Origin of the sequence: Kineococcus rugosus, assembly GCF_050871975.1 — a bacterium.
GTDB lineage: Bacteria > Actinomycetota > Actinomycetes > Actinomycetales > Kineococcaceae > Kineococcus.
Genome location: NZ_JBJLSJ010000035.1, coordinates 1 through 54,595 on the forward strand (window position 1 = coordinate 1; position 54,595 = coordinate 54,595).

The 54,595-nt window shown below is 73.8% G+C and carries 50 protein-coding genes, 1 pseudogene and 1 riboswitch; of the genes and pseudogenes, 28 read left to right on the forward strand and 23 right to left on the reverse strand.

Translation table 11 applies throughout. The annotated features are described in order from the left end of the window. From ACRYM6_RS18090 to ACRYM6_RS18100, 3 genes are all read right to left on the reverse strand, one after another. On the reverse strand, window positions 1–2,227 hold a 2,227-nt coding region (locus ACRYM6_RS18090), incomplete at its 3' end, for an NPCBM/NEW2 domain-containing protein (protein WP_432544275.1). Between the two features lie 305 nt (window positions 2,228–2,532). Then, a complete protein-coding gene (locus tag ACRYM6_RS18095) occupies window positions 2,533–3,393 on the reverse strand; it encodes a beta-1,6-N-acetylglucosaminyltransferase (RefSeq protein WP_432544276.1) in 861 nt (286 codons plus the stop codon). Between the two features lie 29 nt (window positions 3,394–3,422). Continuing rightward, window positions 3,423–5,042: a dolichyl-phosphate-mannose--protein mannosyltransferase gene (locus ACRYM6_RS18100; RefSeq protein ID WP_432544277.1), complete on the reverse strand. Its 1,620-nt coding sequence runs from the start codon at window positions 5,040–5,042 to the stop codon at window positions 3,423–3,425. A gap of 221 nt (window positions 5,043–5,263) precedes the next feature. Here ACRYM6_RS18100 and ACRYM6_RS18105 point away from each other — a divergent pair, with 221 nt between their 5' ends. Continuing rightward, window positions 5,264–6,538 carry a polysaccharide pyruvyl transferase family protein gene (locus ACRYM6_RS18105; protein WP_432544278.1) on the forward strand — a complete coding sequence of 425 codons (1,275 nt, stop codon included), beginning with the start codon at window positions 5,264–5,266 and terminating at the stop codon, window positions 6,536–6,538. An 8-nt stretch (window positions 6,539–6,546) separates the two neighbouring features. Then, complete coding sequence (locus tag ACRYM6_RS18110; protein ID WP_432544279.1) at window positions 6,547–8,073, forward strand: MOP flippase family protein; 1,527 nt, start codon at window positions 6,547–6,549, stop codon at window positions 8,071–8,073. A 51-nt stretch (window positions 8,074–8,124) separates the two neighbouring features. Here ACRYM6_RS18110 and ACRYM6_RS18115 read toward each other — a convergent pair whose 3' ends face one another. The 3 genes from ACRYM6_RS18115 to ACRYM6_RS18125 all read right to left on the reverse strand — a co-directional run bounded on the left by ACRYM6_RS18115 (window position 8,125) and on the right by ACRYM6_RS18125 (window position 11,037). Then, window positions 8,125–9,180 carry an acyltransferase family protein gene (locus tag ACRYM6_RS18115; RefSeq protein ID WP_432544280.1) on the reverse strand — a complete coding sequence of 352 codons (1,056 nt, stop codon included), beginning with the start codon at window positions 9,178–9,180 and terminating at the stop codon, window positions 8,125–8,127. A gap of 105 nt (window positions 9,181–9,285) precedes the next feature. Next, window positions 9,286–9,828: a serine acetyltransferase gene (locus tag ACRYM6_RS18120; RefSeq protein ID WP_432544281.1), complete on the reverse strand. Its 543-nt coding sequence runs from the start codon at window positions 9,826–9,828 to the stop codon at window positions 9,286–9,288. A 105-nt stretch (window positions 9,829–9,933) separates the two neighbouring features. Next, on the reverse strand, window positions 9,934–11,037 hold the full coding sequence (locus ACRYM6_RS18125) for a DUF4124 domain-containing protein (RefSeq protein ID WP_432544282.1): 1,104 nt from the start codon (window positions 11,035–11,037) through the stop codon (window positions 9,934–9,936). 339 nt (window positions 11,038–11,376) lie between these two features. Between ACRYM6_RS18125 and ACRYM6_RS18130 the strand changes: the two genes are divergently transcribed. Then, window positions 11,377–12,507: a hypothetical protein gene (locus ACRYM6_RS18130; protein ID WP_432544283.1), complete on the forward strand. Its 1,131-nt coding sequence runs from the start codon at window positions 11,377–11,379 to the stop codon at window positions 12,505–12,507. 2 nt (window positions 12,508–12,509) lie between these two features. Here the strand turns inward: ACRYM6_RS18130 and ACRYM6_RS18135 are convergent, their stop codons facing one another. After that, on the reverse strand, window positions 12,510–13,967 hold the full coding sequence (locus ACRYM6_RS18135) for an asparagine synthetase B family protein (protein ID WP_432544284.1): 1,458 nt from the start codon (window positions 13,965–13,967) through the stop codon (window positions 12,510–12,512). A gap of 109 nt (window positions 13,968–14,076) precedes the next feature. Between ACRYM6_RS18135 and ACRYM6_RS18140 the strand changes: the two genes are divergently transcribed. From ACRYM6_RS18140 to ACRYM6_RS18150, 3 genes are all read left to right on the forward strand, one after another. Next, complete coding sequence (locus ACRYM6_RS18140; RefSeq protein ID WP_432544285.1) at window positions 14,077–14,562, forward strand: hypothetical protein; 486 nt, start codon at window positions 14,077–14,079, stop codon at window positions 14,560–14,562. Continuing rightward, on the forward strand, window positions 14,559–15,665 hold the full coding sequence (locus tag ACRYM6_RS18145) for an HTTM domain-containing protein (protein WP_432544286.1): 1,107 nt from the start codon (window positions 14,559–14,561) through the stop codon (window positions 15,663–15,665). The genes ACRYM6_RS18140 and ACRYM6_RS18145 overlap by 4 nt, the downstream gene beginning before the upstream one ends. Window positions 15,666–15,830: 165 nt before the next feature. Next, the gene (locus tag ACRYM6_RS18150; RefSeq protein WP_432544287.1) at window positions 15,831–16,886 is read left to right on the forward strand and encodes a glycosyltransferase; all 1,056 of its coding nucleotides are present in this window, start codon (window positions 15,831–15,833) and stop codon (window positions 16,884–16,886) included. A 59-nt stretch (window positions 16,887–16,945) separates the two neighbouring features. On the opposite strand, the gene ACRYM6_RS18155 is transcribed toward ACRYM6_RS18150, so the two are convergent. Then, window positions 16,946–18,496, reverse strand: coding sequence for an NPCBM/NEW2 domain-containing protein (locus ACRYM6_RS18155; protein WP_432544288.1), 1,551 nt, complete (start codon window positions 18,494–18,496; stop codon window positions 16,946–16,948). Window positions 18,497–19,193: 697 nt separating this feature from the next. Here ACRYM6_RS18155 and ACRYM6_RS18160 point away from each other — a divergent pair. Then, entirely contained in the window at window positions 19,194–20,252 is a 1,059-nt protein-coding gene (locus ACRYM6_RS18160; protein WP_432544289.1) for a nucleotide-diphospho-sugar transferase, read from the forward strand. Window positions 20,253–20,358: 106 nt separating this feature from the next. Further along, window positions 20,359–21,219 carry a 16S rRNA (cytidine(1402)-2'-O)-methyltransferase gene (gene rsmI, locus ACRYM6_RS18165; RefSeq protein ID WP_432544290.1) on the forward strand — a complete coding sequence of 287 codons (861 nt, stop codon included), beginning with the start codon at window positions 20,359–20,361 and terminating at the stop codon, window positions 21,217–21,219. Window positions 21,220–21,235: 16 nt separating this feature from the next. On the opposite strand, the gene ACRYM6_RS18170 is transcribed toward rsmI, so the two are convergent. Next, entirely contained in the window at window positions 21,236–22,855 is a 1,620-nt protein-coding gene (locus tag ACRYM6_RS18170; RefSeq protein WP_432544291.1) for a solute symporter family protein, read from the reverse strand. Continuing rightward, window positions 22,852–23,247, reverse strand: coding sequence for a DUF485 domain-containing protein (locus tag ACRYM6_RS18175; protein WP_432544292.1), 396 nt, complete (start codon window positions 23,245–23,247; stop codon window positions 22,852–22,854). The genes ACRYM6_RS18170 and ACRYM6_RS18175 overlap by 4 nt, the downstream gene beginning before the upstream one ends. Window positions 23,248–23,410: 163 nt before the next feature. Between ACRYM6_RS18175 and ACRYM6_RS18180 the strand changes: the two genes are divergently transcribed. Beyond that, on the forward strand, window positions 23,411–24,313 hold the full coding sequence (locus ACRYM6_RS18180; protein ID WP_432544293.1) for a diacylglycerol/lipid kinase family protein: 903 nt from the start codon (window positions 23,411–23,413) through the stop codon (window positions 24,311–24,313). 87 nt (window positions 24,314–24,400) lie between these two features. On the opposite strand, the gene ACRYM6_RS18185 is transcribed toward ACRYM6_RS18180, so the two are convergent. The 5 genes from ACRYM6_RS18185 to ACRYM6_RS18205 form a co-directional block, all read right to left on the reverse strand. Further along, complete coding sequence (locus ACRYM6_RS18185; protein ID WP_432544294.1) at window positions 24,401–25,066, reverse strand: methionine ABC transporter permease; 666 nt, start codon at window positions 25,064–25,066, stop codon at window positions 24,401–24,403. Window positions 25,067–25,068: 2 nt separating this feature from the next. Next, window positions 25,069–26,088: a methionine ABC transporter ATP-binding protein gene (locus tag ACRYM6_RS18190; RefSeq protein ID WP_432544295.1), complete on the reverse strand. Its 1,020-nt coding sequence runs from the start codon at window positions 26,086–26,088 to the stop codon at window positions 25,069–25,071. Continuing rightward, on the reverse strand, window positions 26,085–27,044 hold the full coding sequence (locus ACRYM6_RS18195) for a MetQ/NlpA family ABC transporter substrate-binding protein (RefSeq protein WP_432544296.1): 960 nt from the start codon (window positions 27,042–27,044) through the stop codon (window positions 26,085–26,087). Before ACRYM6_RS18195 ends, ACRYM6_RS18190 begins: the two co-directional genes overlap by 4 nt. Before the next feature lie 62 nt (window positions 27,045–27,106). After that, window positions 27,107–27,217: riboswitch (SAM riboswitch) on the reverse strand. 65 nt (window positions 27,218–27,282) lie between these two features. Next, complete coding sequence (locus ACRYM6_RS18200; RefSeq protein WP_432544297.1) at window positions 27,283–27,495, reverse strand: DUF1737 domain-containing protein; 213 nt, start codon at window positions 27,493–27,495, stop codon at window positions 27,283–27,285. Next, window positions 27,492–28,121, reverse strand: coding sequence for a DUF7711 family protein (locus tag ACRYM6_RS18205; RefSeq protein WP_432544298.1), 630 nt, complete (start codon window positions 28,119–28,121; stop codon window positions 27,492–27,494). The genes ACRYM6_RS18200 and ACRYM6_RS18205 overlap by 4 nt, the downstream gene beginning before the upstream one ends. Window positions 28,122–28,189: 68 nt before the next feature. Between ACRYM6_RS18205 and ACRYM6_RS18210 the strand changes: the two genes are divergently transcribed. Beyond that, a complete protein-coding gene (locus tag ACRYM6_RS18210; RefSeq protein ID WP_432544299.1) occupies window positions 28,190–28,693 on the forward strand; it encodes an OsmC family protein in 504 nt (167 codons plus the stop codon). Window positions 28,694–28,726: 33 nt separating this feature from the next. On the opposite strand, the gene ACRYM6_RS18215 is transcribed toward ACRYM6_RS18210, so the two are convergent. From ACRYM6_RS18215 to ACRYM6_RS18225, 3 genes are read right to left on the reverse strand one after another with little or no spacing between them, the layout of a single operon-like run. Next, window positions 28,727–30,181, reverse strand: a complete 1,455-nt coding sequence (locus ACRYM6_RS18215; RefSeq protein WP_432544300.1) for a purine-cytosine permease family protein — start codon at window positions 30,179–30,181, stop codon at window positions 28,727–28,729. Then, the gene (locus tag ACRYM6_RS18220) at window positions 30,178–31,548 is read right to left on the reverse strand and encodes an NtaA/DmoA family FMN-dependent monooxygenase (protein WP_432544301.1); all 1,371 of its coding nucleotides are present in this window, start codon (window positions 31,546–31,548) and stop codon (window positions 30,178–30,180) included. Before ACRYM6_RS18220 ends, ACRYM6_RS18215 begins: the two co-directional genes overlap by 4 nt. Then, a complete protein-coding gene (locus ACRYM6_RS18225) occupies window positions 31,545–32,573 on the reverse strand; it encodes an adenosine deaminase family protein (RefSeq protein WP_432544302.1) in 1,029 nt (342 codons plus the stop codon). Before ACRYM6_RS18225 ends, ACRYM6_RS18220 begins: the two co-directional genes overlap by 4 nt. Window positions 32,574–32,638: 65 nt before the next feature. Here ACRYM6_RS18225 and ACRYM6_RS18230 point away from each other — a divergent pair, with 65 nt between their 5' ends. Then, the gene (locus ACRYM6_RS18230; protein ID WP_432544303.1) at window positions 32,639–33,550 is read left to right on the forward strand and encodes a LysR family transcriptional regulator; all 912 of its coding nucleotides are present in this window, start codon (window positions 32,639–32,641) and stop codon (window positions 33,548–33,550) included. A 15-nt stretch (window positions 33,551–33,565) separates the two neighbouring features. Here the strand turns inward: ACRYM6_RS18230 and ACRYM6_RS18235 are convergent, their stop codons facing one another. Further along, window positions 33,566–33,943: a hypothetical protein gene (locus ACRYM6_RS18235; RefSeq protein WP_432544304.1), complete on the reverse strand. Its 378-nt coding sequence runs from the start codon at window positions 33,941–33,943 to the stop codon at window positions 33,566–33,568. A 250-nt stretch (window positions 33,944–34,193) separates the two neighbouring features. On the opposite strand from ACRYM6_RS18235, the gene ACRYM6_RS18240 reads away from it, so the two are divergent. From ACRYM6_RS18240 to ACRYM6_RS18290, 11 genes and pseudogenes are all read left to right on the forward strand, one after another. Next, window positions 34,194–36,131 (forward strand): methyl-accepting chemotaxis protein, encoded by a 1,938-nt coding sequence (locus ACRYM6_RS18240; protein WP_432544305.1) that lies wholly within the window; start codon window positions 34,194–34,196, stop codon window positions 36,129–36,131. A gap of 35 nt (window positions 36,132–36,166) precedes the next feature. Continuing rightward, on the forward strand, window positions 36,167–37,765 hold the full coding sequence (locus tag ACRYM6_RS18245; RefSeq protein WP_432544306.1) for a chemotaxis protein CheW: 1,599 nt from the start codon (window positions 36,167–36,169) through the stop codon (window positions 37,763–37,765). Window positions 37,766–37,857: 92 nt separating this feature from the next. Continuing rightward, window positions 37,858–38,061 (forward strand): annotated as a pseudogene (locus ACRYM6_RS18250) (response regulator); the annotation flags it as partial. 268 nt (window positions 38,062–38,329) lie between these two features. Further along, window positions 38,330–38,881, forward strand: a complete 552-nt coding sequence (locus ACRYM6_RS18255) for a CheB methylesterase domain-containing protein (RefSeq protein ID WP_432544307.1) — start codon at window positions 38,330–38,332, stop codon at window positions 38,879–38,881. 74 nt (window positions 38,882–38,955) lie between these two features. After that, window positions 38,956–39,579 carry a HEAT repeat domain-containing protein gene (locus tag ACRYM6_RS18260; RefSeq protein WP_432544322.1) on the forward strand — a complete coding sequence of 208 codons (624 nt, stop codon included), beginning with the start codon at window positions 38,956–38,958 and terminating at the stop codon, window positions 39,577–39,579. After that, the gene (locus tag ACRYM6_RS18265; protein WP_432544308.1) at window positions 39,576–40,454 is read left to right on the forward strand and encodes a CheR family methyltransferase; all 879 of its coding nucleotides are present in this window, start codon (window positions 39,576–39,578) and stop codon (window positions 40,452–40,454) included. Before ACRYM6_RS18260 ends, ACRYM6_RS18265 begins: the two co-directional genes overlap by 4 nt. Continuing rightward, on the forward strand, window positions 40,451–40,906 hold the full coding sequence (locus ACRYM6_RS18270) for a response regulator (RefSeq protein WP_432544309.1): 456 nt from the start codon (window positions 40,451–40,453) through the stop codon (window positions 40,904–40,906). Before ACRYM6_RS18265 ends, ACRYM6_RS18270 begins: the two co-directional genes overlap by 4 nt. Then, a complete protein-coding gene (locus tag ACRYM6_RS18275) occupies window positions 40,903–43,344 on the forward strand; it encodes a chemotaxis protein CheA (protein WP_432544310.1) in 2,442 nt (813 codons plus the stop codon). Before ACRYM6_RS18270 ends, ACRYM6_RS18275 begins: the two co-directional genes overlap by 4 nt. Beyond that, on the forward strand, window positions 43,325–43,765 hold the full coding sequence (locus ACRYM6_RS18280; protein WP_432544311.1) for a hypothetical protein: 441 nt from the start codon (window positions 43,325–43,327) through the stop codon (window positions 43,763–43,765). The genes ACRYM6_RS18275 and ACRYM6_RS18280 overlap by 20 nt, the downstream gene beginning before the upstream one ends. Then, complete coding sequence (locus tag ACRYM6_RS18285) at window positions 43,762–44,130, forward strand: response regulator (protein ID WP_432511312.1); 369 nt, start codon at window positions 43,762–43,764, stop codon at window positions 44,128–44,130. The genes ACRYM6_RS18280 and ACRYM6_RS18285 overlap by 4 nt, the downstream gene beginning before the upstream one ends. 37 nt (window positions 44,131–44,167) lie before the next feature. Beyond that, window positions 44,168–45,157: a methyl-accepting chemotaxis protein gene (locus tag ACRYM6_RS18290; protein ID WP_432544312.1), complete on the forward strand. Its 990-nt coding sequence runs from the start codon at window positions 44,168–44,170 to the stop codon at window positions 45,155–45,157. Window positions 45,158–45,202: 45 nt separating this feature from the next. Here ACRYM6_RS18290 and ACRYM6_RS18295 read toward each other — a convergent pair whose 3' ends face one another. Both ACRYM6_RS18295 and ACRYM6_RS18300 read right to left on the reverse strand, forming a co-directional pair. After that, complete coding sequence (locus ACRYM6_RS18295) at window positions 45,203–47,470, reverse strand: EAL domain-containing protein (RefSeq protein ID WP_432544313.1); 2,268 nt, start codon at window positions 47,468–47,470, stop codon at window positions 45,203–45,205. 91 nt (window positions 47,471–47,561) lie between these two features. Further along, window positions 47,562–47,957: a hypothetical protein gene (locus tag ACRYM6_RS18300; protein WP_432544314.1), complete on the reverse strand. Its 396-nt coding sequence runs from the start codon at window positions 47,955–47,957 to the stop codon at window positions 47,562–47,564. Between the two features lie 44 nt (window positions 47,958–48,001). Between ACRYM6_RS18300 and ACRYM6_RS18305 the strand changes: the two genes are divergently transcribed. The 4 genes from ACRYM6_RS18305 (at window position 48,002) to ACRYM6_RS18320 (ending at window position 51,533) form a co-directional block, all read left to right on the forward strand. After that, window positions 48,002–48,568 (forward strand): PadR family transcriptional regulator, encoded by a 567-nt coding sequence (locus ACRYM6_RS18305; protein WP_432544315.1) that lies wholly within the window; start codon window positions 48,002–48,004, stop codon window positions 48,566–48,568. Further along, window positions 48,565–49,278, forward strand: a complete 714-nt coding sequence (locus tag ACRYM6_RS18310; protein ID WP_432544316.1) for a GntR family transcriptional regulator — start codon at window positions 48,565–48,567, stop codon at window positions 49,276–49,278. Before ACRYM6_RS18305 ends, ACRYM6_RS18310 begins: the two co-directional genes overlap by 4 nt. A 120-nt stretch (window positions 49,279–49,398) precedes the next feature. Beyond that, entirely contained in the window at window positions 49,399–50,742 is a 1,344-nt protein-coding gene (locus ACRYM6_RS18315; protein WP_432544317.1) for an MFS transporter, read from the forward strand. A gap of 29 nt (window positions 50,743–50,771) precedes the next feature. Then, complete coding sequence (locus ACRYM6_RS18320) at window positions 50,772–51,533, forward strand: SDR family NAD(P)-dependent oxidoreductase (protein ID WP_432544318.1); 762 nt, start codon at window positions 50,772–50,774, stop codon at window positions 51,531–51,533. Between the two features lie 62 nt (window positions 51,534–51,595). Here the strand turns inward: ACRYM6_RS18320 and ACRYM6_RS18325 are convergent, their stop codons facing one another. Then, window positions 51,596–52,657, reverse strand: coding sequence for an aldose epimerase family protein (locus ACRYM6_RS18325; protein ID WP_432544319.1), 1,062 nt, complete (start codon window positions 52,655–52,657; stop codon window positions 51,596–51,598). Between the two features lie 49 nt (window positions 52,658–52,706). Then, window positions 52,707–53,363 carry a uracil-DNA glycosylase gene (locus tag ACRYM6_RS18330; RefSeq protein WP_432544320.1) on the reverse strand — a complete coding sequence of 219 codons (657 nt, stop codon included), beginning with the start codon at window positions 53,361–53,363 and terminating at the stop codon, window positions 52,707–52,709. A gap of 194 nt (window positions 53,364–53,557) precedes the next feature. Between ACRYM6_RS18330 and ACRYM6_RS18335 the strand changes: the two genes are divergently transcribed. Together ACRYM6_RS18335 and ACRYM6_RS18340 are read left to right on the forward strand one after the other, a co-directional pair. Beyond that, entirely contained in the window at window positions 53,558–53,848 is a 291-nt protein-coding gene (locus tag ACRYM6_RS18335; protein ID WP_432544321.1) for a DUF3263 domain-containing protein, read from the forward strand. Between the two features lie 430 nt (window positions 53,849–54,278). Beyond that, window positions 54,279–54,482: a cold-shock protein gene (locus ACRYM6_RS18340; RefSeq protein WP_106212766.1), complete on the forward strand. Its 204-nt coding sequence runs from the start codon at window positions 54,279–54,281 to the stop codon at window positions 54,480–54,482. Window positions 54,483–54,595 lie beyond the last annotated feature (113 nt).

Here is a 54,595-nt window from a genome sequence, read left to right on the forward strand (position 1 = left end):
TGGTGGGTGCGGTGGTGGGTGCGGTGGTGGGTGCGGTGGTGGGTGCGGTGGTGGGTGCGGTGGTGGGTGCGGTGGTGGGTGCGGTGGTGGGTGCGGTGGTGGGTGCGGTGGTGGGTGCGGTGGTGGGTGCGGTGGTGGGCACCACGACCGCATCACCGGTGGAGCTGGTGGAGCCGGTCGAGCCGGTCGCCGGGCCGATCAGCTTCGCGTCGCCCCAGTCGGCGTGGTCGCCGGAGGCGCCGTCACCGCCGTCGGTGACGACCAGGCGGATCTCGCTCGCGCCGGAGACGTCGACGGTGAGCTTGCGCGCGGTGGAGCCGGCCCGGATGACGGAGGTCTCCGCCAGCAGGGTCTGCCCGTTCCAGACCTGGAACGCGGCCGTCCCGCGGGGGAGCACCTCGTCGTCGATGCCGACCTCGGCGCTGAACGTGGTGGCCCCGCCGGTCGGGACGACGATCTCGGAGGCCGCGTGCACGCCGAAGCCCTTGGCGAAGGCCTGCCCGGCCACGGTCAACGTGCCGCCGTCGGTGCCGCTCAGCTCGTTGTTGCTGCGGTCGGCCTCGGCCGGGCCCCAGCCGTTGCGCACGACGCGGTAGGCGGTGTCGGAGGCGTAGGTGATCGCGGTGGGTGCGGTGGTGGGTGCGGTGGTGGGCGCGGTGGTGGGCGTGCCGACGGGTGCGCCGGTGGGCGTGAGGAGCCGGGCATCGGCCCAGTCGGCGTGGTCGCCGGTCTTCCCGTTGCCGGCGTCGGTGACGACGAGGCGGATCGTCGAGGCCCCGGAGACGTCGACGCTCAGCGGCTTGGCGACCTGACCGCCGCGCACGACGCCGCTGTCGGCGAGCTTCGTGGCGCCGTTCCAGACCTGGAAGACGACCGAACCGCTCGCGCCCACCTCGTTGTCGATGCCGACCTTCGCGGTGAAGGTCGTGGCGCCGCCGGTCGGGACGACGATCTCGGACCCGGCATGCACCCCGAGCCCCTTGGCGTAGGTGATGGCGCCGATCTTGAGCGCGCGGCCGTCGCCGGCGGCGATGTCGCCGTTGCTGCGGTCCTTCTCGACCGGGCCCCACCCGTTGCGCACGGTGGTGAACGCGGTGTCGGAGACGTAGGTCACGTTCACGCCGTCGGGGGCGTGGTCGGTCCACACCCCGCCGTCGGCGCCGTCGAGAACCTCGGGCTTGCCGTGGTCCTTGGGCAGGGCCTGCAGGGAAGACCAGGGGAAGTTCTTCATGATGGAGTAGCTGGGGGTGCTGCCCATGAGGGCCTTCCACGGGTCCACGCCGGTGGCGGCGATCTCGGCGGCGGGGCTCTCGGCGACGACGGCGGTGCAGCCGGCCTTGTCGGTGACGATGAACCCGTACTTCTGCGCGGCCTTGGCGACCATCTTCCCGATCCGCGTGAGGCCCAGGGAGTCCACGTCGATGCTGGGGTCCAGGCGCAGGCGCGTCCCCTCGGGGACGCGGTTGGCGGAGGTGTCGAATCCGTCGCTGCGCTGGGCCGGGTAGCTGAACTCGTCGGCCTGGCCGGGAGCCGGGAGATGCAGGGCGAGGGCGTGGTCGATGACGCCGGACCGCACGTCCTCGATCCCGATGGTGCCGCCGGACACGGAGAGGCCGCTGGCGCTGGCGCCGAAGCTGGCGGGGAAGTACCCGTGGCTCTTGGAGACGTCGTCGATGCGCCCGCCCCAGCACGCCGTCCACGCACCGTCCACCTTCTTGGTGACCCAGAACTCCCAGAGCTGGTCGGTGGAGGGGGAGTAGATCGAGAGCTGGCTGTCGGTCCCCTTGGCGGGCACGGCATCGGCAGGGATCGGGACCTGGGTGAACTGCCCGCCCTCGCCCAGCAGGCCGGGAGGCGTGGAACCCTTGCCCTGGCAATTGTTCCACTTCACGTCGACCCGGGGCTGGTTCGCGGGGACGGTGTAGAAACTGGTGCTGTACTGGTAGGCGTTGAACGCGGCGACACCGCCGTAGTACTGGGCGGTCTGCGCGGCGACGGTGCTCACCATACCGGTGGAGTTGGGGTGCATGGGGGCGTCGCTCACGTCGAGCTTCCACGCGGTCCCGGCGCTGAAGACGCCGCCGGCGGGCATGCCGGCCTTCACGGACGCGGGCGCGACGGCGCCGGTCGTGCTGGTCGTCGTCGTGACCGCCGCAGCGCCGGTGGCGCTGGGGAGGGTGCAGGCGGTGGCGAGCAGGACGGCGGCGGCGAGGCGCTTGCGGATCACGTGGGCTCCTGGTGACGAGTTCTCTTCGACACCGGACCCATCGGGTCCTCCACACAGCCGCCTTCAACCCCGGGTCGGGGTTTCACCCGGGTGCGGCGTTTCACACGACCGATGTCACTCGCCGTCCACCGGGACCGCGGGACGTCGTCCCGCCGGTCCTCCCCTTCGGGTGAGCCGTAGTCGTCGCCCAGCGTGACGAGGCCCCCGAACGCCACCGGGACCGCCGGAGGTCCTCGCGCAGAGTGACGTCGGACCCGATCCACGCTCACGCCGACGGGGATCCCCGTCACGCCCCGCCCTGGGGGTCAGCGGGGGACGAGGAGGTGATCGCGCACCTGCTCGAGCACGTCCGGCTCGGCGTCGAGGTCGAACTTCCGGGCGAAGAACGCCTCGACGCCCGCCAGGGCGGGCACGTCGGCGGCGCCGAGGGTGTCCGGGCTCAGCCGGCCCGAGGACGTCCAGCGCGTGTAAGTGAGGTTGGGGCGCAGCTCCCACTCGGTGGGCAGGGCCTTGACGACGGTCTGGAAGAACATCTCGTCCGGCACCTGCACGTGGTGGAAGAAGCGCACGAAGCGCGGCGAGCGGTCCACGAAGTCGAGCACCTCCTCGGCGCACCCGTGCGGCATCGACCACCACTGCGACCCCGCGTGCGGCCGGGCCCCGCCCAGCGGCGCCAGGTCCCGCGCCGGCAGCCGCTGCAGGAGCCGGTTGACCCGCGAGGCCAGCCGGCTGTGCCTGTCCTTCGGCGCGTGGTGCCACCGGTCCAGCCGTGACATGGGCTTGCCGCGCCGCTCGTCGGGCATCGGCCAGCAGTTCATCCGTACCTGCCCACCGGTCAGCTCGTCGTGCAGGGCCGCGATCGGCTTGATCGGCAGGTCGGCGCCGCTGAGCAGCACGTAGTGGTCGCCGGGTGCGGAGCGCACCGCCTGCCGCAGGGCCGTCAGGGTCGCGGCGACCACTCCGAACCCGCCCCAGCGCACCCGGTGGCGTTCGCCGGTGAAGGTGACCGCGGCTCCGAGGTCCACGACTGCGCGCCGGAATGGGGTCTCGTCGGAGCCCGCGTCGACGTGCACGACGGCGCGGTCACCCTCGACGAGCAGCAACCGCAGCAAGGAGGCCAGCTGCTGCGGCGCGTGGTGGGCCAGGACCAGGTAGGTCACCTGCATGGACGCGATCCTGGCACGCCACCGCTCGCTCAGATCCAGCTGGGCAGCCACATCCTCCGCGACCAGCTCTCGTAGGGGATCACCTGCGCGGTGTAGACCGGCCAGAAGAACGCGAAGCACGCCACGCACAGCACCACCACGGTCCCGGCCGCCGCAGCACCCGCGCGCCGGCGCCACAACGCCGTCTCGACCTGGACGCCGCTGCGCAGCACGGCTGCGCTCGGATCGGGCCCCAGCAGCAGGCCGAGCACGTACACGACGGCCAGCACCACGAAGGGGACGAGGACGACGGCGTAGAAGGTGAAGATCGTGCGGTGCTGGTACTGGAACCAGGGGAGGTACGCCCCGGCGTACCCGGCGAGGACCGCCCCGGCTCGCCAGTCCCGCCGGAAGGCCCAGCAGAACAGCACGACCCCCAAGGCGAGCAGCCCCGCCCACCACAGGACTGGCGTCCCCAGCGAGGTGATCGCCTTCGAGCAATCCGCGACCGCGCACCCCTCCACGCCCCGCGTCTTGGACTCGTAGAAGAACGACGTCGGGCGACCCTGCACCAGCCACGACCACGGGTTGGCCGAGTAGGGGTGGGGGGAGTCCAGGCCGACGTGGAAGGAGTAGGCCTGCTGGTGGTAGTGCCACAGGCTGCGCAGGGCGTCGGGGACGTACCCGCCGAGCCCCTGCGAGGGGTGCTGGGCCCCCCACTGCCGGTCCCAGCCAACGTCGCTGCGGAACCAGCCCGCCCACGTCGCGACGTAGGTGACGACCGCGACAGGGACGAGTGCGAGGAAGGCGCCGACGCCGTCGCGCCACACCGCCGCCGCGAACCAGGGCCGCACGCCGATAGCGCGCCGGGCCCCGGCGTCCCACAGGACGGTCAGCAGGCCGAAGACCGCGAGCACGTAGATCCCCGACCACTTCACCCCGCAGGCCAGGCCCAGGCTGACCCCCGCGGCCAGCCGCCAGCCGCGGAAGCCGATCCGCGGCCCCAGGCCGCCCGCCCCGTGCTGCGCGACCGCCCGGGCCAGCCGCTCCCGGGCGTGGTCGCGGTCGATCAGCAGCAGCGCGAAGGCCACCAGCACCCACCACATGAGGAAGACGTCGAGCAGGCTCGTGCGGCTCTCCACGAAGTGCTGGCCGTCGACGGCCAGCAGGATCGCGGCGGCGACTCCCAGCAGCGTCGAGCGGAACATCCGCCTCGCGATCCGGCCGATCAGCAGGATCGACAGCGTCCCGACCACCGCGGCGGAGAACCGCCACCCGAAGGAGGAGTCGATCCCGAACAGCCACTGCCCGACGGCGATCATCCACTTGCCCACCGGCGGGTGGACGACGAAGTCGCCCGTGGTGCCGAAGACGTCCGGCGTGCCCCGCGTGAACAGCTCGTCGGGCTTCTCGATCCCGGCGTCGTTGCGCAACTCCACCCCGTGCAGCAGCAGCGAGTAGGCCTGCTTCACGTAGTAGGTCTCGTCGAAGACCAGCTGGTGGGGACGGCCGAGCTGGAAGAAGCGCAGGAACCCGCCGATCGCGGTGACCAGCAGGAGCGGCAGCCACGCCCGGCGCCACGACTCCCCGGTGATCTCCGAGGAGCCGCCGAGCAGGCGCTCACGCACTCCTGGCTCGGACGCGGCCGGGGGGCGGTGCGCGAGACTCACCTCGGCATCGTAGGTCCGGTCCTCCTGACGGCCGTGGACGCGGGGCACCGGTGGCGGTTGGGTCGAGCTGGTGGCTGCTTGCCGTCGGACGTGCACGTGCGGTTACATGACTCCGCCGACCAGGGGTGACAATGCCGTCCGTCCGGTCCACGAGGTCGGTCCACCGTCCCCACCGGGTGGCGGGGTCAACCACGGACGGAAGGCAGTCACCTCGGATGCACGTGCACATCCTCGGATGCGTCTCGCTCAACGGCGGCGACGCCGCCATCCTCGTCGCTCAGCGCGAGGTCCTCCTCCGACAGTGGCCCGGGGCCCGCGTGACGGCGTCGGACACCGATGCGGTCGTCGCCTCGCGCTATCTGCCCGACATCACTTTCGTGCCCTTCCTCGCGCCCGCTGCCCCGCGCGAAGGGGCTCGTCTGCCCGCCCGCGCGTCCCGTCTGCTGCACCGCGCGGCGTGCGCGCGCGTCAAGGCCGCTGCCTCCCTGCACGCTCGGGGCCTGCCCGCGCTCGCCCGTGCAGTCGTTCCGCCCGCCGCCGCCGAGGCGCTGGCGACGATGGCCGCTGCGGACGTGCTGACCTACACCGGCGGTACGTCGCTGACGGACAACTACGCCCTCGGGGACAAGGTTTTCGACCTCGACGTGGCGCGCCGGCTGCGCAAGCCGCTCGCCTTCTTCCCCCAGTCGGCCGGTCCCTTCCGCAAGCAGGAGAACCGCGAAGGGCTACGGCCCGTCCTCGCAGCGGCGGACCTGGTGCTGCTGCGTGACGAGCGCTCGTTCCGGCACGTCGTCGAGGTGGGTGCGGACCCAGGACGTTGCCGGGTGGTGCCGGACATCGTCTTCGTGCTGGCTCGGCCCGGCCTCCTGGAGAGCGGCGACCGTCCCGACACCGCGCACCCGCCACGGCTGGCCGTGAGCGTTCGGGAGTGGGCGCACTTCCGCGACAAGGACCGCGAGCGCGGCATGGCCGACTACGCCGACTCCCTGCGTGCGGCGGTGGTGAGCGCGGTGCGCGAGCGTGGCGCCGAGGTCACGTTCGTCTCCACCTGCCAGGGGCGGCCGGAGTACGTGCGCGACGACTCCGCCTTCGCCGTACGGGTCGTGGAGGGACTGCCCGCGGACGTGCGCGAGCACGTCGTCGTCGACCGCGCCGCGCACCACCCGGAGGAGCTCATCGACGTCCTCGCCGGTTTCGACGCGATGCTGTCGACGCGGCTGCACGGCGCGATCAGCGCCGTGTGCGCCGGGGTGCCGACGCTGACGGTCGCCTACGAGTACAAGACGACCGAGGTGTGGGGGCAGATGGGTCTCTCGGAGTGGTCCGTCGAGATCGACGACGTCACCCCGGGGATCCTGAGCGAGCGCGTGCTGGCGCTGCTCGACGACGCTCCCCGGCTGCGCAAGCTGGTGGCCGCCGCGGTGCCGCCGATGGCGGCGGGAGCTGAAGCGGTCGGTCCGCTGGTGGCCGGCGTCGTGGACCGGCGGTCCGCGTGAAGCCCGGCGTGCGCTCGACCACGGGCGAGGAGGCGGTCGCCGCCAGCGACGACCGCAGTACGGCGGCCGCCGCGGCCGCGACGGTGGACACCTCGGGGTCGATGAAGGGCGCCGTCGTCTCGGGAGCCAAGTGGGCCGGGATGAGCAAGCTCGGCACGCAGGGGCTGCAGTTCCTCGTCGGTCTGGTGCTGGCCCGGCTGCTGGCGCCGGAGGACTTCGGTCTGCTGGCGAGCATCTACGTCGTGACGGGTTTCGCGACGCTGTTCTTCGAGATGGGGCTCGGGGCGGCGCTGGTCCACCAGCGTTCCCCCAGCGAGCGGGACCTGTCGACGGTCTTCTGGATCAACGTCATCGCCGGGCTGCTGTACGCCGGGATCATGTGGGCCATCTCACCGCTCATCGCGGTGTTCTTCGACGCCCCGCAGATGACGAGCCTCATGCCGTTCGTCGCCCTGGCCTTCACCCTCGCTCTCGGTGTGGTGCACTACTCGCTGCTGCAGCGTCGGTTGCGCTTCCGGACGATCGCGGTGGTCGACCTGTCCGCGGCCTTCGCGGGACACGTCACCACCGTGGCGGCGGCGTTGATGGGGGCGGGAACGTTCGCGCTGGTGCTGGGCCCGCTGGTGTCGACAGCGCTCACCTCGATCGTGCTGTTCTGCGTGGTGCGCTGGCGGCCTCGCCACTTCATCGACCGAGCGAGCCTGCGGGAGCTGTGGCGCTTCTCGGGGGGCATGCTCGGGTTCAACATCGTGAACTACTGGGGCCGCAACGCCGACAACCTGCTCATCGGGCGGTTCCTCGGCGCCGGTCCCCTCGGCCTGTACGGGCGCGGCTACAACCTCATGCTGCTGCCCGTCACGCAGATCACCGGGACCCTGGGCCGGGTGATGTTCCCCGCCCTGGCCGCGGTCCGCGACGATCACCCGCGCGTCCGGTCGATGTACCTGCGCTCCCTGGGGACCATCAACTTCGTGACCATCCCCGTGCTCGTGGGGTTGGCCGCCACCGCGGAGGGGCTCGTCCCGCTGCTGTGGGGGGACCAGTGGACAGCAGTGGTCCCGGTCCTGCAGGTCCTCTGCATCGCCGGTGTCCCGCAGTGCGTGAGCACCAGCGTGGGGTGGCTCTACCAGTCGCAGGGGCGCACGACGACGATGTTCGTCATGGGGGTCATCGGGTCCGTGGTGGGGGTGGCCACCATGGCCGCCGGTCTGCACTGGGGAATCGTCGGCGTCGCCTGGGGCGTTCTGGCCAAGTCATGGTTGATGGCACCGATCGCCCTGCACGTCTCCGGCCGGGTCGTCGGGCTGCGGGTCGCCGCCACCTTGCGCGGGGCCGTCCCGACCGTGCTGACCGCCGCCGTGATGGGACTGCTGGTCTGGTTCCTGCCGCGTCTGCTGGGCTGGGACGCCACGTCGGTCGGAACCGTCGTCGCCCAGGTGGTGCTGGGCGTCCTCACCTACTTCGCCGGGTCGCTGCTGCTGCAACGCGCCCGGTTGCTGGAGACTGTGCGGCTGGTCCGGCGCCGCCACGGCTGAGGCCACGGCGCGAGACCCCCCGGGCGTGCGGGGCGACCTCGGGCGGAGAGGTCAGGCGTCGACCACCGCGCTGGCCGGTGTCGACGTGCTCGAGGTGGGCACCGTGGACCGCCCGGGAGTCCTCAGCACCCAGGGCACCTGGGAGAGCGGTCCGCGCAGCGCCACGGCGGCAGCGGTACCGGCGACGATCAGGATCACGGGCGCCGCCCAGCGGGCGGCGTCGGTCCAGGACGACCCGGCCAGCCCCGCCAGCGGGAGGACGAGGACGGCGAGCAGCATCTCGTGCGTCACGTAGACGGCGAGCGTGTCGCGTCCCAGCCGGGCCAGGAGCCGTCCGGCGGCGGTGCGGGCGATGAGGACGGAGACGGCGATCCCTGTGACGACGGCGGCCGCGCCGAGGAGGGTCCGCACCCCGGCGACGTCCATCCACCCCCGGTGCGCGGCCAGGAGCGACGCGCCGCCCACGACCACGACGAGAGGTAGCGCCACCCGTGGGCGGCCGAGGGTCGTGCTGGTCCTGAGGGTGGCCGAGGGCAACCGGACACCGGCGGCGAAGAAGACGAAGAGGACGAGGCAGTTGTTCCAGACGAAGCTGTCCTCGACCAGGCCTGTCCCGGCGACCGTCGACACGACCGCAGCCACACCCAGGAGCGCCGTCGTGGGCACCGCCCGCAGCAGCCTGGCGGTCACAATGAACAGGGCCAGGGTCAGCAGGTACCACGTGCCGTTCTCGGGCAGCAGGAACGTGGACTCCACCCAGTGCCACGGACCGCGCGGGGCGCCCTCGCGCCCGTAGGGGATCAACGTGAAGAGCAGGAACGCGGCGCTCGCCCACAGCACGTAGAGGTACAGGTTCGTGCCGATCCGTCCCCGGAGCAGGATCCTCCACGGCCGCTCGACCGCTCGGGTCGCCAGCAGGCCGGAGAGGAAGAAGAACAGCGGCATGCGCAACACCTGCGCGGCTCCGTTGACCAGGTTCCAGGGGTTCGACGTCAGTCCGACGGACGCCGCGAAGAGCCCCGCGTGGTACATCACCACCAGCAGGATGCTCGCGCCGCGGGCCGTGTCGACCCAGTCGAGACGGGAGCGAGCGCCTGTCGGGGTCACCAAACCTCCTGGGAGCGGGTCGGGGAGGCAAAATCTACACGCCGCGTGGTTGCGTTCAACCCCTCAGCAGCAGTTCGCGCCCGCCGCGACATCGGCGGTGGTCGTTCACGACCCGGTGGCCTCGACCTGCGCGGCCGGGCGTTCCAGCACCCGCACCGGTGGCGAGACCACGGTGGCGCCGGCCGCCACGTCCTTCACCACGACCGCGTTGGCCCCGATCTTGCAGCCGGTCCCCAGGTCGACGGGCCCCAGCACGGCCGCCCCCGCACCGAGGTAGACGCCGTCGGCGATGTGCGGGGGACGGGCGCTGCTGCGGACCCCGATCGTCACCCGGTGGTGCAGCGTCACCCCGGCGCCGATGCGCGCATCCGGGTGCACGATGACACCGCGCCCGGCGTGCGGCAGCTTCATCCCCGGCCCCACGACGACGCTGCGCGGGAGTTCGGCGCCGATCGTGTTGCGCACCCAGAGCTGGTCGACGATCCCGTGAACCCGACGCAGCGCGAAGGCGGCCGCTCCAGGGCGCTCGTGCAGGACCTGCCCGAACCGCCAGATCGCCATCGTCGCGATGGACTCCTTGGAGGGACGGTTCAGCGGCAGGTCGCTCCGGGTCAGGTCGAGCCACTCACGCCACCACGATCCGCTCACTGAGGTCCTCCCGCTGGATGTCCGGTTCGAAACAGACGTCGAGGCGGAGGCTACCGTGCGTCCGGGGCGGAGTCACCGACCGTCAGGTCCGCCGCGGTGAGGCCGTCACCTCTTCGGCGAAGCGGGCTTCCCCCAGTCCTTGGGCAGCGCCTGCAGGGATCCCCACGGGAAGTTCTCCATGATGCGGTAGTCGGGCTTGCCCCGCATGAGTTCCTTCCAAGGGTCCACACCGGTGGCCGCGATGGTGGCGGCTGGGCTCTCGGCGGTCACCGCGACGCAGCCGGCCTTGTCGGTGACGATGAACCCGTACTGCTGCGCGGCCCGGGCCACCATCTTCGCGATCGGGGTGAGCTTCAGCTTGTCCACGTCGATGCGGGGGTCCAGGCGCAGACGGGTGCCCTCCGGCACCCGGGCCGCGGACTTGTCGTAACCGTCGCTGCGCTGGGCCGGCCAGCTGAGCTCGTCCCAGTTGCCCGGTGCGGGGATGGCCAGGGCGAGGGCGTGGTCGATGCGACCGGCTTGGACCTCCTTGATGCCGATCGTCCCGCCGACGATGGCCAGGCCGCTGGCGCTGGCGCCGAAACCGTTCGAGAAGTACCCCGGGTCGCTGGACACGCGGTCGATGCGACCGCCCCAGCACGCCTGCCAGGTGCCGTCCACCTTCTTGGCCTGCCAGAACTCCCACAACTGGTCGGTGGCGGGGGAGTAGATCGTCAGCTCACCGTCGGTCCCGGGGGACGGGACGGCACCCGCGGGGATCGGGACCTGTGTGAACTGGCCCCCCGCGTCGATGAGCCCACGGGGCGTGTAGTTCTTCTTCTGGCAGTTGTGCCAGCGCACGTCCACCCGGGGGGTGCTCGCGGGGACGGTGTAGACGCTCGTGTTGTAGCGGTATGCGTTGAACGCGGCGACCCCACCGTAGTACTTCGCGGCCTGGGCGGCGACGTTGCCCACCATCGCAGCGGAGTTGGGGTGCATCGGGGCATCGCTGATGTCCTGCTTCCAGACGCTGACCGAGCTGAACGGAGTCCCGGCGGGGCCGCGGAAGTCGGTGAGGAGGTTCTGACCGGCCATGGGGGAGAGCTGCCGCTCACCGCGGGAGAGCTGCACGCCGGCCGCTTCGGCGGATGCGCCGGTCGTCACGGCACCGCCGGCCAGGACGGCCGTGGCGGCGAGTGCCGCGGCCAGGCGGCGGTACGTGCGGGACATCGGGAGCTCCTCGGCATCGGGGTGGGCGCTGCTGCGCTCCGGTGTGCACTCCAGAGATCGGTCCGGGGAGCGGCGACTCGAGCGGGAGTCCGCCATTCCCCCGCACCGTCACCCGTACGGAAGTTGCGCACCGCAGCGAGGTGCACGGTCCGTAGCCGATGCACGTCCTGCGCACGACCGGGCGTCACCCGTTCACCCGTCCGGTGACGCTCACCGTCCGTGGTCTACTGGCGCGGGACTACGCCGTCCGGGGCTCGCCCGGCCCAGTCCGGGCACGGGGGGTGACTTCCGCGGCGCCCCGGTCGGTCCCGGTCGCCGCCCCCCGACCCGAGGAGGACCGTGAGCACAGCCACCGCCCCCCGCCGGAAGCGCAGGAGGCTCCTCGTGCTCGTCGCGGCGGTCGTGACCGCGGTGCTGGCCGCCGGCCTCATGATCCACCGCCTCACCCGTGACGAACCGGCGCAGGAGCCCGGCCTCCCCGGCGTCGCGGCGGACTACCCCTTCGGTCCGCGCAGCGTGTGGCGCACCAGCGTCCGGGACGCCCCCGTGGCCGAAGACTCCGCCGAGATGGTCGAGGGTCTGGTCGAGCAGGTCGACGAGCACTGGGGAGGCGTCGCCTCCTTCAACGTCGACAAGTTCACGGCCAGCTGGTACACGGTGGACGCCGATCAGTCCACCGTCGACGTCGCGTGGACGAACTGCCAGAAGAAGGACTGGACCCCCGACGGGCTGCTCGGCGAGGACGGTCAGTTCACCGATGTCCCGATCCCCGACGACGCCCGGCCCTCACCGGGCAGCGACGGGCAGCTGACGATCTACTCGCCCGCCACCGACCGGTTGTGGGAGTTCTGGCGCGTCGAGCGCACCGACGAGGGCTGGGCCGCGTGCTGGGGCGGGCGCATCGACGACGCCTCGAAGAGCCGTGGCTACTTCCGCGGCGGGTTCGGCGCCAGCGCCAGCGGACTGGCGATGTCTGCGGGAACGGTGTGGGTCGAGGACGCGCGGCGGGGCCGCATCGACCACGCCCTGGGGCTGGCGATCCTCTCGCCCGCGCGCTGGGACCGCGTCAGCTGGCCCGCCCAGCGCAGCGACGGCAACAACGACGACGAGCACGCGCTGCCCGAGGGCATCCGGCTTCGGCTGCCCGCCGACGTGGACGTGGACGCGCTGGGGCTCACCCCCCTCGCCGCCATGATCGCGAGGGCGGCCCAGGAGTACGGGTTCATCGTCACCGACCAGGCCGGTGCCGTGAACGTCGGCGCCCAGATCGGGCAGCCGGTGGCCGACGACCCGGACTTCTGGGACGAGCAGATGGACGGCGTCCCGCCCTACCGGGTGCTCGCGGACTTCCCCTGGGACCAGCTGGAGGTCCTGCCCGAGGACTGGGGCAAGCCCGAACCGAAGCCCAGCCCGTCGACGTCCCGCTCGACGAGCTCCAGCCCGACGAAGTCCGAGTCCCCGCGGAGCTGACCTCAGCGGCGCAGCAGACGCCCGGCCCGGGTGCGCAGGGCCAGGCGCGCACGCGCGGCCGCGGCCCCGGTGCGGAGCGCGTCCGGCCAGCCCCGCGGACCCGGGGCCCGCTCGTAGGGCAGGTCCGCCAGCTCGGGCCAGTTGATCCGGATCGCCGGCGGCTGGGGCCGTTGCCGCACGCGCAGCGGCGGCGGCAGTTCCATCATCGCGGTGAAGACGGAGCGCTGGTTGACGGGCATCGTGCTCACGGCGAACGGGGCCGCCCCGTAGAGCTGAGGACTGGCCCAGCACCCCACGCGGTGCTCCAGGTAGGCCAGGTCGAGCAGTTCGTACACGTCCTGGTGCGGTGCCTGCGCCTGCCACGCGGCCAGGGCGTCGCGATGCGCGGGGTCGGGGGGGAGCCGGATCAGGGCGAGGAGCTCGTCGGCGGTGGGGTGCGGCGGGATGACCGTGGCCTTCCAGTACGCCCCGCGACCGACCTCCCCCGCGAACCCGGTCACCCAGGCGTGGTCCATCGGCAGGGTCCGGGCCGCGAGGTCGAAGTCACCGGCTTTGCCCTCGTTCGCGTCGTAGCCGACGCGTTCGAGGTACGCGCGCGCCGCGGCGTCGTCGACCTCGTGCAGCGGCAGCACGCGCAGCTGCAGGCCGTAGCGCCGCGCCACCTCGCGGGCGTAGGCGACGTCGGCGCGGCGCTCGTCGGTGTAGGCGAACACGGCGAAGGTGCACCGGTCCAGCACGCGATGGGCCGCAGCCATGAGCATCCGGCTGTCGCGACCCGCGGTCAGCGGCAGCACGAGCCGGTACCGGGCGGCGAGGGCTTCGACGTGCTCCCGCAGGCCCGCGGCGATCGTGTCCTGGCGGGCCTGCAACGCCGCCGCGTCGGTCGCGTCGACGCGTTGCACGGGGCTAGGCGGCCAGTGCCGTTCCGCCTCCCAGGTGCTGAGGTCCAAGCGGTGGTTGGGCAGCAGGCGCCGCGTCTTGGGGTCGCTGGTGACGCCGGCCGGGTGGTACTGGCCTGAACCCAGGGTGCGGTGTGCGTGGCGGTCGCTCAGGGCGCGGTCACCGAAGGAGAGGGCGGTGGTGGTGGAGGCCAGGGTCTGCTCCTGCTCGGAGTAGACGGCGGCGAGCGACCCCGCCGGGTCCAGGTGCACCCGGGGCCGTTCGCCCAGCAGGACGCACACCCACCGACCGGAGTACCGGTAGAGCCGATCCTCCACGTCGCCGTCGGCGCCGACGACGGCGTCCAGCGGCAGGGCCTCCCGCTCGTGGAGCAGTTCACCGCCCGGTGCGAGGACCCACCCCAACAACCACCCGGCGACGTCGCCCGCTGCGTCGTGCAGCGGGGTCACGGGTAGCGTCGGACTGGTGGCCAGGACCCACGGGCCGCTGGTCCGCCCCGCCCAGCCGTCGGGGTGGGGGCGCGCGCCCCGCGACAGGACGAACTGGTCGTAGAGCTCCACGGAGCGGACGTTAACAGCGTGTTACGCGGCGTGTCTGCCCCGGCCGGACGGGGTCAGGAACTTTCCTCAACCGGTCACCGGGAGTTGAGTCGTTGGATACGCTCCGGGAGTGCTGACATCCCGCGCTGGGACCTTGGCCGTCCGCGCGGTGTTCGGTCTCGCCGTCGTCGCGCTGCCGCTGCAGATCGCTGTCCGCCACGTCGCCTCCGAGCCCTACCCCGGCCTGTACCAGCCGTCGTTCGGCGGAGTTCTCCAGAGCGGGCGCGAGGCCACGACGTGGGAGACCGAGGTGACCCTGGAGCTCGCCGACGGCACGACGCGGAGCACGAGCGTGGAGGAGATCCTGCCCCCGACCGGTGTCTTGCCCCGGTACGTCTTCGCCAGCGGTTTCGGCGACCAGGCGAGCGCCGACGACTCGCGCACGGTGGCGTGGCTGCGCGACCGGCTCGCCGTCCTGGGCGAGGGGGAGGTCACCGCGGTGGAGGTGCGCTGGATCCAGGCCGGGTACTCCCTCGTCGACGGTTCCCGACGCGTGCTGCGGGACGACCGACCCGTTCGCGTCGATCTGGAGGCCGAGGTGGGGAACACCCCGTGAACAGTCCCTGGCGAGTCTTCGACCGGTGGGTCGCGAGCGGACCCTTCACGGCTCTGGACCTGGGACGTTACCGCGTGCTGTACGCCGTGGTGCTGCTGCTCGCCCCCTCGAGGTTCGCGTGGGCGGCGGAGTTCCCCGACTCGTTCTTCGACGCGCCGCCCGGACCGTTCGCCCTGCTGGACGCCGTCCCCCCGAAGGGGGTGCTGATCGGTCTCGACGTCCTCGTCGTCCTCGGAGCGGCGTTCCTCCTGGTGGGGCGGTTCACGCGGACCGCGTCGGTGGTCGTGGGGCTGAGCGCGTTGACCGGGTACGGCATCAGCTACAGCTTCGGCAAGATCGACCACAACATCCTCTCCGTGCTCGTCCCGCTGGTGCTGGTGTTCGCCCGCTGGGGCGACGCGGTGTCGATCGACGCGCTGCACCGACGTCCCGCGACCGGCGCAGCGGCGCCTGCGCAGGACCCCCCGCAGTGGCCGTTGCGGTTGCTCGCCCTGCTGATCGGCCTGGGTTTCCTCACCGCCGCCGCCCCGAAACTGCTCGGCGGGTGGCTCTCGCCTGCCACCCAGGCCGTGCAGACCTCGCTGTACACGCAGTACTTCGTAGAGGGTCGCACCGAGTTGCTCGCGGGCACCTTCCTCGACGTGCGCAGCACCCCGTTCTGGGAGTCGATGGACGTCGTCGCGGTCCTGCTCGAGGGGCTCCTCGTCCTGGCGGTGCTGCACTGGAAGGCGTGGCGGGTGGCCATCGCGCTCCTCACGCTCTTCCACCTGGGCGTCCTGCTGATGATGAACATCGGCTTCGGGGGGAACGTCACCACCTACGCCGCCTTCGTCGCCTGGGGTGCACTGCGGGTGCCCGGGGCGCTGACGCGACCGCCACGGTGGTTCGCGCGCCACGGGTGGGTCCTGGCCGCCGTCGTCGGCCTCGTCGTCGTGCTGCTGCCGGACCGGTTCGCCGTTCCCCGGTTGGGCTGGGCGATCGTCGTCGTGGGCGCGCTCGTGAGCACCTGGTACCTGGCGCGGCAGGTGGGGGCGCTGCTGCGGCGCGTGCGTCCCGGCGGCCAGCGGTCCACGCCGGACCCTGGTGCGGCGGTCGATCGGTGAGACGAGCGCGGTCGAAGCGCTGAGCGTCGCGGACCTCGTGGCCACCGAGCCGTGTCTGTTCCGGCACCACCACCGTCTGTAGTCTCGCTCGCATCCTGCGGTGTGCGCCGCGGCGACTCGGTCGCCGCACCACCGGCGGTGCCGTGACCCGAGGAGGGAACAAGCATGTCCAGTGCGCGGAGCGAGGTCGTCGAGGGCGGTACCCCGCTCGACCGGGACGGCGCCCGTCGCCCCGTCCTGAGCTCGCTCGTCGCCCCCTCGGACCAGGTGTGGAACGAGAGCGTCGAGGTCGTCGCGGCGAGCGAGCACCCCGGGTCGCCGGCCTGGCTCTGGGCGGTCCTGCGCCGCAGCGGGGGTCGTCGGGCGTTCATCCTGCGGGGGACCTCGGGCTGGTCCGAGGGCTACCGCGAGCTGATCGCCGCCGGTCTGCTGCGTCGACTGCGGAAGGACGCCGTCGTCGTCGTCAGCGACGCGACGATCGAACCCGGCAGTCGTGCGTTGGGGAGCCGCCTGCCGCCGGTCCTCGCGAAGGCCCTCGGCGGGGTCTCCAGGGCAGTCATCCGTTTCGTCGACGGCGACAACGTCGTGTGGTGCGTCCTGTCGACGCGGGAGGTCGAGGACTTCGGGCGGGTGTGGGGGTTGCGCCGGCCGACCGTCGTCTTCACGCCGTTCTCGCACACCATCTGGAAGAGCGCCCTGTTGCGTGACGTGCCGACCGGGGAGGGCTTCTTCTCGGGCGGCAACAGCCTGCGCGACTACGAGATGCTCATCGCCGCCGCCGAGGGGCTGGACGTGGACGTGGACGTGGCGACGACGTGGTCTCCCGGGCGGAGCACCGGCCGCGTGCGGTTCGCGCCGACGTCGCACGAGGGGTTCCTGGAGGGGATGCGCACCAGCCGCGCGGTGGTGCTCCCGCTGGAGCACGCCGTGCGCAGCACCGGCCAGCAGACTTACCTCAACGCCATGGCCCTGGGCAAGGTCGTCATCGTCAACGACGCCCCCGGGGTCCGGGACCACGTCGAGCACGGTGTGACCGGTCTGGTCGTCGGTGGTGTCGAGCAGATGAGGAGCGCGATGCGCGACGTGCTCGACCCCGGCCGGGCGGACCACTACGACGCGATGGGGCGCCGTGCGCGGGAGCACGTCCTCGGGCGGTTGACGGACCGCCACTACCGGGCGCGGCTGCTGGAGGTCGCGGGGGTCGCCGCGGCGTCGTCGTAGTCCCGCTCGCACGGTTCCCGCCCTCCGCCCGGCCGGTGTCGGGGGAGGGCGGGTGGTGGTCAGGACGAGAAGCCGGCCTGGGCCCAGTCTGCGTGGTCGCCGGACAGGCCGTTGCCGCCGTCGGTGACGACGAGGCGGACCTCGGTCTTCCCGCTCACGTCCGCGACGATGGTCTTCGCGGCCTGGCCACCCCGCACGAGCCCGCTGTCGGCCAGCTTGGTGCCACCGGCCCACACCTGGAACTGCACGGAGCCTCTGGTGCCGACCTCGGCGTCGAGACCGACCTTGGCGGAGAAGGTGCGCGCCCCGTTCACCGGGACGATGATCTCCGAGGCGGCGTGGACGCCGAAGCCCTTGGCGTAGGTGACGCCGGCGATCTTCAGGGCCTTGCCGTCACCGGCAGCGGACTCGCCGTTGCTGCGGTCCTTCTCCGCCGGGCCCCACCCGTTGCGCAGTACCCGGTACGCGGTGTCGGAGGCGTACTTGGTGATCGGGCCCACCGGCGCGGTCGGGACGGGGGTCGCGTCCGTCCCCTGGGTCGAGCCGGCGGCCGGCTTGCCGAAGTCCTTGGGCAGGGCCTGCAGCTTGCCCCACGGGAAGTTCTTCATGACCGCGTAGCTGGGAGTGCTGCCCAGCAGCGCCTTCCACGGGTCCACGCCGGTGGCGGCGATCGCGGCGGCGGGGCTCTCGGCGACGACGGCGGTGCAGCCGGCCTTGTCGGTGACGATGAACCCGTACTTCTGCGCGGCTTTGGCGACCATCTTCGCGACGGGGTGCATGTTCAGGGAGTCCACGTCGATGCTGGGGTCCAGGCGCAGCCGCGTCCCCTCGGGGACGCGGTTGGTGGAGGTGTCGTAGCCGTCGCTGCGCTGAGCGGGGTAGCTGAACTCCTTCCAGGTGCCGGGGGCCGGGATGTGCAGGGCGAGGGCGTGGTCGATGACCCCGGACTGCACGTCCTTGATCCCGATGGTGCCGCCGGCCATGGCCAGACCGCTGGCGCTGGCGCCGAACCCGTCGTGGAAGTAGCCCTGGCTGTAGGAGACGCCGTCGATGCGGCCGCCCCAGCACGCGCTCCAGGTGCCGTCGACCTTCTTGGCGACCCAGAACTCCCAGAGCTGGTCGGTGGAGGGGGAGTAGATGGTGAGCTGGCTGTCGCTGCCCTTGGCGGGCACGGCGTCGGCGGGGATCGGGACCTGGGTGAACTGGCCGCCGGGGCCGAGCAGACCGGCAGGGGTCCACGACTTGCCCTGGCAGTTGTTCCACTTCACGTCCACCTTCGGCGTGCTCGCCGAGACCGTGTAGACGCTGGTGCTGTACTGGTACGCGTTGAAGGCGGCCATGCCGCTGTACTGGGCGGCGGTCTGGGCTGCGACGTTCTTGACCATCCCGGCGGAGTTGGCGTGCAGGGGCGCCTTGCGGACGTCGAGCTTCCACGCCGTGCCGGCGGTGAAGACCCCGCCCGCAGGCATCATGGGCGAGATCACCGAACCCGAGGTGGCGGCTGTAACGGAAGCAGCCGGTGCGGCGATGGCCTGTTCGGAAGCTCCCGCGGTGAGGGCGACGACGGCGGAGGTGACGGCGACCAGGGCAGCGGGCAGGCGGCGGAGCATGGCGAGTCCTCCAGTGACGAGATGGCTTCAGCGGTACTGAACCCATCGGTTCGCAGGGGTCCGCTCCTTCAGCGACGCGGGGTGCGTTCACCCGTGCGCGGTCTTCGGGGTTCTAGATATAACACTGCGTAGTCAGCCTTCTCGCTCTATGATCTAGTACGGTCGTGCCACCACTGAGGTGGTCCAGGTGTCGTCCTGCTCGGCGGGACGTGATCGTCGCTGATCGCCTGACCTGGTGACCTCCGGACATCACCGCCGCGCGCGCCGGCTGGTTCGATCGATGGAGGTCGTCATCACCTTGCGCAGACTGGAGGCTGAAACCGCAGGTCAGACCGTTCCTTCAACTGCGTCCCCACGCTCCGCGTCTTGTTGCCCGCTCGTGCGGGACGAACGGGAGGTCGTCTGGTGGAGGCTCGAGCGGGACGTCGACCGGAGACCCGGTCCGAGGCGGTACTGGACGCGGACAGTCGGTCGACGGGAGCCGGTGAGCAGGAGGAAAGCATCCCTCAAGGCGTGATGCACTTCACACCGGATCGGTACGCCCGCGAGTGGTCCCACTGCCCTGGCGACGAGGCGGTGCTCATCGTCGGTAGGTCGTCACGCGCGTCACCGTGCGGACGACGGGGCGTTTGACGTGCCCGGCATGATCTGAGGGCCAGCACCGCGCTCGCGCGCGCCCGTCGATCGAGGGGTTTTGATGATCGTCATCGCCGAGGACCGAGCCAGCCACCGCGTCGGGGTGCAGATCGCCGTGGCGAGCATCGCCCGGCACTGCCCCGGTGCGGACGTCGTCCTGCACTGCCCGTGGGCCGACGAGCGGTTCGAGGAGTGGGCTCGTGACCGTGGCGTCTCCACCCTCCACCGCAGCGGGGTTCCCCGGGGAGCGGGCTGGAACGTCAAGCCGTCGTTGCTGCTGCAACACCTGCGGGCCGGGCACGACGAGGTCGTGTGGGTCGACGCCGACGTCCTGACGCACAGGGACTGGCGGCCGCTCCTCGCCGGTGTCGGCGAGGACGTCCTCGTGGCCACCGAGGAGACGTACTGGGGCCAGGCTCAAGGCGGGACCCATCGCACGCGAGCCTGGGGCCTGGAGGTGGGGCGGTCGATGCCCCGAACGGTCAACACCGGACTGGTCAGGGTGACGTCGGCGCACGTGGAGCTCCTCGAAGCCTGGGCGGCGATGCTCCAGGAGCCCACCTACCGCGAGGCGCAGCAGCAGGACTGGACACGACGCCCGCTGCACCTCCTCGGTGACCAGGAGGTGCTCACCGCTCTGCTGGGCAGTGCCCAGTTCGCCGCCGTGCCGTTGCGGTTGCTGCGCCAGGGCGTGGAGATCGCCCAGTGCTACGGACCGGCCGGGTTCACCCCGCGCGATCGCCTGACGGCTGCTCTGCCCGGGCGCTCGGTGCCACCTCTGGTGCACGCGATGGGTGTCAAGCCCTGGGAGCGGCGCGCCCGGTCCGGCGCGCTGGGGAAGCTGCGCAGCCGCTACGAGGAGATGCATTCCCTGACCTCCCCCTACGCCGTGCTGGCGGCTGCGTACCGGGACGAGCTGCTGGCGGACACCTCGTGGATGCCTCGGCTCCCGCTGGGCCGTGGCGGGGAGCGCGCGGCGAGCCTCGCCGAGCTGCCGCTGGCGACGGTCGACCACGCGGTCCGGGCTGCGCGTCGCGTACTGGGGATCGGGCGCTACGAGATCGCGACCGACCTTCGGGACGTCGGTGCTCCGTCGCCTTCTCCGCTCCGGTCCCGGTGACGTCGCGGAGCTCCTGGTCGACGCCGAGACGGTCGCAGCGGCGCCCGCTCTGCGGTCTCAGCCCCGCATGGACGGATCCACTGCACGGTGAGGCACCATGGCAGCCATGGACGCCGACCGACCGACCGGGCGGCTGGTGCTCGCCGGCACCCCCATCGGCAACGTCGGGGACGCCACGAGCCGTCTCGTGGCCCTCCTCGAGACCGCCGACGTCGTCGCCGCCGAGGACACCCGCCGCCTGCACCGCCTCGCCTCGGCGCTCGAGGTCACCGTCGCCGGGAGGATCCTCAGCTACCACGAGCACAACGAGGTCGCCCGCACCCCCGAGCTCCTCGACGCCGTCCGCACCGGGGCCACGGTCGCGCTGGTCACCGACGCCGGGATGCCGTCGGTGTCCGACCCCGGCTACCGGCTCGTGCGCGGCTGCGTCGACGCCGGCCTGCCCGTGACGGTGGTCCCCGGCCCCTCCGCGGTGCTCACCGCCCTGGCCGTCTCCGGCCTGCCCTGCGACCGGTTCGCGTTCGAGGGGTTCGCCCCCCGCCGGCCGGGGGAGCGGACCCGCACCTTCACCGCCCTGGCCGGCGACGCCCGCACCCTGGTGTTCTTCGAGTCCCCGCACCGGACGGCCGCGACGCTCGCGGCGATGGCCGGGGCCTTCGGCGGCGACCGCCGCGCCGCGGTGTGCCGCGAGCTCACCAAGACCTACGAGGAGGTCGTGCGGGGCACCCTCGACGAGCTCGCCGCGTGGGCGGACGGCACCGAGGTCCGCGGCGAGGTCTGCCTCGTCGTCGAGGGGTCCACCCGCCCGCCCGAGCCCCCCGCGACCGCCGACCTCGTCGCGCGGGTCCAGGAGCTGACCGCCGGCGGGGAACGCCTCAAGGACGCGGTCCGGGTCGTCGCGGGGAAGCACGACGTCCCGAACCGCGAGCTCTACGAGGCCGTCCTGGCCCAGCGGAAGGCGACCTGACCGCCGGGCCGGACCCTCAGTGCTGGGTGGCCTTCTCGGCCCCGGCCCCGGTGAGGCTGCGCACCTCCATCTGCGCGGCCCGCGCCTGCCCGCCGCGCTCGCGGCCGGTCACCGACCCCAGCCAGCCGAGGAAGAACGCCAGCGGGATCGTCACCAACCCCGGGTTCTCCAGCGGGAACCAGGAGAAGTCGACCGAGGTGTCGCGGATCATCGACAGCGACGCCCCCGTGACCGGGTCCGTCTTGCCCGACACGACGGGGGAGGAGGCGATGAGGACCACGCAGGAGATCAGCCCGCCGTACATGCTCCACAGCGCACCGCGGGTGGTGAACCGCGGCCAGAACAGCGAGTACAGGATCGTCGGCAGGTTCGCGCTGGCCGCGACGGCGAACGCCAGCGCCACCAGGAACGCCACGTTCTGCCCGTTGGCGAAGATCCCGCCGACGATGGCGACGGCGCCGATGACGACGACCGTCCAGCGCGCGACCCGCACCTCCGCCCCCGGCTCGGGGTTCCCGCGCTTGATGACCGACGCGTAGACGTCGTGCGCGAACGAGGCGCTGGCCGTGATCGCCAGCCCGGCCACCACGGCCAGGATGGTCGCGAACGCGACGGCGGCGATGATCCCCAGCAGGATCGTCCCGCCGAGCTCGAACGCCAGCAGGGGCGCGGCGGAGTTCACCTTCCCCGGTGCGGCGAGGATGGCCTCCTTGCCGACGAGCGCCCCGGCGCCGTACCCCAGGACCAGGGTGAACAGGTAGAAGAACCCGATGATCCAGATGGCCCACACGACGCTGCGCCGCGCCTCGCGCGAGGACGGCACCGTGTAGAAGCGCATGAGGACGTGCGGCAGCCCCGCGGTCCCCAGGACCAGGGCCAGCGACAGCGACAGGAAGTTCAGCTTCGAGACCTCCGAGGCGCCGTACTGCGCCCCCGGCCCCAGCAGCGCCTCCCCGGCCGACCCCGGCGCGGCGACGGCCGCCCCGAGCAGGTCGGAGAGGTTGAACCCGTAGCGGGCCAGCACCCACACCGTCATGGCCCCGGCCCCGGCCACCAGCAGGCACGCCTTGATGATCTGCACCCACGTGGTGCCCTTCATCCCGCCCACCAGGACGTACAGGATCATCAGCGACCCCACGACGGCGATGACCACGTTCTGCCCCGCCGACGAGTCGATCCCCAGCAGCAGCGCCACCAGGCCGCCGGCCCCGGCCATCTGCGCCAGCAGGTAGAAGAACGACACGGCCAGGGTGGAGATCGCCGCGGCCAGCCGCACCGGCCGCTCGCGCAGCCGGAAGCTCAGGACGTCGGCCATCGTGAACCGGCCGGTGTTCCGCAGCAGCTCGGCGACCAGCAGCAGCGCCACCAGCCAGGCCACGAGGAAACCGATGGAGTACAGGAAGCCGTCGTAGCCGTAGATGGCGATCGCCCCGGCGATGCCGAGGAAGCTCGCCGCGGACAGGTAGTCGCCCGCGATGGCGATGCCGTTCTGCGGCCCGGTGAACGAGCGGCCCCCGGCGTAGAAGTCGGCGGCGGTGCGGTTGTTCCGGCTCGCGCGCAGCACCACCGCGAGGGTCACCACCACGAACACCGTGAAGATGGCGATGTTGACGAGGGGTTCGCCGATGTCGGTCACCGCTGCGCCTCCGTGTCGTGGGGGGAGTCCTGGGGGGAGTCGTGGGTCGGGTCGTGCGAGGGGTCCGCGGGCAGGTCCCGCTCGACCTCCCGGCGCAGCGCCTCCGCGGCCGGGTCGAAGCTGCGGTTCGCCCAGCGCACGTAGACCGTGGTGATGACGAACGTGGAGACGAACTGGCCCAGCCCGAACAGCAGCCCGACGGTGATGTTCGTGCCGCCCAGCCGGGTGCTCATGAAGTCGTGGGCGTAGTCGGCGAGCAGGACGTAGACGGCGTACCAGACCAGGAACAGCGCCGCCAGCGGCAGCACGAACCGGCGGAACCGCCGCCGCAGCGCCTGGAACTCCGGTGACGACCGCACCTTCTCGTACGGGTCCGGTGGCGTGTGGGACATCGGTGACCTCCTCGTCAGCGTGCTCCGAGGCTAGCGCCGCCGCGGACCCGCTTCCAGGACGCGCCCGGGGTCCCGGCGCGCCGCGCCCGCCCCCCGGCTGGGGACCGGCTGTGGACCCCGGCGCCCACGGCACCCGCCGGGGCCCCGGGACGTTGGGCAGCGCGTGAGCGAGAACGAGTACCTGGCCGTCGTCAACGCCGGCGCCGGATCGGCCCGGGCCGACGCGGTCGAGGCCGTCGTGGGCGAGCTGGCCCGCGCCGGCGACGTGGAGCTGCGCCGCACCGCCGGCCTGGACGACCTGCGCGACGCCCTCCTGGGCGCCCAGGGCCGGCAGGTGGTGGTCATGGGCGGCGACGGATCCCTGCACGCTGCGCTGCAGCTGCTCTGGGACGCCGGCCGCACCCGGGACGTCGGCCCGCTGGGCATCGTGCCGCTGGGCACCGGCAACGACCTGGCCCGCTCGCTGCGGCTGCCGCTGGACCCCGTCGCCGCCGCCCGCGTCGTCACCACCGGCCGCCCCCGCGACCTGGAGCTGCTCGTCGACTCCCACGACCGCATCACCGTCAACACCGTCCACGCCGGCATCGGCGCCTCGGCGACGGCCAAGGCGCAACGGCTGAAGAAGGGGCTCGGGGCGCTGGCCTACCCCGTGGGGGCGGTCTGGGCCGGCGTCAGCGCCGGCAAGGGCTTCCGGTTGCGCGTCGAGGTCGACGGCCGGGTCATCACCCCCGGCCCGCGCCCGGTGCTCGTGGTGGGCATCGGCATCGGCGGCACCATCGGCGGGGGAGCGCCCCTCGTGCCCGGCGCCGACCCGCACGACGGCGTCGCCGACGTCGTCGTCAGCACCTCCACCGGCCCGCTGGCCCGGGTGGGTTTCGCGGTGGGCCTGCGCCGCGGCGTCCACGTCGAGCGGCAGGACGTCACCACCGCGACCGGCAGGGTCGTGGAGGTCCACGCCGAGTCCGGCACGTTCCGGCTGAACTCCGACGGGGAGGTCACCGACCACCAGACGTCCGAGCGCTTCGAGATGCACCCCGACGTCTGGAGCGTCGTCTGCCCCCGCTGACCCCCCGCTGACCCCCGGGACGACGGGACCCCCGGGGGCGGGACGGTCCGTCCTGCCCCCGGGGGTCCTCCCGCGCCGGGACCGCGGTCAGCGGCGCATGACCCCCCGCGCGATGCGGTTGCCGATGACCTGGCCCACCTGCACGATCACGATGATCGCGAACACGGCCACGTAGATGATCCCGTAGTCGTACTGCTGCTTGCCGTACTGGATCGCGTACTCGCCCAGCCCGCCGCCGCCGACGATCCCGGCCTGCGCCGTCATGTCGACGATCCCGATGAAGATGAACGTGTACCCCAGGACCAGCGGCCCCAGGCCCTCGGGGATGACGACCCCCACGAGGATCGACAGGCGCGAGGCCCCCACCGCGCGGGCCGCCTCGACGACCCCCGGGTCGACGCTCACCAGGGACTGCTCCACGATGCGCGCCACGGCGAACGCCGCCGCGAGCGAGATCGCGAACGTCACCGCCGCCGTGCCGATCGTGGTGCGCACCACCGCGATCTGCAGCGGGGTGATCGCGGCCAGGAAGATGACGAACGGGATGGGGCGCACCAGGTTCACGACGAACCCGATGACGCCGAACACCAGGCGGTTGCCGAACAGGTTCCCCGGGCGGGTCGCGTACAGCGCCGTCCCCAGGACCAGGCCGATCACGCCGGAGACGACCAGCGAGACGACCGCCATGAACAACGTCTGCCAGATGGCGTCCTTGAACACGTCGATCGTGTCGAGGAATCCGCTGAAGTCCATGCTCAGGCCTCCTCGTCCGCGTGGATGCCCGCGGCCCGCAGCGCCTCCAGCGCCGCGTCCGCGGAACCGGTGAGCTCGTACGTCAGGGAGCCGACGCGGCGTTCGCGGATCTCCGAGACCCCGCCGTACACCAGTTCGGCGGTGGTGCCGTTGTCCCGGAACGCGGCGTCGATGCGCTGCTGCAGACCGGGTTCGTCGGTGACGCGGACGCTGACGAGCCGGCCCGGGTGGTGGGTGCGCAACCGCGCGAGGGTGTCCGCCGACGGCCGGTCGTGGGTGGCGCTGCGGACGAACCGCTGCGCGGCGGGGGTCTGCGGGGCGGAGAACACGTCGTAGGTGTCCCCGACCTCCACGACCCGCCCGTCCTCCATGACGGCGACGCGGTCGGCGATCTGCCGCACCGCCTCCATCTCGTGGGTGATGACGACGATCGTCACCCCCAGCTCGACGTTGACGCGCCGCAGCAGCGACAGGACCTCGGTGGTGGTCTCGGGGTCCAGGGCGCTGGTGGCCTCGTCGGCCAGCAGCAGCGGCGGGTTCGTCGCCAGCGCGCGGGCGATGCCGACGCGCTGCTTCTGCCCGCCGGACAGCTGCTCGGGGTAAGCGTGGGCGCGGTCGAGCAGCCCGACGAAGTCGAGCAGCTCGGCGGTTCGCCGGTCCCGCTCGGCCTTCGCCACGCCCGCGACCTTCAGCGGGTACGCCACGTTGCCCGCGACCGTCCGCGACCGGAACAGGTTGAACTGCTGGAAGATCATCCCGATTCTCGACCGGGCCGCGCGCAGCTCGCCCTCGGACAGCGTCGTGAGGTCCTGGCCGGCGACGACGACGCTGCCCGAGGTCGGCTTCTCCAGGGCGTTGATCAGCCGCACGAGCGTCGACTTCCCGGCGCCGGAGTACCCGATGACCGCGAGGACCTCGCCCTGCGCGACTTCCAGGGAAACGGCGTCGACCGCCGCGACGGAGGACCCGTCGCGGCGGTCGAAGCGCTTGCTGACCTCCGTCAGCGCGATGAGAGCGGTCACTTGCCCGCGGCGGCCTTCGCGTCGGCTTCGACCTTCGCGGTCTCCGCCTGCAGGTCGGCCGCGGAGGTGTCCTGGACGACCGCGCCGGGGTTCTCCTGCAGGAAGACCTCCTGCACGGCCGGGTCGTGCCACAGCGCCGCGAGGTCGAGGTACGTCTGGTTGCCGGTGTCGGCCTTGCGCGCGGTGAAGATGTTGACGTACGGGGCGGCGGCGGCCGCGGACGGGTCGTCGGCGACGATGATCTGGTCGTCGGTGAGCTTCGCCTTGGTCGCGTAGTCGTTGTTCACGATCGCGGCGACGACCGACCCGGACTGCAGGGCGCTGGCGGTCTGGTCGGCGGCCACGGTGGTGACGTCCACCTTCGCGGACTCGATGTCGCTGGTCTTGGAGAACGCGTTGCCGCCGTCCTTCAGCGTGACCAGGCCGGCCTCCTGCAGGACGAGCAGACCGCGGGCCTCGTTGATGGCGTCGTTGGGGATGGCGACCTTCGCGTTCGCCGGCAGTTCCTCGACGGACCCGGCGGTGAGGGAGTACAGCGGCAGCGGGTACACGGCCGTGGCCCCGATGGGCTGCAGGTCGTCGCCGGAGGTCGCGTTGTAGTTCGCGAGGTACTGGATGTGCTGGAACTGGTTCAGGTCCAGCTGCTCCTGCGACAGCGCCGGGTTCGGCTGGCTGTAGTCGGAGAAGTTGACCAGCTCGACGTCGACGTCCAGCGTCGACTTCGCGAGCTCGGTGTACGTCGTCCAGTACTGCTGCGACTTGTCGGCGACACCGATCTTCACGGTCTTCGCCTCGCCGGCTCCCGCGGCGGTCGTGCTGGTCGAGTCGTCCCGGTTGCCGAGGACGAGGGCCACGACGACCACGGCGATCACGACGACGGCGGCGACGAGGCCGATGAGCAGGCCGCGGCGCTTCGGCTTCTCGGGCAGGGCGGGGGCGTTGGACACGGGGGACACTCCGGAGGTCGTACGGGCGGGCGCGCGGCTCGCAGGGCTCCCGTGATCGACCGGCGTCCGGCGATCCGCGCTTGCCGGACGGGTCCGTCCGGCCAGGTCCTCACCTGGGGCACCCCACCGCGGAGGAGGGTTGCCGGACAGCTAGCCAGGGCTTTCCGCTGTCACTCATGACCTGGGAGGACTCTAACACCGGCTGTCTGACAGCGTGGACGGTCCCGCCGATCCGCCCGCGCGGGGGTCAGCCGCGCGCGGGGGGCAGGGCGTGGGGCAGGACGACGGCCTGCGCGGCGACGGTGACGCCGGCGGTCGTGGTCAGCGACGGGCTGCCGTGCAGGACGTACCCGTCGGCCAGGGCGGCGCTCACCTTCTCGCAGAACGACCGGTCGTCGGGGCCGGTCAGCAGCCGGTAGGCGAGCTTCTGGGGGGCGTCCTGGGGGGTGGGGTCGCTCATGCGCCGAGGCTACCGACGCCCAGCCCGTCCCGGGCGGCGCGCAGGTCCAGGTACCCCAGGGCCACGTCGGCCAGGGCGTCGGCCCGCCGCGTCGGCGCCCCCGGCGCCCAGCGCTGCTCGTCGTATTCGCGCGCCGCGCGGCCCAGCGCCCCCAGGCTGACCGCGAGCTCGCGGTCCAGGCGAGCGGCCAGCTCGGCGGGCGTGGGCGGGTCCGGGCGCAGGCCCTCGCCGTCCCCGGCCCGCAGCTGCCCCAGGACCTCGTGGTCGGTGCCGTCCCCGACCGTCCAGAACCGCACCGGCCGGTCGACGAGGTGGTTCCACACCGGCGCCCGCGCCGACCGGAACGTCAGGGTCACCGGCCGGGTCGCCAGCCCCGAGGCGGCCAGCCAGTGCCCGGCGGCCGGCGGCTGCGCGCCGTGCGCGCAGTCGGCCTCCTCGGCGTTCGTCACCAGGGCCACCCGCACCGCCCCCGCGTCCTCGAGCACGTCGCGGCGCGGGCCCAGCAGGGCGCCGAACACCCACGCCTCCTCGACCCGCAGCCGCACGATCCCGGCCGGCTGGCGGCTCACGTGCGCGCAGCGGTCGGCGACCTCCTCCAGCGTCCGCACCGCGGTGGTCCACTTCACGTCGGCCAGTGTGGCCGACCCGGCGGCGAGGTTGCGGGCCGGGCCGTGGCCGGGCCTAAGCTTCGCCGGTGGATTCGACCGAGCTCAGAGCCCTGCAGAAGCCGTTGAAGGACTCCTACCGGGAGGACCCCGCCCAGGCGCTGGTCCCGGCCCGGGCGGTGGCCGTCCTGGACGGGCAGTCCATCGGCGTCTCGGTCGACGGCTTCGCCGGGACGACCCGCGCCGGGCTGCACCCCGCCGCCGGCGGCGACGGCACCGAGGCGTGCTCGGCCGACATGCTCTGCGAGGCCGTGGCGGCCTGCGCCGGGGTGACCCTGCGCAGCGTCGCGACGGCCATGGGCGTCGAGCTGCGCAACGCCTCCGTGGCCGTCGACGCGCACTGGGACGCCCGCGGCACCCTCGGGGTCTCCCGCGAGGTCCCGATCGGGATCACCGACGTCACCATCACCTTCGACTTCACCTCCGACGCCGACGAGGCGACGGAGGCGAAGATGGTCTCCCTCGCCGAGCGGTACTGCGTCATCGCGCAGACGCTGCAGGTCCCGCCGAAGGTCACCGTCCAGCGGGCCTGACCGCCGCCCGGGCGGTGCGCGGCGGCGGGAGCCTCAGCGGTCCTCCTGCCGCCGCACCGCCGCCCGCCCGAACACCGCGACGACGACGAAGCCGATCGCGAAGGCCAGCAGGACCCCGAGGTTCGCGTACGCCCACTCGCCCTCGCGGCCCCCGACCGGGCCCAGCAGGTAGCCCTGCCAGGTCAGCCAGCTCGCGCCGCCGTTGGTCACCAGGCCCCAGCCGACCACGGTGGCCACGACCATCGTCGCCACCGGCAGCACCCGCACCGAGCCGTACCGGCCCCGGGCGTCGAGCAGCTCGGCCTCGGCGTACCCGCGCCGGCGGGTCGCCAGGTCGGCCAGGAAGATCCCCGCCCACGCCGCGATCGGCACGCCCAGGGTGATGAGGAACCCCTGGAACGGGGTGAGGAAGTCGGCCGAGAAGAACGCGATGTACGTGGCGCCGGCGACCATGAGGGCGCCGTCGAGGAGCACCGCCACCGGGCGGGGCACCCGCAGCCCCACGTTGAGCAGCGCCAGCCCCGAGGAGTAGATGTCCATGACGGCGCCGCCGACCAGGCCCAGGACGGCCACCACGACGAACGGCACGAGGAACCACGTCGGCAGGATCGCGGTCAGCGCCCCCACGGGGTCGCGGCCGACGAGCTCGCTCAGCCCCGGGTCCGACCCCACGACGAGCGCGCCGAAGACCAGCAGCACGGCCGGCCCGATCGAGCACCCCAGCGTCGTCCAGAGCACCACCCCGGCGCTGGAGGCCTCCCGCGGCAGGTAGCGGGAGTAGTCGGCGGCGGCGTTGGCCCAGCCCAGGCCGAACCCCGTCATGACCATGGTGAAGGCGCCGACCACGGCCGCGGTGTCGCCGCCGGGGATCGCACCCACCACCGCCAGGTCGACGGAGTGGGCGGCGAAGCCGATGTAGGCCACCGTCAGGACCGCCGTCACGATCGTGATCCAGCGCTGCATCCGCATGATGACGCCGAACCCCAGGGTGCCGCCGAGCACGATCAGCCCCACGACCACGACGAGGGCCACGAGCTTCGTGCCCGTCCCGCCGCCGGCCCCGAGCCGGTCCAGGACGGTGGACGTGGCCAGCACCGCGACGGCCGCCAGCGACGTCTCCCAGCCCAGGGTCAGCAGCCACGACACCAGCGACGGCAGCCGGTTGCCGTGGACCCCGAACGCGGCGCGCGACAACGTCATCGTCGGCGCCGAACCCCGCTTGCCGGCGATCGCGACGAGCCCCACGACCACGTAGGACGCCACGACGCCGGCGACCGAGACGAACGTCGCCTGCCAGAACGAGATGCCGAACCCGAGGACGAACGAGCCGTAGCTGACGGCCAGCACCGAGACGTTGGCGGCGAACCACGGCCAGAACAGGTCCCGCGGCCGGCCGTGCCGCTCCTCCTCGGCGACGGCGTTGACGCCGTTGAGCTCGACGCCGACACCCCCGACCCGGGCCTCGGACGTCGCGGGGACCTCGCTCACGGCTGCTCCTCGTGGGCCGGGCGGAACCGGGCCGCCGGGTGGTCGGGGGGCAGCCTCGCGCGGCCGGCCCCGAAGATCGCTTCTCGCAGCGTAGAGCCTGCCGCACGCTCGGCCGGTCCGTCGACGAGGCCGCGCCGGCGCAGCTCGGGGACGACCTGCTCGCAGAACTCCCGGTAGGAGCCGGGCACGACGAACGGGGTGAGGTTCACCCCGTCGATCCCGGTCCGCTCGACCAGCGCCTGCAGGTCGTCGGCGACGTCGACCGCCGAACCGGTCAGGACGAACTCGCGCATCCCGTAGCGCAGGAAGTCCGCGCTGGCCCGGGCGACCGTCTGGCCCCGGTACCGCTCGACCTGGGTGCGCCCGCCCTCGGTCCGCAGGTCCGAGAAGCTGCCCGCCGGGTCCAGCGCCGCCAGGTCGATCCCGGTCATCGCCGCGTAGTAGGCGCGGGCGGCGTCGGGGTCCACCCAGGACAGGTACTCCTCGAGCCGGGCGCGGGCGTGGGCGCGGTCGCGGCCCAGCACGACGCTCACGCCGGCCAGGGTGCGCACCGACCCCGGGGCCCGCCCGTGCGCGGCGGCGCGGGCGTGCACGTCCTGCACGTGCCGGCGCAGCGACGCCGCGTCCCGGCCCTGCAGGAAGACGACCTCGGCGTGGGTGGCCGCGAACTCCCGGCCCCGTCGGCTGGCCCCGGCCTGGAGGATCACCGGGGTGCGCTGCGGGGAGGGCTCGACCTTGAAGTACCCGTGCGAGGAGAACCACCGCCCCTCGTGGTGGACCTCGTGCACCCGGCGGGGGTCGGCGTACCGGCGGGCGGCCTTGTCGGCGAGCACCGCGCCGTCCTCCCAGCTGCCCTCGAACAGCCGGTAGCTGAGCTCGAGGTGCTCGTCGGCGACGTCGTACCGCACGTCGTGCGGCGGCAGCGCCTCGCGGCCGTGCAGGGCGCTGACCACCGGCGAGGACGTCGTGACGACGTTCCAGCCGATCCGCCCCCGCGTCAGGTGGTCCAGCGTCGCGAACCGCCGCGCGTTGGGGTACGGGCCCTCGAAGGTCGTCGAGGCCGTCACGGCGAAACCCAGCCGGCCGGTGACGGCGGCCATGGCCGGGACCAGCAGCAGCGGGTCGTTGGTCGGCATCTCGACGGCCTGCTCGAACGTCACGTCCGGGACGACCCCGCCCAGCACCGGGTACCCGGGGGAGTCGGCCAGGAACAGCAGGTCGAAACCCCCGTCCTCCAGGAGCCGGGCCAGGCCCGTCCAGTGCGCGAGGTCGGTGTACCGCGACGACTCCTGCTCCGGGTGCGCCCACATCCCCTGGCTCGTGAGGTTCGGCCCGTTGATCTCGAACGCCGACAGCAGCAGGCTCACGCGGTGCCCAGCCAGTCCGCCAGCCCCCGCCCCAGGCGCTGCCGCGTCGCCGCGCTCATGCCCTCCACGCGCAGCCCGTGGCCGGCCAGGGCCGCGAGCTCGGTGTCCGGCAGCCCCCACACGTCCCGGGCCACCGCGTACTGGTCGCTCACGCTGCGCCCGAACCACAGCTGGTCGTCGGCGTTCAGGGTGACGCCGACCCCGGCGGCGTGCAGGACCGGGGCCGGGTGCGAGGCCAGGTCGGCGACCACGCCGAGGGCGACGTTGGACACCGGCGCGACGTCCAGCACGATCCCGGCCTCGACCAGCCGCTGGACGAACCGCGGCTCCTCCACCGACCGCACGCCGTGGGAGATCCGGGTGGCGCCCAGGACGTCGACGGCCTCGGCGACGCACTCCCACCCGCCGGTCTGCCCCGCGTGCGCGACGACGGGCAGCCCCGCCGCGCGGGCCGCGGCCGCGCACCCCGCGAAGCGCCCCAGCCCGGAGGGCTCCTCGAAACCGGCGGTCCCGAACGCGGTCACCCCGGCCCCGGCGAACTCGACGGCGATCGCGGCGAGGTCGGCGGCGATCGGCTCGTCCTGGTCGGTGTTGACCGTCACCAGCGCGCCCACCTCGACGTCGTGCTCGCGGCCGGCGTCGGCGAAGGCGCCCAGCACCACCCGGGTCACCTCCCGCAAGCTGCCCAGCCGCGGGGCGTACAGCTGCGGCTCGATCGCCGGCTCGAGGAACACGACCCCCTGCTCGGCCTCCTGCGCCACCAGCGCCCGGCACAACCCGGCGAGGTCGTCGAGGTCGGCGACCAGGGCGGGGACGCGGCCGTAGGCCTCGAAGAACTCCCACACGTCCCGCCAGCCGCCGGGCCGCCCGAACGCCCCCGCGCGCACGGGCAGGTCCGTGCCGGGGTCGAGGGCGGCGCCGCGGCGCCGGGCCAGGTCCAGGACGGCCGCCCGCGGGTAGGAGCCGTCCAGGTGCGCGTGCACGTGGACCTTCGGCAGCGCGGTGAGGGAGCGGGGCGGGTGCACCCGTCCAACGTAGGGAGCACGGCCCGCCGTGTCGCACAAGGCGGTGTTCTGGGAGCATCCACCGCGTGGATGAGCGCGCGGCACGGCCGGGAGGGGAACTGGACGCGAGGTCCCTGCGGTACCTGGTGGCCGTCGCGCGCGAACGCAGCTTCACCGCCGCCGCCGCGTCCCTGCAGGTCTCCCAGCCCGCGCTGAGCCAGGCCATCGCCCGGGTCGAGGCGCTCGTCGGGGGCCGCCTCGTGGTGCGCGACGCCCGCGGCGTCGCCCGCGAGGGCTCACCGCTGACCCCCGCGGGGCAGGCCCTGCTGGCCGACGCGCACCGCATCACCGAACTGCTGGACCGGGCCCTGGTCCGGGCCCGCCGGCTGGCCGAGGCCGGGGAACGGGAACGGCTCACCGTCGGGATCGGCACCTCCACCCCGCGCTGGGTCTCCACGCGGCTCGTCGAGGCCGCCCAGGAGAGCCCCGAGCTCGACGTCGTGCTGCGGCACGTCCCGTGGGGGCGCGAGGTCACCGACCTCGCCGCCGGGCTGGTCGACGTCGCCTTCGTCCAGCTGCCGCCCGGGCGCGACCCCGACCCGCGGGTGCGCGCGGTGACCGTGGCCGAGGTCGAGCGGGTGGCGGTGTTCGCCCGCGCCCACCCGCTGGCCGCCGAGCCGTCGCTGTCCATCGCCGACCTCGACGACGAGCCCATCGTCGACGCCGGCAGCGACCGCGACGTCTGGCTCGTCGACCCCCGCCCCTCGGGGGCCGCCCCCGTCGTCGTCGGGCCGCCGGCCACGACGGTGGAGGAGATGCTGGCGGTCGTCGCCACGGGACGGGCGATGGCCATCACCTCCGCCGCCGTCGCCTCCGCGCACCGCTCCGACGACATCGCCTTCGTCCGGCTGCGCGGGCTGGAACCGCTGCGGCTGCTGCTGGTGGCGCTCGCCGACGACGCCCGGCCGGCGGTGGCCGACCTGCTCGCCTCGTTCTGAACGGGCCGGCCGGCGTCACCGCGGGGCGGGACGCTCCTCCAGCAGCGCCGAGACCCGCTGACGGGTGACCCCGAACAGCACCGCGATCTCCGCGACGCCGACCCCCTCGGCCTGCAGGGCCCGGATCTGGGCGCGGCGGTACCGGCTGCCGGCCTCGGTGAGCTCGCCCATCGCCCGGGACAGCGTCTCGGCGAGGGAGGGGCGCCGCGCGGTGCGCAGGATGTCGCCGTAGCTCTCGCCCCGCGCCCGGCGGTGCAGCACCCCCTGCGCGCGCTCACGCACCAGGTGCAGGGTCTCCACCGCCTCGGTCAGCTCGGCGACCAGCGCCTCCAGGGTGTCCGCGGTCGGGTCCTCGCCCGCGGGCCCGTCGCCGCGGTCGTCGGTGGTCGTCACGCTGCATTGTCCGTCGCCCGGGGGCGTGCCGTCAGCCGGACCGGGCACCCGCCGCGCCGCGGTGGTAGGGGGACCGGTTCCCGCAAACCGTTGCCGCGCAGCCGCAGCGACGACCGTCGCACATCCGCAACGGGGGTTGCCTCAAGTCGGCAACGGGGGTTGCCGAACTTCTAGACACACCCCAGCGAGCGCCGTTCCGGCGGCCGTCGGCCACCGTCTCGTCGCACCCCGAAGCGAAGGACAGAGCTCCATGCCCCTGACCAGGAACGGCGCCAAGGCGACCATCCCCGCAGCCCGTCCGGCCTCCGGGACCACCACCGCGGCCCCCGCCGCCCGCAAGGACCCCCGCGAGTCCGACGAGGCGCGCCGCCGCGCCCGCACCGTCGCCAAGCAGCAGCAGGCCGCCGAGCGCATCGCCGCCGCCACCACCGAGCTGGCCGCCTCCACCGCGCAGTCCGCCGAGGCCTCCCGCCAGCTGCGCGACGCGATGCAGCAGATCGCCGCCGGCGCCGAGGAGGCCTCCGGCGCCACCCAGGAGTCGCTGGCCGCCACCAACCAGGTCGCCGGGCGCATCCAGACCCAGAAGCAGACCAGCGCCCGGGTGAAGGACACCACCACCAAGCTCCAGACGCTGCTCGGCGAGACCGCCGAGGGCATCTCCAGCCTGGTCGCCAACGTCGGCGAGGCCGCCGACCGCCAGACCCAGTCGGTCGAGATGATCACCGAGCTGGAGAAGCAGGCCGAGGAGATCGGCACCATCGTCGCCGCCGTCGCGCGCATCGCCGACCAGACGAACCTGCTGGCCCTCAACGCCGCCATCGAGGCCGCCCGCGCCCGCCAGCACGGCAAGGGCTTCGCCGTCGTGGCCGACGAGGTCCGCACCCTGGCCGAGACCTCCGAGCGCTCCGCCAGCCAGATCCGCGAGCTCATCGACTCCATCCGCAGCGGCGTCACCGCCGTCGCCGAGGGCGTGCAGGCCTCGGCCGACACCTCCCGCGGCGAGGTCGAGAAGGGGCGCGCCGTCACCGCCCAGCTCGCGCAGATCCGCGACGACATGGTGGTCATCCTCGACGGCGCCGGCGAGATCGCCGCCGCCGCCGGCCAGGCCGAGCGCGCCTCCCAGGACGCGCAGCTGCGCGCCGAGGAGATCGCCGCCGCCGCCGAGCAGCAGTCCGCCGCCGCCGAGGAGGTCCTGCAGACCGTCGACCAGCAGGGCGCGGCGCTGCAGCAGAGCGAGCAGGCCGCCGAGCAGCTGTCCGAGATCGCCGAGGAGCTGCGCGGCTCGGCCGACATCGGCAAGTCCGCCGAGGAGGTCGCCGCCTCCGCCGAGGAGCTGGCCGCCGCCGCGGAGGAGATCAACCGCGCCGCCACCCAGATCTCCCAGGCCATCACCGAGATCTCCAGCGGGGCGCAGGCGCAGTCGGCCAAGACCCAGGAGTCCTCCAGCGCCATCAACCAGATCGAGTCCGGCGCGCAGCTCGCCGAGACCCGCGCGGGCGTGGCCGTGGAGAAGGCCGGCGAGATGATCGAGCAGCTGGCCACCAACAAGCAGGCCGTCGACACGATGATCACCGCGATCACCGCCGCGTCGGCCGCCGCCAAGGACAGCGTCAAGCAGGTCGTGGAGCTGGAGATCGTCTCCCGCAAGATCGACAAGATCGTCGACGCCATCGCCAACGTCTCCATCCAGACGAACATGCTGGCCGTCAACGGGTCGGTGGAGTCCGCGCGCGCCGGGGAGTACGGCAAGGGGTTCGCGGTCGTGTCCACCGACATCCGCAACCTGGCCCGCGACTCCGCCGACAACGCCGAGCGCATCAAGGACCTCGTCAAGGAGGTCCAGGACCGCATCGCCGCCGTGCGCGCGGACCTGGAGGAGACCTCCCGCCAGGCGCTGGTGGAGGTCGAGCGCGCCAAGGCCAGCACCGCCCGCCTCGTCGAGGTCGAGCGCGACATGGCCGAGGTCCGCGAGGGCAACCAGGAGGTGCGCGCCGCGTCCGCCGAGATCGCCTCCGCGCTCTCGCAGGTCAAGACCGCCCTGGACCAGATCTCCGCCGCCGCCAACCAGGCCGACACCCTGTCCGGGCAGGCCTCGGCCGCCGCGCGCCAGCAGTCCACCGGCGCCGAGGAGCTCGCCACCGCCATCGAGGAGATCGCCGCCCTGGCCGACGAGCTCCAGCAGCCCTGACCCGCGCGGCGACCGAGGCGATGACGAGGAGTGCGATGAGCACCGAGGGAACCCTCCTGGAGGAGGTGGACCCCGTCGCGAGCGACGGGGAGGAGAACGACACGAGCAGCGACTTCGTGACGTTCGAGATGGCGGGGGAGTCCTACGCCCTGCCCATGGAGCGCGTGCAGGAGATCATCCGCATGCCCGAGCTGATCCGGGTACCGCTGGGCCCGTCGGCCCTGGAGGGCCTGGCGAACCTGCGCGGGCGGGTGCTGCCGGTGGTGAGCCTGCGCACCTGCTGCGGGCTGAGCACCGCCGAGCACGACGAGGCCACCCGCGTGGTGGTCGTCCAGGCCGCGGGGGCGACCCTCGGCCTGGTGGTCGACCGCGTCACCGCCGTCGTGTCCGTCGAGGCCGACCAGCTCGAGAGCGCCGAGGGGGTGCAGAGCACCGTCCGCTCCGAGCTGCTCGCCGCGGTCCTCAAGGGCACCGCAGGCCGCGCCGCCGGCCGCATGACCACGGTGCTGGACGTCCAGCGCCTGGTCCGGGCCGAGTTCGCCGACCTGGCCCGCAAGGTCGCCGCGAGCGGTACCGGCTCCGGGGCGTGGACCCCGGCGGCGACGGCGGCCGAGGACGACTCCTCCGACACCCTGGAACTGGTGAGCTTCGCCGTCGACGGGCAGGAGTACGCGCTGCCCATCGACCGCGTGCAGGAGATCGTCCAGGCCCCCGAGCGGGTCACGGCCGTGCCCAACGCGGCCGCCCGCGTCCTGGGGGTCATGGACCTGCGCGGCGGGCTGCTGCCCGTCGTCAGCCTGCGGCAGGTCTTCGGCCTGGAGGTCCCGGTCCTCCAGCCGCACAACCGCATCGTCGTGGTGACCGTCGAGCGGGAGGGCCGCGAGTCCCTCGTGGGCGTCGTCATGGACACCGTCCGCGAGGTCCTGCGGGTGCCGGCCGAGCTCGTCGGCGCCCTGCCGCACGTCGTCTCCGGCGGCGGCCGCAGCCGCGAGGTGCAGTCGGTGTGCCGGCTGGAGGACGGCAAGCGGCTGGTGTCGGTCCTGTCGGCCGACTCCCTCGTCGACGTCGGCGGGCTCGCCGACCTCGACCTCGACGACGCGGCGGTGACCCGCACCCGCCAGGACCAGGAGGACGACGTGGTGGACGACGGCCGCGGGGACGACGAGCTGCTCGTCGTCTTCCGCCTGCAGGGCGAGGAGTACTGCGTGGCGGTCGACGCCGTGCAGGAGATCATCCGGGTCCCCGAGACGCTCATCCGCGTCCCGAAGACGCTCGACTTCGTCGAGGGCCTGGTGAACCTGCGCGGCGCGGTGCTGCCGGTGGTGGACCTGCGCACCCGCCTGGGGCTGGACCGCAGCGCCCGCGACGAGCGCCAGCGCATCGTGGTGCTCATCATCCAGGGCGTGCGCACCGGGTTCGTCGTGGACTCGGTCGCGGAGGTCCTGCGGGTCGGCAACGCCGAGCTGGAGGACGCCCCCGAGCTGTCCCCCGAGCAGGCCGAGGTCGTGACGCGGGTGGCGAACCTGCCCCGCCAGGACCGGATGCTGCTCGTCCTCGAACCCGCCCAGCTGCTCGGCGGTGCCCAGGTCGCGCAGCTGGTGGACGAGGTGCGGTCCTCGTCCACCGCCGCCTGAACCGCGGAGCCGTGCCGGTGGCCGGTCCCGGGGAGAAGGTGAAGGTGCTCGTCGTCGACGACTCCGCGCTCATGCGCAAGGCGCTGAAGACGATGCTGACCGCCGACGGTGACGTGGAGGTCGTCCTCGCCCGCAACGGCGAGGACGCCCTCGACGTCCTGGGGCGCGAGGAACCCGACGTGGTCACCCTCGACGTCAACATGCCCGTGATGGACGGGCTGACCTGCCTGGCGCGGATCATGGACGAGCGTCCGGTCCCGGTGGTCATGGTCTCCTCGATCACCGAGCGGGGCGCCATGGCCACCCTGGAGGCCCTGGAGCTGGGGGCGGTCGACTACGTCGCCAAACCCGGCGGCACGGTCTCGCTGAACCTGTCCGAGGCCGCCGAGGAGATCCGCCGCAAGGTCCGCCGCGCGGCCGGGTCCCGGGTGCGCCCCGGGTCGCTGACCTCCCGGCTGCGCCGGCAGCGGGAGGAGGCGTTCGCCGCCGGGCGGGCCGTCCGCCCGGACCCGCCCGGACGCGCCCGCGCGCCGGGCCACCGCCGGCACCACCGACCTGGTGGTGGTGGGGTCCAGCACCGGCGGCCCGGCGCTGCTGTCGGCGCTGCTGTCGCAGTTCCCGGCCGACTTCCCCGCCCCGGTGGTCATCGCCCAGCACATGCCGGCGTCCTTCACCGGGGCCCTGGCCCAGCGGCTGGACGCCTCCTGCGCGCTGCCGGTGCGGGAGGTCACCGGCCTGGTCCCGGTGCAGCCGGGGCACGTCTACGTGGCCCGCGGCGACGCCGACGTGGTGCTGGGCCGGCGCGGGGAGGACCTCGTGGTCCGGCCCGCGCCCGCCGGGTCGGCCTACCGCTGGCACCCCAGCGTCGACCGGCTGGTCGCCAGCGCGCTGGAGCACGTGGACCCCGCCCGCACCGTCGGGGTCCTGCTCACCGGCATGGGCGACGACGGCGCCGAGCAGATGGCGCAGCTGAGGTCCCGCGGCGGCCGCACCGTGGCCGAGTCCGAGGAGTCGGCCGTGGTGTGGGGCATGCCCGGTCAGCTCGTGGCCCGCGGCGGCGCCACCCGGGTCCTGCACTCCGACCAGATCGCGGCGCAGGTCGTCGCCTGGGCCTGACCGCCCGCACCCCCGCACCCCCCACACCCCCCCCGCACCACCCCCCCCGTACCGCAGTTCCCCGAGGAGGAGCCATGGGCCTGGTCAAGAAGGCCGCCACCACCGCGGCCGCCGCGCCGAGCGCCGAGCGCCGCGACACCGCACGGGACCTGGACGGTCTGCTGGCGCAGCTGCGCAGCGACGAGGCCGAGCAGCGCCGCCTGGCCGCGCTGGACCTGGCCGGGGTGACGGCGGCGGTGCCGGCGCTGCTGTCCGCGGCGCGCGAGGAGCGGCAGCCGGTGGTGCGCGACGCGGTGCTCACCACCCTGGTCGCCCACGACCTGCCGGAGGTCGCGCGCGAGCTCGCCGGCTGGCTCGGCGACGACGACGCCGTCCGGCGCAACGCGGCGGTGGTGGCGCTGCAGGCCATGCCGAACGGCGCGGCCGCCGTCCTGGACGAGCTGCTGACCACCGGGGACGTCCGGGTCCGGACCCTGGCCGTGATGGTGCTCAGCACCCTGCCCCACCCCGGGGTGCCGGACTGGCTGGAGGTCGTCGTGGACGCCGACGCCGACGAGAACGTCGTCGCCGCCGCCGTCGACACCGCCCAGCAGCTGGAGGACGGCCTGGCGCGGCAGCTGGCCACCGCCGCGGCCGCCCGCTTCCCGGACAACCCGTACCTGCGGTTCCTGGCGACCCTCGCGGCGGGTGCCCGGTGAGCCTGCCCACCACCAGCGGCGTGGGCGGTCAGCTCACCGACGCCCAGTTCACCCGCGTGCGGGAGTGGATCTACCGGCGCACCGGCATCCAGTTCGGCGACAACAAGCGCTACTTCGTCGACAAGCGCGTGAACTCCTGCGTGCGCGAGCACGGCGGCGACTTCAACCTCTGGTTCGCGTCCCTGCGCGCCGGGGCCGACGAGCGCGTCGCCCAGCAGCTGGTCAACGAGCTGACGGTCAACGAGACGTACTTCCTGCGCGAGGACCACCAGTTCGACTCGCTCGTGCGCACGGTCCTGCCCGGCGTCGCCGCGGCCCGCCGGGCCCGCCGGGACCCCGCGCCGATCCGCATCCTGTCCGTCCCCTGCTCGACGGGGGAGGAGCCGTACTCCATCGCGCTGCGCCTGCTGTCGGACTGGCCGGGCATCGAGGAGTTCGACGTGGAGATCGTCGCCGCGGACATCGACACCCGCGTCCTGGACCTCGCCCAGCGCGGGGAGTACGGGGCGCGGTCGATGCACCGCGTCCCCCCGGCGATGCGGAACCAGTTCTTCGAGCGCATCGGCGGGGACCGCCACCGCCTCAGCGCCGACGTGCGCGAGGCCATCGAGTTCACGACCGCGAACATCTGCGACACCGCGCAGATGCGTTCCTTCCGCGCCTTCGACGTCGTGTTCTGCCGCAACGTCCTCATCTACTTCGACGAGATCTCCTCCCGGCGCGCCGCGGAGAACCTCTTCGGCGCCCTGCGACCGGGCGGGTTCCTCTTCCTGGGGCACTCGGAGTCCATGAGCCGCATCTCACCCATCTTCGACCCCGTCCGGCTGCCGGAGGGGATCGTCTACCAGCGACCCGCGATCGGAGCCACGGCATGAACCCGCTCACCGAGAACCCCGGGGACGGGACGCCGTCGCGCGGCCTGGCCCTGGTCGTCGACGACGCCCCCACGGTCCGGATGTACCACGGCGGTGTCCTGCGCGCCGCCGGGTTCACCGTCGAGGAGGCCGCCAACGGCCTGGAGGCGCTGGAGGTGCTGCTGGTGAACCGCTACGACCTCGTCGTCACGGACGTGAACATGCCGCACATGGACGGTTTCACGCTCGTGCGCCGGCTGCGGGGGGAGGCCCTGTCCCGTTCGGTGCCGGTGGTCACCATCAGCACCGAGTCGCAGGAGTCCGACGCCGAGGCCGGGTACGCCGCCGGCGCCAACCTGTACCTCGTCAAACCGGTGGCGCCCGACCTGCTCACCCGCGTCGCGGACCTGCTCACCGCGCCCCTGCCCTCGCCCTCCTCCGCATCCAGTTCGACCACCGGGAGCCGGTCGTGACCAACCCCCTGCTCGTGCAGTTCGTCGCCGAGTCGGCCGACCTGCTCGCCGACGTCGACGAGGGCCTGCTGCGCCTGGAGGCCGAACCCGGCGACGGTGAGCTCGTCAACGCCGTGTTCCGCGCCGCGCACACCTTCAAGGGTTCCTCCGGGTTGTTCGACCTGCCGGAGCTGACGCGGCTCACCCACGCCGCCGAGGACCTGCTCGACGCCGTCCGCGCCGGCCGGCTCGCCCTGACCCCGGAGATGGTCGACGCCCTGCTGTGGGCGTTCGACACCGTCCGGCGCTGGATGCCGGTCGTCGAGGCCACCGGCCGGACCCCCGAGGGCGCCGACCGCGAGGCCGACACCCAGTCGGCGGTGCTGCGGTCCTGGCTGGGCGAACGGGTCCAGCCGGACGTGACGGACGCGGCCCCCGCGGCCGTCCCCGCCGCACCGCAGGACCTGCCCGGTTGGCTGCGGGACCTGCCCACCGGCCACCTGGAGGAGCTGCGGGTCTGGCTGGAGACCACCGGCGCGACCGTGCGGGCGGTGCGGTACGAACCCGACGCGGCCTGCTTCTTCCGCGGCGAGGACCCGCTGAACCTGTTCCGCCAGGTGCCGGCCCTGGAACTGCTGCACACCGCGCCCGCGGCGCCGATGGGCGACATCGCCGACGTCGACGAGTACGAGTGCGTGCTGCGGTTCACCGCCCTGACCCGCGCCGCGGCCGGGGAACTCGCCCACGTCTTCCGGTACGTGCCCGAGCAGGTGCAGGTCGTGGAGGTCTCGGCGCCCGCCCTGACCCGGCTGCTGCGCGGCGAACCCGCCGGGCCCGCCGCGGACGCGGTCGCGCCGGACGCCCCCGAGGGGGCCGGGGCGGGCCTGGACCCGCTGCACGCCCTGCTGCTGCAGGCCCAGTGCCGGCTGCTCTCGCACGTGGGGACCGACGCCGACGACGTCAGCGACGGCCCCCCGGCCGGCGCCGCGCGCGTGCGCTCGGCCGCCGCGGTCGCGCTGCGCATCGCCACCGCCGCGGGCCTGGACACCGCTCCCGGCGTCACCGGTCTCACCCACTTCCTCGAGACCGGTTTCGCCGGGCCGCTGGTGCAGTGGATCGGCGAGGTCACCGCGGGGGCCGGCGCCCCGGCCCCCAGCCTGGCCGAGCAGGAGCGCGGCGCCGCCGCGCCCGCCCCGGTCCCGGCCCCCCGAACCTCCCCGGAGGAGGCCCCGGCCGCGCGGGCCGACGCCCCGGCGCCCGAGGACGCCTCCCGCGCCGCGCGGGTCCTGAAGGTCGAGCAGGCCAAGGTCGACAAGCTGCTCGACCTCGTCGGGGAACTCGTCGTGGCCAAGAACGCCCTGCCCTTCGTGGCGCAGGAGGCCGAGGACGCCGGTTCGCGCGCCCTGGCCCGCCGCGTCCTGGACGAGTACGCCGTCGTCAGCCGGGTCAGCGAGGAACTGCAGCAGGCCGTCATGGACGTGCGGATGCTGCCGGTCTCCACGGCTTTCGCCCGCGCCCCCCGCCTGGTGCGCGACCTGTCGCGCAAGCTGGGCAAGAAGGTCCACCTCGTGCAGGAGGGGGAGGAGACGGCCGCGGACAAGGACGTGATCGAGATGCTCACCGAGCCCCTCGTGCACCTGGTCCGCAACAGCCTCGACCACGGCATCGAAACCCCGGAGCAGCGCCTGGCCGCCGGCAAGCCCGAGGAGGCGACGCTGCTGCTGCGCGCCGCCCCCGACGGCGACGCGGTCCTCGTGGAGATCGTCGACGACGGGCGCGGCATCGACACCGCCGTCGTGCGGGCCAAGGCCTACCAGCGCGGGCTGATCGACGAGCACGCCCTGGAGAACATGTCCGAGGAGGAGGCGGCCCAGCTGGTCTTCGCCCCGGGTTTCTCCACCGCCGAGGTCATCTCCGACGTCTCCGGGCGCGGGGTCGGCATGGACGCGGTGCGCAGTTCCATCGAGCGGCTCGGCGGCTCGGTCACCACGCAGAACCGGCCCGGGCAGGGTCTGACGGTGCGGCTGCGGCTGCCCCTGACGATGGCCGTCTCGCGGGTCCTGCTGCTGACCGCCGGCGGGCAGCGCTTCGGCGTCCCGCTGGACGACGTGGTGGAGACCGTGCGGGTGGACCGCGCCGACGTCACCCGCGTGGCCGGGCACCCCGTCCTGGCCCTGCGCGACGACGTGGTTCCGCTGGTGTCCCTGGGGGCCCTGCTGGGCACCGGCGGGGACCTGGACGCCGAGGCGCTCAACGTCCTGGTGGTGCGCACCGGTACCGGCCCCCTGGGCCTGGTGGTGGACCGCTTCCACCAGAACACCGACGTCATCCTCAAACCCCTCGAGGGTTTCCTGGCCGCCACCCCCGGCTACTGCGGCACCGCCCTGCTGGGCGACGGCCTCGTCCTGCTGGTCCTCGACGTCAAGGAGCTGAACTCCCGTGCCGCTGCACTTCGCTGAGAACACCGCCGTCCTGAGCGGTGCCGTCGTGGTCGACGACGCCGAGCCGCTGGCGGCCTGGCTGCGCGCCACCCCGGACCCGCACGCCGACCTGGCCGGTTGCCGGCACCTGCACACCGCTGCGCTGCAGGCGCTGCTGGCGGCCCGGGTCAAGGTCGGCGCCGCTCCTGCCGATGAGTTCCTCAGGGTGTGGGTCCTGCCGCTGCTGCAGGCCGCTCCCGCCGAGGACCCCGCTGCAGCTGACGAACCCGCTGACGCCGAGGACACCGCCCAGGACCCCGCCGAGGACACCGCCCAGGACCCCGCGGAACCCCTCCCGACCACGGTCGCCGACGTCCCGACCGACGTCCCGGCCGACGCTCCCGCCGACGTTCCCGTCGAACTCCCCGCCCACCCCGCACCCGAAGAGGCCCTCCGATGACCACCGTCATGCTCGTCGACGACTCGCCCACCATGCTCATGAGCATCAAGTCCATCCTCACCAAGGAGGGCCTGGTGGTCGAGACCGCCGCCGACGGCCAGGAGGCGCTGGACCGCATCAAGGGCGGCCTGAAGCCCAACCTCGTCATCAGCGACGTGAACATGCCCCGCCTGGACGGCATCGGCTTCGTGCGCGAGGCGCGCCGCGCGGGTCTGCGCTTCACCCCCATCCTCATGCTGACCACCGAGTCCGAGCAGACCAAGCGGGACGAGGCCAAGGCCGCCGGCGCCACCGGCTGGCTCGTCAAGCCCGTGACCGGCGACGCGCTGATGAGCGTGATCCGCCAGGTCGTCCCCGGAGCCTGACGTGGGACTGTTCAGCAGGAACCGGGAGGAGCACCCCGTGGAGGCAGGACCGATCACCGACGTGCCCGCGACCACCGAGGTGCTCGCCCGGTCCGGGCGGCTGCTCGACGTGCTCGTCGCCCAGCTGGGCGACGTGGTCGACGGCACCGAGGAGGCCGCGTTCGGCCTCATCAGCGAGGTGCAGCAGATCGACGGCGGCGTGGAGCGCATGAGCGCCCTGGCCGACGAGCTGGTGCGCCGCTGCGAGCAGGGCGCCGACGAGGTGGCCCGCCGCACCCGCGAGAACGCCTCCGACGTCGAGGAACTCGTCCAGCTGGTCACCGACCGGGACCGCTCCGTCCTGGACCTGGTCGGGGAGGTCCGCGCCCTGGACCGCGAGGTGGACGCCATCGCCGCCGTCGCGCACGCCACCACCATCCTGGCGCTCAACGCCAAGATCGAGGCCGTGCGGGCCGGCGACGCCGGGGAGGGTTTCTCGGTGGTGGCCGACGAGGTGCGGGAACTGTCGCGGCAGTCGGCCCAGGCCGCCTCCAGCGTGCGCGCCGGGATCACCCGGGTCACGACGCTCATGGAGCAGCGCCTGGGCAGCGAGACCGGTTCGGCCGGCAGCTCCGAGCAGATCAACTCCCGCCTGGAGGGGATCGCCGCCGCGCAGCACGAGGCCTCGGAGGTGCTCAGCGCGAGCGTGGGCGCCACCCGCGAGGTCGCCGGCCAGATCGCCGGCGCGGTCGCGGACCTGGGGACGCGCACGACGGCGGCGATGGCGCAGACGCAGTTCCAGGACATCACCCGCCAGTCCGTCGCCGCGGTCACCGGGGCGATGGAGGAGCTGGGCCGGCAGCTGGCCGTCGTCACCGGTCACCTGAGCGGTGAGGCCGACGCCGAGGCCCTGCGCGCCCTCGACGACGCCGTCGCCACCCTGCAGTCGTCCTACGTCTCCCAGCGCCAGCGGGCGGTGCACGCCGGGCACGGGTCCCGGGGGGTGGCCCCCGCGCAGCCGGCGGCGCCGCTCGTCGAGCTGTTCTGACCCCCGGCCGGTGGCGACGGGCCGTCGCCACCGGCCGGGGCGTGCTCAGCGCGACGCCGCCCTGCCCCCGCCCGTGCGGGCCTCCGCGGCGTCGACGAGGGCGGTGGCGTTCAGGCCGTCGCGCGGGGCCACGGCCGAGCCGAGGCGCGCGCGCAGCCGCACGGGACCACCGGGGAGGTTCACCGGCTCGTCCAGGCTCTCGTGCAGCCGCCGCACGACGTCGCGCACCGGCCCGTCGTCGCCGGGCGGCAGGTCGGGCAGGAGGACCAGGAACTCGTTCCCGGCCAGCCGCCCCACCAGCCCGTTCGTGCGCACCACCGCCCGCAGGCGCCGGGCGGCGTGGACCAGCGCCCAGTCGCCGGCCTCGTGGCCCAGGCGGTCGTTGAGGGACCGGATGTCCTCGAGGTCGGCCAGGACGACGGCCACCGCGTCCCCGGTCCGCGCGCTGCGCCGCAGCTCCCGCTCCAGGTTCGCGACGATCCGCGCCCGGTTGGGCAGCCCCGTCAGGGAGTCGTGGTAGGCCAGGTGCGTCGCGCGCTGCTCGCGCTCGACGCGCTCGCTGACGTCGAACTGGTTGCCGATGAAGTGCGTCAGGCGCCCGGTGGAGTCGTGGACGGGACTGATCGTGATCTCGTTCCAGAACGGCGTGCCGTCGAGCCGGTAGTTCAGCAGGGTGGTCTGCACGGCGCGGCCGGTCAGCAGGCGCCGCGCGATGACGCGCACCTGCGTGCGGTCGGTCCCGCTGCCCTGCAGCAGGCGGCAGTTGCGCCCGAGGACCTGCTGCGCGGCGTACCCGGTCATCTGCTCGAACGCGGCGTTGACGTACACCAGCGGCAGGTCGGGCGCGGTGGCGTCCGCGATGACGATGCCGTTGCGGGCGGTGGCGATGGCCCGGGTGAGCAGCCCGGGCAGCTCGGCCGGGGCCACGCCGCCGAGCATCGACGCGCCGGTGCCCGCGCGCGGGCGCACCACCACCGCCTCCCCGGGCGGACCGGCGGCCTCGTCCCCGACGCGGTCCCCGGCGCGGTCCCCGGTGAGGTCCCCGGCGTCGGCCGGCTCGGGGTCCCGGGCACCGACGTGCACCCTCGACATCAGCACGTTCGCGGCCTCGATCACCTGGTCCCGGTCGTAGCTCAGGACGTAGGTCATGGGCCGACGGTGACCGGTGGCCGCACCGTCGGGGGCGGCGTCGCGGGCGGCCAGGGCGGCGGCGAAGTGGGGGGAGACGACCGTCACCACCCACTCCTGCCCGACCGGGTCGTCGTCGGCCAGCGCCCTGCCGTGCGCCCCGGGGACGGGGGTGGCCGGGATGCCCGGGCCCAGGACGGCGGTCAGGCAGGAGACCGCGGCCAGGGCCTCGTACCGGCGGCGCGTGGCGCTGGTGAAGGAGTCCGCGTGCTGGAAGCAGGACAGGACGACGGTCGTCTCGTCCAGCAGCATCGCCTGGCGCTCGACCTGCCGGGTCAGCGCGGCCAGCAGGTCCGGGCTCGTCGGCCGGGCGGCCACGCCGCGGGCGAGGACCTCGAAGGCGGTGGTGGCCGCCGGGGGCACCGGGGGCGCCGGGGGCAGCGCCAGCGGCGCCCCCCACCGCTCGGGGAGGTTCCCGGGCCGGGCGAAGTGCCACCCCTGCCCCAGCCGGGCCCCCATCCCCAGCGCCCGGCGCAGGTGCTCGGGGGTCTCGATGCCCTCGGCCAGGACGAGCGCGCCGCTGCGCTGCGCCTCGGCGTGCACGGCGTTGACGATGGTCGCCACGTCCAGCGAGGGGCGGGACCGGACCAGCGCCAGGTCGAGCTTGACGACCTGCGGGCGCAGGAACGGCATCAGCGCCAGCGCGGCCGGTTCGGCGCCCACGTCGTCCAGGGCGACCGCCCACCCCAGGTCCCGCACCCGGGCGACACCGGCCAGCAGCTGCGCGGGGTCGTGCAGCAGGTCCCGCTCGGTGACCTCCACGACGACCTGCACCCCCGGGTCGAGCACGCTCGCGAGCTCGGCCAGGTCCCGGTGCGACAGGGTCCCGAGCGTGGGGGGCTCGACGTTGACGAACAGCGTCGCCCCCGCCGGCAGGGAACCGGCGGTGGTGAGGACGCACCGCAGGCACTCGGCGTCCAGGCGCAGGGCGGCGGGGCCACCGGGGTCGCCGGCCCCGGCGAACAGCTGGGCGGGGCTCAGCTCGGCGCCGCCCCGGCGCGCGCGGACGAGCCCCTCGACGGCGACGACCCGGCCGCTGTCCAGGTCCACGACGGGCTGGTAGACCGCCCGCAGGTGGTGCTGGTCGTCGGGGTCGGGCACCTCGGGGTCGGACGCCGTCGTCATCGCCACCGCCTCACGTCCTGAGCGTCCGGGGTCCGCACGGACCGCTCCGACTGTAGGGACGCGCCCGGCGCTTGTCGCGGTGATCCCGGGTTCAGGCGGCGAGCAGGTTCACCGCGGCGGTGGCGCCGCAGGCCACGACGCTGACCGGGGCCCACACGGCCCGCTCGACGCGGCTGCGGGTGATCAGGTTCAGGACGGCCCCGACGGCGAGCAGGGCCACGAGCACCCACAGCGCGGCGGGCAGGGCTCCCTCGGGCAGCGGCGTCCGGACGCCGACGCCGGCGCGGCGCAGCACGAGCAGCGCGGCGGTGGCCCAGACGAGCGCCGCGACCAGGCTGGTGACCCGCAGGCGCGGGGGCAGGTGGTCGGGGGCGCCGCCGTACGCGGCCCGGCCCCAGGGGGCGCCGGCGGCGAGGGCGACCTGGAACCCGGCGACGACCAGCAGGAGCAGGGCGGCGGTCGCGCCGGCGGCCAGGAGCGGGGTCACGTCCGCAGGGTAGGGTCTTGTATCTGGCAGATACAAGGAGGACCGTGAACCAGACCGAGCTCGTCGTGCTGGCGGTGCTGAGCGTGCGCCCCGCCACCGGCTACGCGGTGCGCGAGGTGGTCCACGGGCAGCTCGGCGCCTTCTGGGGCGAGAGCTTCGGGCAGATCTACCCGGCGATCTCCCGGCTCGTGGCCGACGGCTCGGTGCAGCCCGTCGAGGGGGGACGCGCGGGGTCGGCGCGGTACGCGCTGACCGCCGCCGGCCGCGCCCGGCTCCTCGACGGCCTGGCCGCCCCGCCCGTGCCGCAGCGCCCGCGTGACGGGACGCTGCTCCGGCTGTTCTTCGGGGACCTGCTGGGGCCCGCGGCCTGCGCCGACCTGGTGCGGCAGGTGCGCGACCGGGCCGGTGAGCGGATCGCCGAGCTCGCCGCGGCGCGCGCCGAGGTCGAGGGTGAGCTCGCGGCCGGGGAGCCCCGGGCCCGGTACTGGCTCATGACGATCTCGGCGGGGGAGCACACCGCCCGCGCGGCGCTGGCGTGGTGCGAGGAGACGCTGGCCGCCCTCGCCGGGGAACCGCCCCCCGCGGGCCCGCTGGGTACGATCCCGCGGTGACCCCCCGCTCCGTGCCGCCGTCCCGGCCTGCCCGGGAGTCGCTGGCCGACTCGGTGCACGCCTCGCTGCTGGCCTGGTTGATGGACGGCAACGCCCGCCCGGGGGAGTCGCTCAGCATCGACGGCCTGGCCCGCACCCTGGGGGTCTCGCCGACCCCGGTGCGGGAGGCGATGGCCCGGATCGAGGGCACCGGCCTGGTCGAGCGGGTCGCCATGCGGGGCTACCGGGTCGCGGGGCTGCTCTCGCCGCGCGAGGTCGAGGAGCTCATGGACGCGCGGCTGCTGCTGGAGTGCCACAACGCGGCCGCGGCCGCCGCCCGCGTCGACGAGGACCTGCTGGACCGGCTCGCGGACACGGTGCGGCGCATGGAGGAGGCGCCCAAGGGGCCGTCCTTCGCGGACTACCAGGACTACCACCGGGCCGACAACGAGTTCCACCGGCTGCTGAACCGGGCGGGCGGCAACACCTTCCTGGCCGAGGCCTTCGAGGCGCTGAACGGGCAGGTGCAGCGGTTCCGGCTGCGGCTGGTCGGCGACGGGGTCACGGACGCGGAGATGGCGATCGTCGAGCACGGCGCGCTGGTGCGGGCCCTGCGGGCGCGGGACGCGGCGGCGGCGGCGGAGCGGATGCGCGAGCACCTGGAGGCCGTGCGCGCGCGGGCCATCGCGGACAGCGCCGCGGTCGGCCACGGCAGCGCGACCGGCTCCTGACGTCCTGCCGGGCTCCAGCAGGCCCGCTTGACACCTACATCCTATTGGATGTTGCATGCGCCGGGCGGACCCGTCCGTCCGAGCGACCTCTGTGAACGATGACGTCTTCAGGAGCAGGCAGTGACCTCACCCACCACCCCGGAGCAGACCCAGCTGGTCGACTCCGCCGTCCGCCGCTCGGTCAAGCGGCTCATCCCGTTCCTCCTGCTGATGTACGTGATCGCGTTCCTCGACCGCAGCAACGTCGGGTTCGCCAAGGAGGAGCTCGAGATCAACATCGGGCTCTCGGCCTCGGCGTACGCGCTGGGGGCGGGCCTGTTCTTCGTCGGGTACGCCGTGTTCGAGGTGCCCAGCAACCTGATCATGCACCGGGTCGGCGCCCGCTGGTGGATGGCCCGGATCATGGTGACCTGGGGCATCATCGCCACCGCCTTCATGTTCGTGCAGGGCGAGACGATGTTCTACGTCCTGCGCTTCCTGCTCGGCGTCGCCGAGGCCGGTTTCTTCCCCGGCGTCCTGCTCTACCTGACCTACTGGTTCCCCGAGGACCGGCGCGCGTTCGCGACCGGCCTGTTCCAGATGGGCCTGCCGCTGGCCAACATCGTCGGCGGACCGCTCTCGGGCGGGCTCCTGGAGCTCGACGGCGCCGCCGGCCTCGCCGGGTACCAGTGGCTGTTCATGGTCGAGGGCCTCATCGCCGTCGTCGTCGGCGTCGTCGCGGTGTTCTACCTGACCGACCGGCCCGAGAAGGCCGCGTGGATGCCCGCCGCCGAGCGCGACGCCCTGCTGGCCCGGCTGGACGCCGACAACGCCGACCGCGCCGCCGTCGGCGGGCACCAGGGCTGGGGCAAGGCCCTGCTCAACCCCCGCGTCCTGTACTTCTGCCTGATCTGCCTGTGCATCCAGGCCGCCGTCTACGGGCTGACGTTCTTCCTGCCCACCCAGGTCGCGTCCATCACCGGCCGCGAGGTCGGGTTCAAGGTCGGCCTGCTCACCTCCATCCCGTGGCTGTGCGCCCTCGTGACGATCGCGGTCCTGCCGCGGTTCGCCGACCGCAGCGGCCGGCACCGCGAGATCGGCGCCGGGCTGCTGGTCCTGTCCGGGGCCGGCATCGCGGTCTCGGCCGTCGCCGGCAACGCCGTCGTCGCCATCGTCGCCCTGTGCGTCGCCGCGGTCGGGTTCGTCACCTGCCAGCCGCTGTTCTGGACCCTGCCCACCCGCTACCTCAGCGGGGCGGCGCTGGCCGCCGGCTTCGGCCTCATCAACGGCCTGGGCAACCTCGGCGGGTTCATCGCCCCGAACATCCGCGTCTGGGCCGAGGAGACCTTCGACTCCACCACCGCGGGCCTGTTCGCCCTCGCCGGGATGGCCGTCCTGGGTGCGCTGTTCCTGCTGGGCACCCGGTTCCTGCGCGACGCCCCCGCCGACGCGACGGCCACCCGGCCCGCCGGCGCGGTCCGCTGACCCACCCCCTCGACCCCCTGGAGACCACCGTGGAGTTCCCCACCCGCCGCACCGCCGTCGTCACCGGAGTCGGTGCCCCCCGCGGCATCGGCCGCGTCGTGGCCCGCCGCCTCGCGAAGGACGGCTGGAGCCTGGGCCTGGTCGACATCTCCGCCACCGGCGTGGACGAGATCACCCGCGAGCTGTCCGACGCCGGCGCCGAGGTCCACGGCGCCGTCACCGACATCGCCTCGCCCGACTCCGTCGCGGACGCGTTCGCGCGGTTCGACCGCGAACTGCCGCCCGTCGTCGGCCTGGTCAACCTCGCCGGCATCGCCGACCCCACCCCGCTGATGGAACTGACCGTCGAGGGCTGGAACCGGACGATGGCCGTCAACGCCACCGGGTCGCTGCTGATGATCCAGGCCGCCGCCCGCCGGATGATCGAGGTCGGGGTGGGACGCATCGTGAACACCTCCTCGATCACCGCGGTCGACGGCGGCGGGACGTTCTCGAAGACCTCCTACGCCGCGGCCAAGGCCGCGGTCCTGGGGCTGACCCGCGGCGCGGCCCGCGAACTGGGACCGCACGGCATCACCGCCAACGCGATCCTGCCCGGTCCCATCGACACCGACATCATGGGCGGCACGCTGAGCGAGGAGCGCAAGGCGGGGATGGCCGCGGGCATCCCCGTCGGCCGCGTCGGCACCCCGGCCGACATCGCCGCGATGGTGGCGTTCCTGCTGTCCGAGGACGCCGGGTTCGTCACCGGCGCCAGCTACCAGGTCGACGGCGGCAAGCACATCAACTGACCCGCCGAACGCCGAACGCCCGCCCCGGGTCCCGGGGCGGGCGGTCGGGGTCAGCCGGTGGGTCAGGCGGTGAAGACGTACTCGGTGGTGGTGGCGAACTCCCCGCCCGGGCGCAGCACCGAGTCCCCCAGCAGCGGCTGGTTCACGGCGTCGGGCAGCAGCTGGGTCTCCAGGCACAGCGCGTCGCCCTGCCGCACCGGCCGGCCCGCCGTCGTGCGCCAGGACCCGTCGAGGAAGTTGCCCGAGTAGAACTGCAGGCCCGGCAGGTCGGTGCGCACGGTGACCGTGCGGCCGCTGCGGGGGCCGGTCAGCGCGGCGACCTCGCGCAGCGCGCCCGGGTCGTCCAGGACCACGCAGTGGTCGTAGCCGCCGGCGCGCAGGAGCTGCTCGTCGGCCTCGCGCAGCCGCTCCCCGACGCGGGTGGGTGCGCTGAAGTCGAACGGGGTGCCGGCGGTGGGCGCGAGCTCGCCGGTGGGGACGAGGTGCTCGTCGACCGGCAGGTAGCGCGAGGCCCGCAACCGCACCACGTGGTCCTCGACCGTGCCCGCGCCGTCGAGGGCGAAGTAGGCGTGGTTCGTCAGGTTCACCGGGGTGGGGGCGTCGGCGGTGGCGCGGTACTCCAGGCGCAGGACGACCGCCCCCTCCTCCTCCCGCAGCGAGTACGTGACCGAGGCGTCCAGGGTCCCGGGGAAACCCATGTCGCCGTCGGGGCTGCGCAGGGACAGCCGCACGCCCGGCACCCCGTCGGCGTCGACCTCGGACGCGGTCCAGACCCGCTGGTCGAAACCCTCCGCGCCGCCGTGCAGGGCGTTGCGGCCGTCGTTCAGCGGCACGCGGTGCTCCATGCCGTCCAGGGTGAAGCGGCCGCCGGCGAGCCGGTTCGCCACCCGGCCCACGACCGCGCCGGGGTACCCGGAGGCGGCCTCGTACGCGGCGACGTCCGGCAGGGCGACCACGGCGTCCCCGAGGGCGCCCGCGGAGTCCGGCACGAGGACCTGCTGCAGCGTCGCCCCGCGCGTGAGCACCGCGGCGCTCGCGCCCGAGGGCAGGCGCAGCTCCCAGCGCTCCACCGGTTCGCCCCGGCGGGTGCGGCCGAAGGGGGTGCTGTGCAACGTCGCCGTCATGGGGCGATCGTGCCCTACCCGCCCGCGGCGCCCCCCGCGGACCCCGCGGTCAGTCCAGGCGCCAGTCGATCCCGTCCCCGCCCGCCTCGCGCAGCAGGGCGTCCACCCGGCTGAAGGGCCGGGAGCCGAAGAACCCGCGCGAGGCCGACAGCGGGCTGGGGTGGACCCCCGCGACCACCGGCACCCCCTCCAGCAGCGGGGTGACCTGCTGCGCGTCGCGCCCCCACAGCAGCGCCACGAGCGGACCGCCGCGCGCCGCGAGCGCGCGGACCGCGGCGTCGGTGACGGCCTGCCAGCCGAGCTTGCGGTGCGAGCCGGAGGCGCCGGAGCGGACCGTCAGGACGCGGTTGAGCAGCAGGACCCCCGCCTCGGTCCAGCGCGACAGGTCACCGTGCTCGGGCGGCACGACCCCCACGTCCTCGCGCAGCTCGCGCCCGATGTTGACCAGGCTGCGCGGCAGCGGCCGCACGTGCGGCTCGACGGCGAAGCTCAGGCCGATCGGGTGCCCGGGGGTGGGGTAGGGGTCCTGGCCGACCAGCAGCACGCGGACCGCCTCGAACGGCTGCCGGAACGCGCGCAGCACGTGCTCCGGTGCCGGCAGCCACCCCTCCGGCTCGGCGGCCAGCGCCGCCGAGACCCGCTCGAGGTCCGCGCGGGCCGGTCCCAGCGCCCGCGCCCAGCCCGGGTCGAGGTCGTCCAGGCCCAGTCCGGCCGGGTCGTGCGGGGTCTGCGGGAAGGGTGGGGGAGCAGTCACGGGAGTGACGCTACGACCGCGCGACGCGCCGTGCGTCGTCGGAGCCGGTGTCGGTACCCCCTCCTAGACTCCCCAACGTGGTCACCGGTCCGGGGGCCCGGCAGGACGGAGGGGGACACGTGGAGCGGTCGGACGCCGCAGCGCGCATCGAGCGCGACGAGCACGAGCGGGCGGGGGAGCTGCCCGAGGGGCTGAGCCGCCGGGACGCCGAGATCCTCGCCTTCGAGCGCCAGTGGTGGAAGTACGCCGGCGCGAAGGAGCAGGCCGTGCGCGAGCTGTTCGACCTCTCGCCGACGCGGTACTACCAGCTGCTCAACGCGCTCATCGACTCCCCGGCCGCGCTGGCGCACGACCCGATGCTCGTCAAGCGGCTGCGCCGGATGCGCGCGAGCCGCCAGCGCGCGCGCTCGGCCCGCCGCCTGGGCGTGCAGCCCTGAGCGGGCGGGGTCAGCGGCCCCGTCAGCTGGCCGCTCGGCGCGGTGCGCACCGCACCCGGCGGGGCCCCGCCGGCGTCCTGCTCCTCCTGCTGGCCTGGCTGGTCGTCGCGGGCGCCGTCGCGGCCGGTCTGGCGGCGCTCCTGCGGCCGGTGCTCGGACCGCTGCTGGAGGTGGCGCGGGGCGTCCTGTGAGCGGCGGTGGCGTGACGGTCCGGTGAAGACCGCGCACGACCGGGTTCGTCGAACCCTGTCCCACCAGCCCCTCCCCGCACTAGCCTTGGCCTCGGTCGATCCGTTCGGCGAGCACCACCCCCGCGGGGAGCGCACGTCGGCGTCGCTCACGGCCGCGTGGCCGCGGGCAGCGTGAGACCCGTGCCCGGCGCGCCCCCGCGCCGGGGGCGTCTTCCGCTCGCTGCACCACAGGAGAAGCAATGGCTCAGGGCACCGTGAAGTGGTTCAACGCCGAGAAGGGGTACGGCTTCATCACCGTCGACGACGGTGGCGCGGACGTGTTCGTGCACTACTCGGCGATCGTGGCGGACGGGTACCGCGCCCTCGAGGAGGGCCAGCGCGTGGAGTTCGAGGTCGGGCAGGGCCAGAAGGGCCCGCAGGCCGAGAGCGTCCGCGCTCTCTGAGCCGCGCCGGGGGGGGGGGGGGGGGGGGCCCCCCCCCGGGGCCCGGCGAGGGCGGCGCGGAGGCGGTCGCGGGCGCTGTCGCGGAGCGCGGCGCCGACGGTGGTGAGGGTCCA

What these genes read in the sequence shown, in the direction of transcription:
- ACRYM6_RS18200 (WP_432544297.1), bottom strand. Translation starts at nt 27,495, where the DNA reads ATGAGCGACCCCACCCCCCAGGACGCCCCCCAGAAGCTCGCCTACCGG.
- ACRYM6_RS18295 (WP_432544313.1), bottom strand. Translation starts at nt 47,470, where the DNA reads ATGACGACGGCGTCCGACCCCGAGGTGCCCGACCCCGACGACCAGCAC.
- ACRYM6_RS18285 (WP_432511312.1), top strand. Translation starts at nt 43,762, where the DNA reads ATGACCACCGTCATGCTCGTCGACGACTCGCCCACCATGCTCATGAGC.
- ACRYM6_RS18185 (WP_432544294.1), bottom strand. Translation starts at nt 25,066, where the DNA reads ATGGACTTCAGCGGATTCCTCGACACGATCGACGTGTTCAAGGACGCC.
- ACRYM6_RS18340 (WP_106212766.1), top strand. Translation starts at nt 54,279, where the DNA reads ATGGCTCAGGGCACCGTGAAGTGGTTCAACGCCGAGAAGGGGTACGGC.
- ACRYM6_RS18325 (WP_432544319.1), bottom strand. Translation starts at nt 52,657, where the DNA reads ATGACGGCGACGTTGCACAGCACCCCCTTCGGCCGCACCCGCCGGGGC.
- ACRYM6_RS18175 (WP_432544292.1), bottom strand. Translation starts at nt 23,247, where the DNA reads ATGTCCCACACGCCACCGGACCCGTACGAGAAGGTGCGGTCGTCACCG.
- ACRYM6_RS18160 (WP_432544289.1), top strand. Translation starts at nt 19,194, where the DNA reads ATGATCGTCATCGCCGAGGACCGAGCCAGCCACCGCGTCGGGGTGCAG.
- ACRYM6_RS18270 (WP_432544309.1), top strand. Translation starts at nt 40,451, where the DNA reads ATGAACCCGCTCACCGAGAACCCCGGGGACGGGACGCCGTCGCGCGGC.
- ACRYM6_RS18095 (WP_432544276.1), bottom strand. Translation starts at nt 3,393, where the DNA reads ATGCAGGTGACCTACCTGGTCCTGGCCCACCACGCGCCGCAGCAGCTG.
- rsmI (WP_432544290.1), top strand. Translation starts at nt 20,359, where the DNA reads ATGGACGCCGACCGACCGACCGGGCGGCTGGTGCTCGCCGGCACCCCC.
- ACRYM6_RS18240 (WP_432544305.1), top strand. Translation starts at nt 34,194, where the DNA reads ATGCCCCTGACCAGGAACGGCGCCAAGGCGACCATCCCCGCAGCCCGT.
- ACRYM6_RS18260 (WP_432544322.1), top strand. Translation starts at nt 38,956, where the DNA reads ATGGGCCTGGTCAAGAAGGCCGCCACCACCGCGGCCGCCGCGCCGAGC.
- ACRYM6_RS18245 (WP_432544306.1), top strand. Translation starts at nt 36,167, where the DNA reads ATGAGCACCGAGGGAACCCTCCTGGAGGAGGTGGACCCCGTCGCGAGC.
- ACRYM6_RS18125 (WP_432544282.1), bottom strand. Translation starts at nt 11,037, where the DNA reads ATGTCCCGCACGTACCGCCGCCTGGCCGCGGCACTCGCCGCCACGGCC.
- ACRYM6_RS18150 (WP_432544287.1), top strand. Translation starts at nt 15,831, where the DNA reads ATGTCCAGTGCGCGGAGCGAGGTCGTCGAGGGCGGTACCCCGCTCGAC.
- ACRYM6_RS18155 (WP_432544288.1), bottom strand. Translation starts at nt 18,496, where the DNA reads ATGCTCCGCCGCCTGCCCGCTGCCCTGGTCGCCGTCACCTCCGCCGTC.